Genomic DNA, 57,671 nt, shown 5'->3' with positions numbered 1-57,671 from the left:
AAAGGTAGCGGCCAGGTTCTTACAGACGGAGGTGCAGTAGTACTTTCCCGTGGACTGGTTTGGAGTACCGCAGAAAACCCTACACTAGGCAATGCTGCAAGTAGTAACAGCGGTAGTGGTTTAGGGGTGTTTACTAGTATGGTCAGCGGTTTGGAACCGAATACGGTGTATCATTTACGGGCATACGCGACTAACGTAGTTGGCACTGTTTATGGCGCCGATAAGACTTTCACGCTCCTTCCAGGAATCCCTGAATTGAGTACACAAGCAATTTCTGCAATCACCAACAGAACGGCAACAGGAGGTGGGATTATCACCAGCAATGGCGATGCCGACATCACCGCCAGAGGGGTATATTGGAGCCAAATAGGCGATCCAGGCGATCCACAAAATCAACAGACCAGCACAACTATCAAAGATGGGTTGGGCACAGGTACTTATCAAAGTTTCCTGAGCAACCTCATGGGAAATACCCTTTACTATGTGCGTGCTTACGCAGAAAATAGGTTTGGAAAGGCTTATGGCGATCTGCTTACTTTTATTTCAGGACCGGTACAACCTCCGGTTTTAACAAACAATACCATCGCAGTAAAGGACATTGCCGATACCAAAGCAATGGTTCAGGTTTGGATTCAGGACAATGGGGGTGCTCCAATCATCTCCAAAGGAATTGCCTTCAGTACAGATCGGCTGAATTATCAACACCAGGAATCGGCGATAACTAATCCCGACGATATTGGGGAGTTTAATGTGCAACTGGCAGGGTTATTACCAGGCACAGTTTACTATGTGAAAGGTTATGCAAGCAATAGCGCCGGGACTACTTATAGCAAAGAACTGAGTTTCACTACCCCACTTTACATCAGCTTAAACACTTCAGAAATTACGGAGCTGACTAGTGTTAGTGCCAGCACAGGAGGTAAAATTGTAAACCCTGGTAGTTCAGCAATCACCTTCAGAGGTGTTGCCTGGGGGACAGGACCAAACCCAACTATTGCAGATCAGGTGATCCCAAATGAAGGCAATGAACTAAGTTTTGTCAGTTACCTGAAGGGCTTAACCGGTAGTACCACTTATTATGTTCGTGCATATGCAGGAAATGCAGGAGCAATAGTTTACGGAAATCAAGAAATTTTTAGAACCGCTCCGGCAATATTACCGGAAATCAAGACGCTGAAAATAGAAAATATTGGCGGAGTAACCGCTACGAGCATTGCGGAAGTGATCAATGATGGTGGAAGCCCTGTCACTTCAAGAGGGATTTGCTGGAACACCACTGGTGATCCGGAAATCACAGATGAAGCCCAAGAAAGCGGTCAGGGGACAGGGGTTTTTTCTACGCAAATTAAAAACTTAAGTCCTTTAACAAAATACTATGTCCGTGCTTATGCCATCAATGATATCGGTGTGGTTTATGGAAATGAATTGAGCTTTACCACTGCTACTATCGCTACTTTAAGCACTTTGCCAGCCAGTTTAATTACCGCCAATACGGCAAGTAGTGGTGGTCATATCAGTGCCGATGGTGGAACACCAGTACTTCAAAGCGGTATTTGTTGGAGCACCACAGGGATGCCAACTACGGCAGATGCACATACGGATGGTGGTTTGGGAATCGGAAGCTTTGTTCATGGTTTAACCGATTTACTGGGAAATACAACTTATTATATCCGCGCATACGCGATGAATAGCGCGGGGATTGCCTATGGCGATGTGCAACAGTTTGTAACGTCACCGCCAGTATTGGCTACCCTGAGCACAACAATTGCAAGCAGCGGATCTAAAGGAATTACCGGAACCAGTGGTGGTAAGATCTCCAGCAATGGTGGCGCAGTGATTAGCGATCGTGGTTTGGTATGGAGCACCATTAAAGGTTTTGATCCGGAAGCTTCAACCACCAATAGAATAAATTCATCTGGAGCGGGTAATTTCTCAATGACCATGACTGCCTTATTGCCAGGTACGATATATTATGTGAGGGCATTTGCCTCCAATAGTGCCGGTACTGCTTATGCGGTAAATGAATTACAATTTACCACTTTCGATGTGCCTGAGTTGAGCACCAATGCCATCGCATTAAATAGCATTACCAGCATGATGGCTATCGGCGGCGGAACAATGATCAACAATGGAGGTACTGAGGTAACCAGCAGCGGAATTTGTTGGAGTACTTCGCCACAGCCAACCATTAATGAACAACATAGCAGTAACAACGCAGGAACCGGAGTTTTCAGCCTTGCGATCAATGGCCTTTTAGGCAATACCACTTATCAGGTAAGGGCGTATGCGATCAATAGTGTCGGTATTGCTTATGGTGCAGTGCAAACCTTTAAAACACAGCCCGCTATTTTGGCCACATTGAGTACCAATCCGGCGATTTTGACTTCGGCAAGTACCGCCACTGTTGGTGGTACGATTTTAAGCAATGGTGGAGCCTTAGTGACCACAAGAGGGTTTGTTTGGAGCACTGATGCGAACTTTAATCCCGATACCATCACCGAGAATAAAACCATTGAAACAGGTGATTTTACCGGCAGCTTTAGTACCAAATTAACCGGATTAGCAGAACATAGTGTCTATTATGTACGCGCTTATATAGTGAATAGTGCAGGTACTACCTATGGCAATATCGTTAGTTTTATTACCCCTCAGAAACCAGTACTGACCACCACTTATGCCATCGCTACCGGAAGTACAGTTGCAAAGGCTGGGGCAGAAATTAACAATGACGGAGGTTCAGCTATTGCTGCCCGGGGGATGGTCTGGAGTTTAAATCCAGTGTTCAATGCAGATACGATTACGGTTAATAAAACATATCATGGCGGCGGTAATGGTGCTTTTGAAAGTAACCTTAACCAGCTAAAAGCAAATACTACTTATTACGTTCAGGCTTACGCCACAAATGCTGCGGGCACCAGTTATGGTAACCTATTGAGCTTTAAAACTGACCCACCCGTATTGGCTACGCTAAGTACAAAAGCAACAACTGGAACTACCGGGTTTTCGACAATTACCGGAGGGAATATTTCAAATGATGGTGGTGCAGAAACCACTACCAGAGGTATGGTATGGAGTACCCAGGCTGGGTTCAGACCGGATACCATAAGTCAGCAAAAAACAGTTCAACCAGGTGTTGGCATAGGAGGTTTCTCTAGTGTCATTACCGGTTTGAAAGCAGGAACCACTTATTATATACGCGCTTATGTAAACAACAGTGTCGGTACCGCTTATGGAAATGAACTGAGCTTTATTACACCGATTCGCCCAACATTGACCACGATTCCTGTTGCAGTTTCTTCTGCCGGAATTACTGCTGTTGGTGGTGGTACCATAATTTCTGATGGGGCAGCAACGATCATCAACCAAGGAGTGGTATGGAGTACCCTGCCGAACCCGATGCTGGGCACAGCTAATGAAACCAGTTATGATATGGGTAATGGGAGTACGTTTAGAAGTACGCTGATTAAATTAGAACCGACTACCCTTTATTATGTACGTGCTTATGCGAGCAATAGTGAGGGTACAGCTTATGGAAATGAGTTGACCTTTACCACCCCGGCAGTTTTACCGACGATAACAACCAGTTACATTACGCCTTCTTCTAAAACCAGCGCAACTACAGGTGGCCAGATCACTAAGGATGGCGGGGCTGCAATCACTAACCGCGGAGTTGTATGGAGTACCGACAAGAACTTTAATCCAGATACGGAATTGTTAAACAGAACCAATGATGGCCAGGGAATAGGCAGTTTTAACAGTGAAGTTACCGGTTTAAAAATGAGTATCGCTTACTATGTTCGTGCCTATGCCCAGAATGCTGCGGGAACCGCTTATGGCAACCAGGTAAAGGTTACTTTATTCCCAACAGCACCAGTTTTAAATACCGAAGAAGTGACCTCATTGGGTGGTTTTTCTGCCACAAGTGGTGGAACAATTACCAGTGATGGCGGTGCCGATGTGATCCAGAAAGGATTGGTTTGGAGCATAAAAACAAACCCAACCATTTATGATAACATCTCTTACCATTGGTATGGTATGGATCCATTTATCTCCACCATGACTGGTTTAACGCCAAACATCTTGTACTATGTTCGTGCTTATGCACAGAACAATATCGGTGTTGCTTATGGCGTGGAACGCAGCTTCCTGACCAATGCTTTTCCTACTTTATCAGTGACCACAGCGGTTACCAATATCAATGCCACAACGGCGACTAGTGGTGGTGACATTACTGACGATGGTAGGACACCAATCCTGGCAAGAGGCTTAACCTGGAATACAACCGGTAATCCGACTTTGGAATCTAGTGCTAAAACTGTCGACAATACCACTGTCGGAATCGGGAAATTCACTTCACATATTAGCGGACTTATCGATAATACTACGTATTATATTCGTGCTTATGCGACCAATGCGGTAGGAACAACTTACGGTAGTCAGGTTTCCGCAACCACCTTACCGGTGACTTTACCAACCATCCAGACCAGCAGCGCTACAGAAATCAAGAGTAGCTCTGCAGTTTCCGGAGGTCACATTACAGACGATGGTGGCATGTCGGTTACGGAACGTGGAATTTGCTGGAGTACCAACCCTGATCCAACTACAGCCTTGATCACGAAATTGAAAGATACGAACGCTGGTACCGGTGGTTTTGCCATAAAATTTGACGGATTAACCAGCGGTACAACTTATTATGTACGTGCTTATGCCGTCAATATAAAGGGCACTGCTTACGGAGATCAGCAACAATTTACAACCGCCATGTTGCTTCCAGTGATCAGTAAAGTTCAAATTGATGAAATGACCAGCACTACGGCGAAGGTAAGTGCAGAAATTATTTCGGACGGTGGTGATGTCATTTCTGCAAGTGGATTGGTATGGAATACTACTGGCAATCCGGAGGTCGGAATCGATCAAATGATCCCTGGAGAGCTTAAAAAAGGAACTTTCAGCAGGGTAGTAGCAGGATTGGAAGAAGGTCCGGTTTATTATATCCGTGCATTTGCAATCAATAGTGTTGGGACCGTTTATAGCGATGAGGTCAATACTTTTAAGGTGTGTCCGCCTAGCTTTACCGTCATGCACGTTGCAGGGTTAAATGGAGCGCCAGTAACCAAAACGGTCACTTATAACGTGGTGAGCAGCAACCTTTCCGGCTCCGCAAAATGTTGGATTACTCAAAATCTAGGTGCCGATCAACCAGCCAATGCCGCTAATGATGGAAGAGAATCTTCTTCCGGTTGGTATTGGCAGTTCGATAATATGCAAGGCTATAAGAATAAGGCTGCAGTAAGAACACCTGCTACCGTATGGCAAATAGGAAAACGTGATGCCGCAGATTGGCAGGCAATTAATGACCCATGTCGACTGCTTTTAGGATCAGGTTGGCGTTTGCCTACCGGCACAGAATGGAGCAAAACGGGGGACGGTCCAAAAAAATGGATCGGTCTGAATGATGCTTACCAATCAGAATTGAAGCTTCATGGCGCAGGGGTAATTATGATAAATTCGGGAGGGATGGATCGCTTTGGAAGAGAACATTATTTCTGGAGTAGCAGTGCCGAAGGCGCAACTTATGGGAATAGCCGATATGCTACAGTAGGTATCTCAGGTATGCTTGCCATTGATAAAGGTTATGGTGCTTCGGTACGCTGTCTGCTGGAAACGCCAACGCAGCAAAGCCCTTCAGTAAGTAATGTAGTCATCTCTGCAATGACCAATAATCAAACGGACGCCACAGCAGGTGTAACCTTAGATGGTGGAAGTCCGGTAACAGACAGAGGTTTGGTTTGGAATACGACAGGTATGCCAACTTTCTCAGATCATGTGATCCCTTCTGGCCAGGGTGTTGGTTCTTTCAAAAGTACCTTATCCAGTTTGTCGGAAGGTGTCGATTACTTTGTTCGTGCTTATGCAACCAATAAAATAGGAACAACTTATAGCCTGGTGGAGACCAAGTTTAGGTTATGCCCACCTAGTTTTACAGTCGCGCATATTGCAGGTGTAAATGGTGCACCAGTATCAAAAACAGTCACTTATAACGTGGTGAGTAGCGACCTCTCTGGAGGGCCAAGATGTTGGATTACTCAAAATCTGGGTGCCGATCAGCCTGCAAATTCTGCAACGGATGCCAGAGAATCTTCTTCAGGCTGGTATTTCCAATTCGATAAAATTCAAGGTTATAAATCAGATGGTGCAGTAAGAACCCCTGCTACTTGGGAAATAGGGAAACGAGATGCGGCGGATTGGCAAGCAGTAAATGACCCTTGTCGACTACTATTAGGCTCAGGCTGGCGTTTGCCAACCGGTACAGAATGGTCTAATGTTGGGGAGGGTACGAAAAAATGGCTTGGCTTGAACGAAGCTTACCAATCAGAATTGAAGCTTCATGCCGCAGGTGCAATTCTAACGACCACACAAAGTTTAGATCGCTTTGGAAGAGAATACTATTTCTGGAGTAGCAGTGCAGCAGGTGCAACACTTGGTAATTCCCGCTATGCTACGGTAAACCTTTCGGGCATGATTGTCCTGGATAAAGGTTTTGGTTTCTCGGTACGCTGCCTAATGGAAGCGCCAATTTTGGAAGCCCCTTCAATAAGTAATGTAGTGATCTCTGCGATGACCACCAATCAAGCGGACGCCACATCAGTGATTACCTTAGATGGTGGTACCCCGGTAACGGCCAGAGGCTTGGTTTGGAATACGACAGGTATGCCAACATTCGCAGATCATGTGATTCCTTCTGGCCAAGGGGTTGGTTCTTTCAAGAATACCTTATCCGGTTTGTCTGAAGGTGTCGATTACTTTGTTCGTGCCTATGCAACCAATAAACTAGGGACAACTTATAGCCCGATGGAGACCAAATTTAGGTTATGCCCAGCTAGTTTTACAGTCGCGCATATTGCGGGTTTAAATGGTGCTCCAGTTACAAAAACAGTGACCTATAATGTGGTGAGCAGCGACCTCTCTGGAGCGTCAAGATGCTGGATTACTCAAAATCTGGGTGCAGATCAACCTGCAAGTTCTCCTACTGATGCCAGAGAATCATCTTCAGGCTGGTATTTTCAATTCGATAGAATTCAAGGATATAAATCAGATGGTCTGGTAAGAACACCTGCTACTACTTGGGAAACAGGGAAACGAGATGCTGCAGATTGGCAAGCCGTCAACGATCCATGTCGATTACTATTAGGCTCAGGCTGGCGTTTGCCAACCGGTACAGAATGGACTAATGCTGGAGATGTTATGGCAAAATGGCTTGGCTTTAAGGATGCCTACCAATCAGAATTAAAATTGCATGCCGCAGGTGTAATTATGATTACCACCCTTAGTTTAGATCGCTTTGGAAGCGAATACTATTTCTGGAGTAGCACTGCTGCAGGTGCAACACTTGGTAATGGCCGCTATGCTACGGTAAATCGTTCTGGCATGATTGCCTTGGATAAAGGTTATGGTAATTCGGTGCGTTGTATAATGGAAAACCCAATTATATCTAGCCCTACAATAAGTAATGCATTGGTTGTTTCCATGGCAACTAGCCAGGCAGAGGTAACTGCAGGAGTTGCATTAGATGGCGGAAGCCCGGTAACCGCCAGAGGTTTGGTTTGGAATACGACTGGAATGCCAACATTGGCAGATCAAGTGGTGGCTTCCGGAACGGGAGTAGGTGCTTTTAAGCAGACGCTAACCGGATTATCCGAAAACCTCACTTATTTTGTTCGTGCTTATGCAACCAATGAATTAGGTACAGTATACAGTGGCAGTCATACTGTTCTCAGGTTATGCCCTTCTTTTACCATTCAACATATTGCAGGAATCAATGGTGCTCCGGTCACTAAAACGGTTACTTATAATGCCTTAAGTACAGATTTGTCTGGCGAAAGAAAATGCTGGATTACACAAAATCTTGGAGCTGATAGAGCTGCTATAAGTGCAACAGACGATACCGAAAGTTCAGCAGGTTGGTATTGGCAGTTCAATAGACTTCAAGGGTATCAATCAGCGGCGAATGGAAGAACGCCAAACACGACATGGAATACGAGTATTACAGAGAATGCCGACTGGACTTCAGCCAATGACCCTTGTGTGCAGCAATTAGGTTCAGGATGGAGAATGCCAACCATGACTGAATGGACGAATGCCAAAATAAAAACCAATTGGAAAAACGTTTATGATGCTTATAATTCTGATTTGAAATTACACGCAGCGGGCTTCTTGCATTATCAGAACGGGGGAATTAATCGTCGTGGAACAGAGGGCTATTTCTGGGCCACTACACAAAGTACGCCTTCATTGGGAGGGAACATTTACTTTGCCGGCACTGTGAGTGATGTTGCCTATTTCGATAAAATTTATGCCTGGTCAGTAAGGTGCCTTAGAGGAGCAGTAGTAAACTCAGTGCCAACGGTAAGTAAGGTGGTGATTCCGGCAGCAATGGTACTTCAAGGTAATGCGCAGAGTAAAGGCGTGATCATGAATGATGGTGGGATGCCTTTAAAAGCAAAAGGTTTTGTTTGGAACAGTACAGGTAACCCGGATTTGAAAGATCAAGTGATTGCTGTAAATGATGCCAGCTATGATATGACGGCTAGTTTAACTGGATTGAAGGAAGGAACTACGTATTATGTACGCGCTTTTGCGACCAATGATTTAGGTACGGCTTATAGTCCGGAAGTGACCAGTTTTGAAATTTGTCCAACTACATTTACCGCATTTCATGAGGCAGGGATAAACGGTGCACCAACAAGTAAAACCATTATTTACCCAATTGTCAACAGCGACGCTTCGGGAACCGCAAAATGCTGGATCGGCCAGAATCTTGGCGCTACAAAACAGGCCACTGGCTTAACGGATGGAACAGAAGCCGCTTTTGGTTGGTACTGGCAGTTTAACCGATCACAGGGCTTTGAATATAATGGCGGACGAACGCCGGCGAGCACATGGAATGCTATAAATACAGAAAACAGCGACTGGACTGTAGGAAATGATCCTTGTAGCTTATTGCTTGGTGCCGGTTGGCGGATGCCTACCCAAACGGAATGGGCAAATACGACTTCTGGAACTCAGAACTGGAAGACCGATGCAGATGCTTATAATTCTAGTTTAAAATTACATAAGACCGGGTTTTTGGCAGACTTAAACGGAACATCTGGCGGACGTGGGGTTTCCGGTTTTTACTGGAGTAGTACCCAAAATAAAACTGCGAATAGTACCGCTTGGTATCTGGCCCTGGAAAATAATAAAACAGAAACTATAGGTAGTGGAACTAAGCCTTCGGCACTGCCAGTTCGGTGCTTGAGAGATCAAATTATAGAATCCATACCCAGCGTTAATAAGGTGTCTTTTTCTAGTCTGAGCACAAGTTCTGTGGAGGTAAAAGCAATTGCATTATCGGATGGAACGCTCCAAATTACAGACCGTGGTTTTGTTTGGAATACAACTGGAAAACCAACGATGAACGACCATCTAGTTAGCAATGGAAATGGCATCGGCCCATTCAATAACACGATTTCCGGATGGCTAAAAGACCAGGATTATTACTTACGTGCATATGCCACTAATGCTAAAGGAACAGCCTATAGTGAGGTAGATACTAAAATTAACCTGGGCTGTGTTCCAATCACCATTAGCCATCAGGCAGGGGTAAATGGAGCCCCGGTTAGTAAAACGGTGACTTATAAAACCTGGGAAGACCTTGACGGATCTGCTAAATGTTGGTTAAGTCAAAATCTGGGTGCGGATCAGCAAGCAACCGGATTAACAGATGTAACAGAAACGAATGTTGGTTGGTATTGGGCATTTAACCGGTCCCAGGCTTTTCAGCATACTGCCGGTCTGAGAACACCCGCAAGCCAATGGGTATCTGTAAATGCTGAAAACAGCGATTGGTTGCCAGCCAATGATCCTTGCACCATGATGCTTGGCGTAGTATGGCGTATGCCCACCGCAACGGAGTGGAGCATAGTAGCTCCTAGGTTCTTACAATTGAAATTAAATCAAGCCGGCTTTTTAGCCGATGCAAATGGTAACTCTGGTGGACGCGGCGTTTCGGCCTTTTACTGGAGTAGTACACAAAATACTGCAAATACAGCAATAGGGCTTTATATGTCGGCTGCCGCTGGTTCGGCGCAAGTCTTATCCGCTGGTACTAAACCTTCAGGTTTGCCAATCCGCTGTTTAAAAAATTAGATTAAAATGAAGAAAGATAATTAGAAGTAATACTACTTTAAGCGCATGATATTCTATGGAGTCATTTATGAAGCCCTTGCGTGATTTACCTTTTTTTGTTGCGGTTAATACTTTATTTAATAAGAAAATTACGTGTTTTTAGGGTTATTGTCTGTTATAGTGATTTTGGAAGATGGACTTTACTAATTCCTTATTAAATTTAGTAAAGATCAAAAAATATGAAACTCGGAAACGCCCTAAGAATTCAAAGAGTTATGAAAGGCTATACGCAGGAGTACATGGCAGAAATGCTTAATATTTCTCAAAATTCTTACTCTAAGTTAGAAAGAGGGCATACCATGCTGACCGTAAAGCGACTTTATGAAGTGGCTGAAATTTTGGGGATTTCTATTCAGGACATCCTGCCGGAGGAAAAATCTGATCGTTCAGAAAAGATTTAGTTCAGTTCATTTTAGCAAATGATAAAATTGATCTGCTAAAATGAACTTGGCTATTTTATAAGGTCATTTGCCAATAGCTGACATCTATCCATTTATTGAATTTGTAGCCAATTTGGCTTAAGTGTGCCACCTTACTGAAGCCAAGGCGTTCATGCATTCTCGTGCTTTTTTCATTGGGCATCAGGATACCGGCTACAATAGAATGAATTTTTAACTCGCGCAGTTCCTCAATCAATTTCTTGTAGAGAGCGGTACCTGTTCCTTTATCAATGGCTTCCGGATCTAAGTAAATCGCACTACTCACAGTAAAGCGATAAGCAGGGTTTTCTTTCCATGCCGTAGCGTAAGTGAAGCCCAGGACTTTTCCTTCTTTCTCATACACAAGGCATGGGAATTTGGAAAGAACAGGCGCTAATTTATCCGCAAATTCTTGCGCAGTCAAGGCTACTTCGTCAAAAGTAAGTAGCGTATTTTCCACATAGTGATTGTAGATCTCCCTCATCGGGTTAAGATCTGATGGTTTAAACTGCCGGATCATTTTAAGGAAATTGTTGGTTTGATGCTGGGATCAAAGGTACATAATTTATTTTACTGCGGCCGCCTCATTGATCTGATGAATGATAAGGTCCAGGTTGATAGCGCTTTGTCTAAGGTATTTTATCAATTCCTGTTGTTCCATTGCATTCTTTTCTTCCATTAGCAATTCAGATAAGGCGAGAATAGAGGCCACTGGCTTTCGTATTTCATGGGAATTAAACCAGGAAACAGCCTTCAATTTCCGATGCTGCTGAACAATCAGGTCTTCCCGATGCTTACTGTCGTCGATGTTATTCTCTACGGAAAGGAAGCCTTCCAGTCCGCCCTCAACATTGAACATCGGGGAAATATTAAATTGCGACCAATACGCTTTTCCTCCTTTCGCATAATTGATCAGCTGTCCACTAAAGAACTCTTTATTTTCAAGGGCTGTTGTCAATTTATTTACGATTTCCAGGTCAGTTTTTGGACCATACAAAAGGTCAGCATGAGTTTTTCCCAAAGCTTCCTGCATGGTATATCCGGTAATGTTCACAAAGGCACGGTTTACCCAGGTAATATTTCCGGAAGGGTCAGACATGATGATCAGATTATTCATCTTATCGACGATCTCCGCCATCCTTTTTTTATCCGCTTCCGCAATTCTGACTCTTTCCTTCTTGATCAGGTAATGTAACAGAAATCCGGTGGCCATAATGTAAACGATTCCCTTTAGGGAAGCTGTAAAGTTGCTTACCCGCGGGCTAAAATTTGAAGTCAAGGAAGCCAGGAGGTAGTCGCTAGACGTGATCCATAAAACACCAACTACGATATAAATGATAGGAATTCTATAGTTTCTTGTCTTCAAACTGCTGATGTTGCTTTAGAATAAATTAGGATAACCCACTCAGCTGCAAATGTATTAAAAAAATGAAACTCGAGTTAAAATTATGATAATCTTATTTAATAATAGAAAGTAAAACCGCTCGTCAACATGGAATAGCCACTGGTCAATAATATTTCTGCATCGCTGGAATCCTGACGTTCTTCGCCGAATAATATTATTAATCATTGATACAGAAAAACATGATGAGATTTTTTAATTACGGACTTTTACTATTTATGCTATTGATCAGTATGGAAAGCCAAGCCCAGGAAATGTCAGGACTAAGGTTGAAAGCAGAATACATTCCTATGTCCAGGTATATACCTAAAGATGGTGCAGAGAAAACGGAGCAGAAAAGCGACATGAGGAGATTGGAAGGAGCTATTGGCATTCCTTTATCGGTAAAAGTAGATTCCCTGGGAAGACCCAAAGTTTGGGCAGTCACGCTTGGAGGCTCCTATGCGAAGATTAAAAACCAGAATTATGAAGTGCAGTTGTTTCCGGATGAGTTGCTGAATGCAAGTGTTGGCCTGATGCACCTTCGTCCATTGAGCAAAAGCTGGAACATGTTGTTTATGGCATCGGCCGGCGTTTATACGGATACGAAAGGGATCTCTTCCCAGGATATTCTGATCATGGGTGGCGTGATTTTTATCAAGCAGTTTAATCCCAATCTGGCATTGGGTGTAGGGCCGGTAGTATCCAATACTTTTGGAGTGCCCATGGTGCTTCCTGCCATCTTCCTAAACTGGAAAACCAATGGTAAATTCCAGGTGATGATCAACTTCCCGGAGAAGGTAGAGCTGGCCTTTAAAGCCAATGAAGGGATTAAACTGAAAGCGGTGGCAGAAGTGAGTTCTATGACTGCAGATGTAGGTCGAAAAGACAAAGCATTTTTATCTTACCTGCAAGTGATTTCCGGATTCCAACCAGAATTCAAATTAAACAAATCATTGAGTTTACAACTTACGGCAGGGGCCTCCTTGTACCGTTCTATGGACTTTACCAGTAGGAAATTAAAAGATTTTTTCAAGGAGAAGCAGGACGAAAATCCACCACATTTTGAGACCACAGCTTATGGAGCTATTGGCCTCAAATGGAATTTTGGAAAACGTTAACGGCTGATGAGTTTATTGTAAACGACCTCTTTTAATAAATCCTCCCTCCGGTGTCGGGAAATTGGTAGCTCATGGTCGCCAATGAAAATTCTTCCTCCCGACACTACATCAATTTTAGAGATATTGACCAGATAAGATTTATGGATCCTGAAAAAATGATCACTGGGCAATATCTCTTCTAAAGAGACTAAAGTTTGATGAATGATCAGCTCCTGATCTTTAAATTTTAGTCTTGCATAATTCTGCATTCCCTCCACATACAAAATATCCGCCCATTGGATCTTTTTGAAACTATCTTTCTGACGTACAAATAAATATGGATCCATGGCTTGTGGCTGCTTTTGTTGGTGCTGGAATTGATGCATTTGCCTGGCTTTAGTAGCGGCCTGATGGAATCGCTGAAAGGTGATGGGCTTGAGTAGGTAATCTACAATTTGTAAGCGATACCCTTCCAGGGCATGCTCGGAATAGGCTGTTGTAAATATGGTTAGAGGTGGATTTTCCATGGATTCTAACAACTCTAAGCCTGATAAATAAGGCATATTGATATCCAGAAATAACAGGTCTACCTGGTTTTTATGAATGAAATCAGAAGCTTCCATGGCCGTTCCGCAAGAACCTGCAAGTTGCAGGAAATCTACCTGATCTATAAAATCTATGATTCCCGTGCGGGCAATGGGCTCGTCGTCCACGACCAAGCATTGCAATGGCAATTCCGTGATGTGCTTAGTAACCGACATAATTTACTTTTTGGTCTAAATGAATAACTAAAACAACTTTAAAATGGGTATCGCTTCGCGTGACCTGTAGGTCATGCTGACCCGGATAAAGAATCTGTAAACGTTGTTTAACATTTTCCAGGCCAAGACCACTACTTTCGTTTTTTCTTGCAGGTTTTGGAGAGTTTGAATTCTCAATACTAAAAGTTAACAACTCATTTTCCTGGTTTAAAGACAAGCGGACGAATCCTTTTTCCGAAGGTAAACGGGAAACGTGTTTAAAGGCGTTCTCTACAAACGGAACGAGCAAAAGCGGGACAATGTCCCGCTTTCCATTCGTAATACTCCATATACAATCTACCTGCAGTTCATCTCCCCATCGGATTTTCTCTACAGCAACCAGGTTCTTTAAATAGGTAACTTCTTTTTCCAGTGTGATGGTTTCCCGGTTACACTCGTACAACTGATAGCGGAGGATTTCTGAGAATTTAACCAGTAAGGTTGAGGCCAGATCCACATCTTTTTTCATAAGTATATGTAGGTGATTCAGCACATTAAACATCAAATGCGGATTAATCTGATCCTGTAAAATTCTCAGCTGTGCTTCCAGGTGCGCCTGCTGTAACAAAGTATGCTTTTGTGCCATTTTATAGTGCTCCTGGTAAAATTGAAAACCACAGGTGGAGCCAATAATGAGTAAAGCAGAAGGTATGGTCCTTAAAAATACAACCAGGAAATCTTTGTTCTGCTCTAGCTGCGTTTCATTATCATATGGGGTTCCATGGATGGTAAGCCAATAAGTACCATAGAATACTGCAGCAATTGCTGCAGTTAAAACCGTGGTTGCCGCAAAACTTTGCAGTACAAAAACCTGCATAGTCCCTTTCTTCAAAGCAATAGGCAAAAGCACATTACTTAAGGTATGCGCAATGATTGCAGCGCATAAAACGATCAGTGCAGGTGGGCCAATAACATTGAGGGACGGGTAATCCGTTCTCAATTGAGACCATAAGGTGACGCCCAACATGATCCAAAAGGCAGAGATGAAAACAAGTGGTTTATTTAAATGGAATTTTTTCATTACGAGGAGGATATAAAAAGGGGAGGATTAAAAAATCAGAAATCCTACGCTCGCCTGAAAGGACTGAGGACGGGATTTAAAGGTTTTGTCAATATCCGTTAAAGCCCCTTCATAACGCAGGTCAAAAGTAAGCTTTCCTAAATCAATTCCTGCACCAGCCTGATAACCTACGTTCGATTTGTTAAATTGTTTGAATGCCGGATTGATTTGCTTGAAGATAGACGTTTTATCATTTAGCGTATAGCTGTAAACCGCACCACCAAATAACCTTAAGTTCATTTGATCGGTATTTAGAATTTTGTAACCGACTACTAATGGAACGTCAATACTTGACCATTTTGCTTTTTGATCGTTTACCGCATTCCCTTCCAGTTTCCCAGATTTCTTGCTGTATAGTAATTCTCCCTGTACATAAGCACGGCCAAGGTCTACCCTGGTTAAGGCACCAGCAGAAAAGCCTGTTGCATATTTACCCGAAATTCCCGGAGCGGAAAGAGAAAGCTTGCTGTAATTGGCACCGGCTTTTAAACCCACATGAATTGGACTGTTGTCTTGAGATTTTGCAGTGTTCGCTAGTAATAGGATCGCAATAGCTGGCAATAAAAAGTGTTTTTTCATTTTTGATTGATAAAAAGTTTTTAAGGATTGAACTTTCCTGAATGGTAGCCTTCCTTTGGTACAAAAAGGGGGATAAATAAAAAGAGAAAGAAAACAATTTGATGAAGGGTAAAGGAGCGTTGACGAGCGGTACGAATTGTCTGTTCTAAATTTATTTTAGGGTAAAGAATTAGAATAGTAGATTGCAGTCTCAATTTTAAGAAGCGCTGAACCATGGCTGTGATCAATGAAAATCAAATGCTGAAAAGTCGCGAGGAAAAAATGGCCCTTTCACAGGATGGACAAGAACTGCAAAATCCAGTCTTATTGCCTAAAATACGTTTTTTTGCCCGCGTAGGGTATGCAGCAGCAGCGGCCGTATTGTTGGTGATGGGGGGCGCTTTATTCCAATATTACCAGAAAGTAGCGCAAGTGGATTTGGCTTTTAAGCAAGAACAAGCACAATATCAGGTTTATAAATCTCCATTCGGACAAAGGATGACCATCACGTTGGCGGATCATTCTAAAGTGATCCTTAATGCCAACAGTACACTTAAAGTACCACATGGTTACAATAAGGACAGCAGAAAGGTAGTTTTATTGGGTGCAGCTTATTTTGATATCAGCCCAAATGCAGAACTTCCATTTATGTTGGAATCTTCAGATATGGAGGTCACGGTATTGGGAACAAGTTTTTATATGCGTGCTTATCCGCATGAATCCGGACAGCAGCTGGAACTCCTTAGCGGAAAATTAAAGGTTCAGAAAGCCTATATCTCTGAACTTGACAATAAACCAGAAATTCTCCTTCCCGGAGACATGGTGATGTTGAATAGGACCGTAGACCTAATGGAGAAGGAAACTTTCGATGTTCAGGAACGCGAATCCTGGATTAAAGCTGAACTTAAATTTAAGAATAACAGTTTTAGAGCGGTAGTTGCCGCTTTAGAAGATTGGTATGGTGTACCAATTGAAATCCGGGGTCAGCAGAAGTCATCAGGCAAATTTTCCGGAACCTACGAAAATGAATCTTTAGAACGGATCCTCAACATGTTCTGTTTTGCGACCGATTGCAATTTCAAAATAGAGAAAGAGAAGGTTATTCTTCGCTTCAACTAAATCAAAATACGATGAAATTCTATGGTATGGCTGTGGCCTTGCTATTACCTACATCGTCGCAGCTTCAATGTCGGGTATTTCAACCTCCTTAACCAGGGAGTACTCTTTGTCTTCATAATTCCATTCCAAAGTAACTTTCCATTTCCCTTTTGTCATTCCATCCAGGGAAATTTCCAGAATTCCGTCTACATCACTTCTCAGGTATCTGATGATGGGGTCCTTAGTGATCTGGTCTTTGTTCAAAAAGAAGACCTTTACTGCTACCTGATGCTCAAAACACATGTTAATCTTTGCCATGGTATCCGCCTTTGTACTTAAATATTTATTCTATTAAAGCTTCATTAAGAACGTTTTACATCAGGAAATGTTTTGTGAGTAGTCTCATAGGAGTGTAATGATCGGATTCCCTGGGTAAATCTGTAAACAGAGCAGCTATGGATATTATATAAATCTTTCCCGAAATCTTATAAAACTCTTCCTGTCTGATTGAGGTACCTTTGTATTAGAAATAAAGAAGATCCCTCATGAAAGAAAATATAGAAACTCTTACCCTTCCTGTTCTAGGAATGACTTGTGCTTCCTGTGCGAGCAGTGTCGAATCAATGGTTGGCGCACAGGAAGGAGTAGATCATGCAGAGGTGAACTATGCCACTCAATCGGTAAAAGTGACCTTTGATAAAGATAAAATCCAGGTTTTGGATATGCAAAAAGCACTACAATCTGTTGGTTATGACTTGATTTTGGAGCAAGAAGGTGCTAAAGAAAAGCAAGAAGCGGTACAACAAAATAATTACCAGCAATTAAAGAAGCGGATGATTGCTTCTTCAATTCTAGCCTTGCCAGTAGTGATTATTGGCATGTTTTTCATGCATATGCCCAATGGCAACTATTACATGATGGCCTTAACGGCACCAATTCTTTTCATCTTCGGAAAAAGCTTTTTTGTCAATGCTTGGAAGCAAGCCCAACATGGTCGCGCCAATATGGATACCCTGGTGGCCTTAAGTACTGGTATTGCGTTTCTTTTTAGTGTTTTTAATACATTTTACCCGGAATTTTGGTACTCAAGAGGCTTAGAACCGCATGTTTATTTTGAAGCAGCAGCGGTAGTTATTGTTTTCATTATGTTGGGGAAATTATTGGAAGAAAAAGCGAAATCAAATACTTCTTCAGCCATTAAAAAATTAATGGGATTGCAGCCGAAAACGGTTTTACTGGTTACCGAGCAAGGAGAAAAGGAAATTCCAATTGCAGAGGTCAGTATTGGCGACCAGCTGATGGTACGTTCAGGAGAGAAAATTCCTGTAGATGGTGTGGTGTATCAAGGCAATTCTTATGTAGATGAAAGTATGATTACCGGGGAGCCGGTAGCTGTAGCCAAAGCAGAAGGAGATCAGGTGTTTGCAGGAACCATCAACCAAAAAGGAACATTCCGTTTTAAAGCGGAAAAAGTTGGGGGAGCAACGATGCTTGCCCAGATCATTAAATTGGTGCAGGATGCACAAGGATCAAAAGCACCAGTACAAAAATTGGTGGATAAGATTGCCGGTATTTTTGTGCCCTTGGTGATGTTGATCGCAGTCCTGACTTTGGGCGCCTGGCTGCTACTTGGTGGGGAGCATGCTTTTACACATGGGCTTTTGGCAATGGTTACCGTATTGGTAATTGCTTGTCCATGTGCTTTGGGTTTGGCTACGCCAACAGCAATTATGGTTGGTATTGGTAAAGGTGCTGAAACTGGTGTTTTAATTAAAAACGCAGAAGCACTGGAACTGGGTTACAAAGTAAATGCGGTGATCCTGGATAAAACAGGAACAATTACGGAAGGGAAACCTGCAGTGACTACATTGGAATGGGCCACAGATCTTCCTAAATCAAAAGAAGCGCTCGCAAAAGTATTGATGGCATTGGAATATGCCTCAGAGCATCCATTGGCAGAAGCGATTGTCCGCCATTTAAAAGAAGAAGGTGCTGGCACGGTAGCACTGAGCCAATTTGAAAGTCTGACTGGAAAAGGCGTGGAAGGTGTCGTTGATGGGGTTAAATACTGGGCAGGAAGTCATAAGGTCTTAAAAGATCAAAATATCCCGGTGTCCGCTTCGCTGGCAAGTAAAGTGTTGAGCTTACAAGAAAAAGCGCAAACGGTGATTTATCTGGCGGATGCCACACAGGTACTGGCAATAGTAGCGATTGCGGATCAGGTGAAATCAGGCTCTGCAAAAGCAGTTGCCGCCTTAAAAGCACAGGGAATAGCGGTTTATATGCTTACGGGTGATAACCAACATACTGCAGCTTCGGTAGCGTTACAGGCAGGTATCGACCATTATAAAGCGGATGTTTTACCTTCCGATAAAGCGGATTTCGTCAAAGAATTACAAAAGCAGGGAAAAGTAGTGGCCATGGTTGGTGACGGCATCAACGATAGCCAGGCCTTGGCCCAGGCAGATGTGTCTATTGCGATGGGTAAAGGTTCTGATATTGCCATCGATGTGGCCAGTATCACGCTCGTTTCTTCCGATTTGCAACAAGTGCCGAGAGCTTTGAAACTTTCTAAACAGACGGTGCGTACCATTCGTCAGAATTTGTTCTGGGCATTTATTTACAACCTGATTGGAATTCCAATTGCCGCCGGACTGTTATACCCTTTCAATGGTTTCTTATTGAATCCGATGATCGCCGGAGCAGCAATGGCCTTGAGTTCGGTATCTGTTGTGGGAAATAGTTTAAGGTTAAAACTCTCCAATTTAAGCTAATAAATAGTATATCATTCAATTTTTATATCAATCATTTTTAATTATAACATCAAATGGAAACTTTAAAATTCAAAACGAATATCAAATGTGGCGGTTGTATTGCAACAGTTACTCCACACCTGGACGGTCTTGCAGAAGTATTTAAATGGGAAGTAAATACGGATACTCCGGATAAAATTCTAACCGTTGAAACGGCTTCTGCAGCTGATGCTGAATTGATTCAAGAGACCGTAAAAAAGGCGGGATTTCAGGTGGAAAAAGTTTAGGTTCTTTACTTTCAGGCCTTAAATCGTATATTTGCAGGCGGAAACCAATGAAAAAGGTTTCCGCCTTTATTGATACTATGAAAAAAATCGGAGCTTTAAGTTTTGCTACATTCTACCTGATGATCACCACAGGGATGTTTGTGTGCTTGCTTCATTGTTCCATGGGATCTATGTTAACACTGGGCTCTCAAGAGGTTCATGTCGAAGCAAAATCGGCTCCTATGCAGGCTGCGGTGGTTTCTGAGGCAGACTGTGCCTGCTGTGAACACCATGGCGAATATGCCGTAAAGGAGAATGTGAAAACGGCTGCTACTACTGGATTAAAGGCCAGATATGTATTGTCGGCTGCCAGTCAAAACGCATTTTCTTACCTCATTAGATCTTTAAGTGTTGAAAGTACTGGGGATTGGACCGATCATAACAGTGCTCCTGCCTTTAAAAAAACACCCATTTACCTTTCCAACAGGGTACTCATCATTTGATCAAGCGGAGGATGTTCTATCCTCAATTGTCTTTTATTTATCGCCCAGCTGAAATCCGCTTGGGTTTTACTAGTCATTTAGCTTGAATACACATGTTGTTACACATAAAAAATATGGTTTGTGAACGTTGCATTACCGCCGTTCGCCATCAAATGGAAAATATGAATTTCCTGGTTGTTGATATTACTTTAGGAACAGTACAAATCCAGCCTGAACCAGAAGACCGTCAGTTGCAAAATATTGCCTCATCCCTTAGAATCCTTGGTTTTGAACTGATGGATAAGGAGAAGGACCAGTTGGTAGAGCGCATAAAAACAGTGATCATTGAAATTGTTCATTATTCAGACCTGGCAAATTTAAACCAGAGCCTGATCAGTACAATCGCCATGCGCGTAAACCGTGATTATACTTTTTTAAGTCGCCTGTTCTCGGATTCTGAAGGCTTAACCATTGAAAAGTTTATCATCCATCAGAAAATTGAAAAGGTGAAAGAGCTGATTGAATATGGAGAGCTTAACTTGAATGAGATATCCATGAAAATGGGTTATAGCAGCAATGCACATCTTTCTGCTCAGTTTAAAGCAATCACTGGTCTGGCACCGAGCAAATATAAAGCAGAAGGGAAATCTTTAAGAACCCCTATTGATAAGATTAAAAATTAAGTATCTTTAACATAACCAGAAGTATTTCCGGGAATAGCCGTTTAATTTTATAAAAGAATCTCAGAATTATATAAAATTAAACCGGCTAAAATTGGCAACTTTGAACCTGATGAAGAGAATACTCCTGACCATAATTGCAATGTTCTACCTGGGAATTTCCAGTGGATCAACGCTGCACTTCCATTATTGTATGGGAGAGCTGGTGAGCTGGGGTATGGAAAAGCAAAGTACTGAACTTTGTGAGCTTTGTGGGATGCCGAAAGGTAGTTCGAAAGATAAATCATGCTGCAAGGATGAAAAACAGGATACCAAAGTAGACCAAAGCCAAACGGCCAGTCAGACGGTATATCAGTTTAATCCTCCCTTCCAGGCCATCCTTCCTGTGGCATTATTTCTGGATTATGCGGTAGAAATCCCCGTTAGAATTACCAGAGAGGCATGGAGTAATGCACCTCCTGACGGACAGAAAGTGCCCGTCTTCCTGAAAAACTGTACCTACAGAATTTAATACCCTTCTTTTTATTTTCCGACACATTCGTGTCCTGGATATGGCTTTGCCGTAGCCCACTCTTATTAAACCATTTTTTTACAATTATATAATTACTATGAAATCATTGAGATTTGCTATGGTGGTCGGTTTGACCTTCCTTGGTGGTGCAGTATTCGCACAATCAAAAACTGAAAGTATCAAAGTATTGGGCAACTGTTCTATGTGCAAGAAAACGATTGAAACCTCTTTAAAGGTTCCTGGCGTGACTGCTGCAAGCTGGAATACAGAAACGAAAATGCTTAAAGTAAGCTACGACAGTACTAAAATCACCAACGATGAAGTACAGAAAAAAGTAGCGGCTGTGGGTTATGATACTCCGAAATACAAAGCCAAAGATGAGGTTTACGAGGCATTACATGGCTGTTGCCAGTATGACCGTGAAGCCGGCGATAAATTGCCAAAAGCACCTAAGAAACACTAATTATTAACCAGGAAAATCTGTAAAGGCAAAGTCTGAGGGGGCGAATGCTTTTACAGGTATCCTTCCTGGCTGATGTAATTTTTCATTGGTTCAACATCATTATAATTTATAACAAAAAATGGTACATAAAATTATAGAATGGTCCATGCACAACCGGTTTATTGTGCTGGTATTGTCTTTGGGCTTATTCGTTTGGGGCATTTATGCCGTCAAGAAAAACCCGATAGATGCGATACCGGACCTGTCCGAAAACCAGGTGATCGTCTTTACAGAATGGATGGGCCGCTCACCGCAACTGATCGAAGATCAGGTAACCTATCCGCTGGTCACCAATTTGCAGGGAATCCCTAAGATTAAATACGTTCGTGGATCGTCCATGTTCGGAATGAGCTTTATCTATGTCATCTTTGAGGATGATGTGGATGTATACTGGGCGAGAGAGCGTGTACTGGAACGCATCAGTACCATTTCAAAAACGCTGCCGGAAGGAGTGGCGCCACAGCTAGGCCCTGATGGAACAGGAGTAGGCCATGTTTTATGGTATACACTGGATGCGCCTGACATGGATTTAGGAGAGCAGCGTGCGATCCAGGATTGGTATGTGAAGTTTGCCCTGCAAACCGTACCTGGCGTAAGTGAGATTGCCTCTTTTGGAGGTTTTCAGAAACAATATCAGATTTCTATAGACCCCAATAAATTACTTTATTATAAACTAACTGCCCCGGAGGTGATTGCGGCGGTGCGTGCCAACAATAATGAATCCGGAGGCAGAAAGTTTGAAATGAGTGATATGGGGTACATCATAAAGACCTCAGGATACCTGAAGTCCATCAAAGAGATTGCGGACATCCCGGTGAAAAACCAAAACGGTACGCCAATTCGGGTGTCGGATCTGGCCACAGTACAGATGACTGGGGAAACGCGATTGGGCATATTTGATCAAGATGGTGAAGGGGAGCGTGCAGGAGGAATTGTGGTGATGCGCTACGGCGAGAATGCTGCTGAGGTGATTGATAACGTAAAAGCCAAAATGAAAGAAGTTTCAAAAGGTCTGCCTAAGGGTGTCAAATTCGACATTGTGTATGACCGTGGCGAGTTGATCAAAGAGTCTGTAGATTCAATCACCCATACGCTGATTGAAGAGATGATTGTGGTTTCGATTATCGTCATCATTTTCCTTTTTCACTGGCGTAGTGCAGTGAGTATCATTATTCAGATTCCCATCACCATTGCCGCCAGTTTTATTCTACTGAATGCTTTTGATATCTCCTCCAACATCATGTCGCTCACCGGGATTGCCCTGGCCATCGGTGTGATTGTCGACAATGGAATTATCATGAGTGAAAATGCTTACAAACACCTTTCAGAGCGCTATCTGATCTGGGAGAAAGAACAACAAAAAACAACTGAATCATGATCAAGTGGTTAAAAAATAGATTCCGTAAATCCCCGGATTGGATTACGGAAGAGGAGCGCCTGGCGATCATCACTAAATCCAGTAAACAGGTTTCAAGAGGTGTTTTCTTTGCAACCATCATCATTATCACTTCCTTCCTGCCAGTATTTATGTTGACAGGTCAGGAAGGGAAATTGTTCCATCCACTAGCCTTCACAAAGACTTTCATTATGATCGTTGATGCTTTGCTCGTGATTACTTTAGCACCGGTATTGATCTCTTTCTTTATGAAAGGGAAATTCAGACCCGATAGCGCCAATCCGGTAAACCGGGTGTTGGAGAAGGTATATGAACCCGTGATCAGAACGGTGTTGAACTGGAGGAAAACGACATTAGCGATTAACATCATTGCCTTGCTGATTACGATTCCTTTATTGAAAAACCTCGGGACGGAATTTATTCCGCCATTGGATGAGCAGAGTATTCTGTTTATGCCGGTTACCTTACCGGACGTGTCCAATGCCGAAGCAAAAAGAATTTTACAGGTGCAGGACAAGATTATTAAGTCGGTGCCAGAGGTAGACAAGGTATTGGGAAAAGCAGGTAGGGCCAACACGGCAACCGATAATTCTCCAATTAGCATGATCGAAACGATCATTACGCTGAAACCGAAAAGCCAATGGAGGGAAGGCGTAACGAAGAAAGACATCATCACCGAACTGGATGCAAAACTGCAGATTCCAGGTGTGGTGAATGGCTGGACTCAACCCATCATCAACAGGATCAATATGTTGGCAACGGGAATTCGTACCGATGTAGGGATCAAGGTTTTCGGACAAAATCTGGATACGATTGCCTCCGTTTCCGAGCGTGTAAAAGCGGCATTGGAAGGTACAGATGGTGTCAGTGATCTTTTTGTAGAGCCGATCACAGGGGGTAAATACCTTTCTATCGATGTGAAACGTGAAGAAATGGCCCGTTATGGCTTAAATGTAGATGATGTAAACCAGATTGTAGAAACAGCATTGGGTGGGGCAACCATCGGGAATACCATTGAAGGGCGTCAGCGCTTTTCCATCAGTGTGCGTCTGGCACAGGAATATAGAAATAGTGTAGAACAGATCAAACGGATCCCAATTCAATCCAAAGGATTTGGCGAAGTGCCTTTGTCGGCCGTTGCAGATATTAAGTTTGAAGATGGTCCGCCAATGATTAGTTCTGACAATGCAATCCTTCGTGGCGCAGTCATGTTTAACGTAAGAGACCGGGATTTAGGAAGTACTGTTCAGGAAGCGATGGAGAAATTGAATAAAGAGAAAGGGATGCTTCCTGAAGGATATTTCCTGGAATGGAGTGGTCAATATGAAAACCTGATCCGTGGTAAACAAACCCTGATGTGGATTGCACCAGTGGTACTGTTGATCATTTTCTTCTCTTTATACTTCGCGTTTAAATCGATCAGAGAAGCTTTCCTGAGTTTGATTACGGTGCCTTTCGCATTAATTGGGGGTGCTTATATGATCTATTTCTGGGGCGTAAATCTTTCAGTCGGTGTTGCCGTTGGTTTTATCGCTTTGTTTGGAATTGCCGTGGAAACAGGAATTGTGATGGTGATTTACCTGAATGATGCAATGGCACAGCTGATCAAATTGAAAGGAAATTCCAGTGAAACGATCACTAAAGAAGATTTAAGAGCGTACGTGATTTTTGGTGCCGCCAGAAGGCTAAGACCAAAACTGATGACCGTTAGTGTATCGCTGTTTGGTCTGGTACCGGTACTATGGGCTACAGGAGTTGGAGTGGACGTGATGCAGCCGATTGTCTTGCCGATGATCGGTGGTGTGTTGACTTCTTCTACGCACATTTTACTGGTGACACCACTGATCTTTTTGATGTCAAAAGAATACGAATTGAGAAAATATGGAAAACTGGAGGTTCACGATGTACAACATTAAAAGAATAGCAGCATTGGTATGCATGTTACCTTTTGCTGCGGTCGCATTTGCGCAGGAGAAACCAGTGCTTTCACTGGATACCATTCTGCAAAAAATTGATAAGAATAACTTACTGCTACAGTCTTACGGACTGAGAGCGGAAAGCTTTAAACATACAGCCAACGCGGCTACGGCCTGGATGGCGCCTATGATTGGGGTCGGAACATTTATGACGCCATACCCTGGTCAGATGATCATGGATGAGGGTGATAAAGGATCGATCATGGTACAGCTGGAGCAGGATATTCCCAACCCTGCAAAGATAAAAGCCAACAAAAAGTTCATTGAATCGAAAGCAAAGGTCGAAAATGCGACCAGAGGGGTGACACTCAATGAATATAAAGCACAGGCCAAGCGATTGTATTTTGGCTGGTTGGTTTCGATGCAAAGAATCGCGGTATTGAAAGAGAATGAAAAGATCATGCAAACCATGAAAAAGGTGGAAGAGATCAGGTACCCTTTTAACCAATCAAAGCTCAGCAGTGTTTATCGGGCTACGGCAAAAATCGAGGAGAATAGAAATATGATCCGCATGATGGAAGGGGATATGGCCAAATCTAAAGCTTGGTTAAACAGCTTAATGAACAATCCCGGCAATATGGATTTTGCAATAGATTCGACCTACCAGCCTACTTATGTGCCTGCTTCGGCAATTGACACCGGGAGTTTGGCAATGGTAAGAAAGGATATTGAGAAAATGGATTTCAGCATTCAATCGATGAAATTGAACATTGAAGCCATGCAGAAACAAGCTAAGCCAGATTTCAAACTGCGTTTCGACCACATGTCGCCATTAACGAAAATGATGCCCAAAGCCTTTAGTGTGATGGGAATGGTCAGTATCCCAATTGCACCATGGTCTTCGAAAATGTATAAATCTGAAGCCAAAGGAATGGGCTATGAAGTGTTGGCGATGGAAAAAGAAAAGGCAGCCATGCTTCAGGAAACACAAGGGATGTTGTATGGGATGCAATTTGAAATTCAATCGATGCAGAAACGTATTGATGCGATGGAAAAGACCATCATTCCAACTTTGAAAAAGACGATGGATGTGAGTATGCTCAACTACCGTGAAAATAAAATGGAATTGCCGGAAGTGATTGGTACCTGGGAAGCCTTGACCATGATGCAAGCCAATGTATTGGATGAGAAACTGAAACTTTATTTAATGATCGTAGATTATGAGAAAGAATTATATCGTTAAGCCCGGCACAAATAAGCGTGTTTTCCTGGGACTGGCGGCGATCAGTATACTTTGGTTGAGCGCTTGTAAAGAGAAAAAGAAATTTGATGCCCACCATGATCCGGCAACGGTAAATGTAGACAGCAACCTTTCCCATTTGTTGAAACCTTCAAATGAGCAGGTCGTGTCTTCGCTACCAGTGATAAAAGCGGAATATGGGTCGAAGATATTTACGGAAGAAGTGCAGGGGATCATTAACTATGATACCAGAAATCAACACAATATTTCGAGTAAAATCGGCGGAAGAATTGAGCGGTTGTGGATTAAATACAATTACCAACCGGTAAAAAAAGGGCAGCTGATTATGGAGATTTATTCACCTGATCTGGCAGCAGCTCAACAGGAATTATTGTTCATTTACCGTTCTGGTCATGATCCGGTGATGTTAGAAAAAGGAAAGCAACGTTTGCTGTTACTGGGAATGACATCGGATGGTATTCGTACTTTGTTGAAGCGTGGAACACCGAGTTACCGCATTCCAGTGTACAGTAATGTTTCTGGATTTATTCTGGAAAAATCTGTAGCAGCTGCTGTAGCAAGTCCATCAGGTTCTTCGACTGCCGCCCCGGCAGGTGGCGATGGCATGGGCAGTATGAGTGGTGATGCGGCAACTGCGGCAACGCCAACCAGTCCGGCAGCACCGGTAAATTCTCCGGTTTTATTAAGAGAAGGACAATATGTAGGCGCGGGTTCTTCGCTGTTTACCGTATATAGCTCGGATCAACTCGTAGCTGAGTTTTCTTTAAAATCGGCATTGGCTGCCCATTTAAAGGTTGGCAGCAAGTTCGTTTTTTATAAGACTTCAGATAAAACAGGAAGTCAGACCGCAAGAATTGGATTGATTCAGCCAACTTTTAAAAATGGAGAGAATTTTACAATCGCCAGAGCTTACCTGAACAACCCAAAGATTAAAGTCGGACAATTGGTAACGGCAAGAATTCCGGTGCAATTGTCGGCATCCTGGTGGTTGCCCGAAGAAGCAGTGGTATCGGTTGGAAATAAACGGATCGTCTTTAAAAAAGAAGGAAATGTATTTGTCCCGAAAGGGGTAGATGCAGGAATCAGTATCGCTGGAAAAGTACAGATTAAGGAGGACATCAGCAGCTGGGATGTCAGTAAAAATGCAGCTTATCTGGTAGACAGTGAGAGTTTTATTAAAATGACAGCAAACAAGGAGCTTTAAAATATGGAACGGAAATTATTTATAAAACAGATGGCTATGATTGCACTGGTTCCATCAGTATTTGTAGCTGCTTGTACCAGTGATGTGAAAGAGAAAAAAGATGGGGTGGTGGCAAAAACACAAACTTATACTTGTCCGATGCACCCTCAGGTGATCAAGGAAGAGATGGGAACTTGTCCGATTTGCGGTATGGATCTGGTGCCTTTTGAAAAGAATAGCAATGAAAAGGCTTTGAAAGTGGATGAGAAAAGGCAGATTTTGGCCAACATTACCACCGTCATGATTGGTTCAAACCACATTTCAGGAAGCAAACAGTTGAATGGCAGGTTAACAGTTGACCCGCAACAAAGTAGTTATATCTCTAGTCGAATTGCAGGTAGAATTGAGCAATTGTATGTAAGAGAAACCGGTGTTCGTGTGAAAAAAGGACAACCTTTATACCAGCTGTATTCGGAGCAGCTTGCTGCCCTGCAACAGGAGTACCTGATGGCAGTGGCGCAACAAAAGCAATTCCCCGGGGATAAGATTGAACAGCAGTTGGTGGAATCTGCCAAGCAGAAACTATTGCTTTATGGCCAGTCTGCCGCACAAATAAAAGCTTTGCTGGCTACTCAGAAGAAGAATCCATATGTGACTTTCTTTGCACCTGAGGGTGGGGTGGTTGCAGAAATTTCAGTTACTCCTGGTCAGTATGTGGCTGAGGGTGGATCTATTATGAGGCTGGAAGGTTATGGAGAATTATGGGTAGAAGCTGATGTTTATCCGAATGAAGTTGGTGGTATCAAAGAAGGTCAAAAAGTGAAAGTAGTGATCCCCGGCTGGGAAGATCAGCCGCAGGAAATGACCATTAGTTTTATCACACCTTCTTTACTTGCCGGTACACAGCTCACGCAAATCAGGGGTAGTATTCCTAACCCGAATCAGCAATGGCAACCTGGTGCACAAGCCAATGTGTTTGTTCCCACAGGAAATCAAAAAAGTGCGGCGCTGACTTTGCCTGTGGATGCCGTGATCAGAGATGGTAAAGGGATGCACGTTTGGGTAAAAAAAGGAAAGGACAGTTTTGAGCCCAAACGCGTGACCACAGGTCAGGAGAACGATAACCAAGTGGAAATTACCGCAGGTTTAGTAGCCGGGGAGCAGGTGGTGGTGACTGGCGCTTACCTGTTATACAGTGAATATATTTTGAAAAAAGGAAAGAACCCTATAGACGGTTTAAAATTAAAATAAGAACAATTAAATAAAAATAACATGAAAACAATCACAAGTTTAGCCATTACATTCGCTACAGTCACTTTATTAGCGGCCTGTGGAAATACGCAGAAACCTGCAGAAGAATCTCATGAGGGTCATAACCACGCTGCAGAAACAAAACCAGCAGTAGCTGCGGAAACGAGTCATGTGAGTTTAAAAGACGATAAACTGAATGCGGTTTATCCTCATTATATTCATTTGACAACCGCATTAACCAATGGTGATGTTGCAGAAGCAAAGGTTGCAGCTCAGGCGATTGAACTTGGTGCAAAAGACTTAACAAACCCTGCGGCAATATTGGCATTGACAGCAAAAATTGGCGATGCCACAGATATTGAAGTACAAAGAGTTGCTTACGCAGCATTGAGTGATGATTTCATTCAACGTGCAAAAGCATCAGGTGTTACCGGTGGTGAGCTCTATGTAGAATATTGCCCAATGGCAATGAATGATAAAGGCGCTTCTTGGTTGAGCAATCAAAAAGACATTAAAAACCCGTACTACGGAGAATCCATGTTGACTTGCGGAGAAGTTAAGGAAACAATCAAATAAGTATCTGGCATAAGAGCTGAGCCCTTTATGTGGGTCAGCTCTTATACTTTTCTCCCCATTTTTCCAGACTGCGAATCACTGGCTCCAGGCTATTTCCTTTTGCCGATAAGTGATAAACAGGCAGGTTGTTTTTCTCCCTTGTCTGAATTTTTTCAATTAATCCATCCAGTTCCAGCTTTTTCAATTGTAAAGCTAATATCCGCTCTGTGATTTCTGGAAGCATGAGCTTTAATGCACTAAATCTTAAATCCTGCGCCATCAACTGGACGAGTATGCTGAGTTTCCACCTGCCACTCAGTACAGATAGTGTAAATGCAGCATCGCAAAATTCATGTAATACTTGCTCGTTCTCGTAATTTGTGGAAGTCGTTTTTCTCATGGGCTTACAACTTTGTAAGTGTCGTCTTTTCTGATTTATCCGCTGTAAATTTGGATAAAATATTTTTCCATCAGCCATACCTGGACACTCCCAGAATTTAACATCAGGCAGGCGGCCATGTTGAAATCATGGGATGGACAGACTTTTATTGAAGTTTTTGATGCAGAAGCTGCCGTACCCATGCAGGGAGAAGCCGCAAAGCTTACTGAACAGGTGAAAACAGGCGCGCTATTACACCTGGCGATGCGCGTTGAAAATGCCGAAGCCGCATATACCCGTTGTCTGCTTGCAGGAGCAAGTCCATGTATTGAACCCATGAGCCTTTTATTAGGGAATCCTGCCTTGCCTGTACGCAATGCTTTAGTTTATAGCCCGAATGGAGAGGTGATTGAGTTCTTGGAAGGGCAGCCATTCTAATTCTTTCCATGAAGATTTCTTCATGTTATTTTTCTGGATAAGCCGTATCTTTAGATAAGACCGATACGGATTATCCAAATAAAATAATGAAGCGACTCAAATTCTTTGTGCCCTTTTTACGGGAGAATGGTAAAATTATATCCAGTTATATGTTTAGCCTTTTTTTTATCGGCTTGGCTATCTGGTTTATAAAGCAGCAACGAGGGGAAATTCGACAAGTAGAACATTTGCTAACCACTGCCAAATGGGTGTGGGTTGCTATCGGAATCGCCTTGAGTGTTGCCTATGTTTTTGTTCATGGGATGATGTATCGATCCTCCTTTGCCGCAGTTTCCAGTAAGATTTCCATCGCAGATGGTACTTTACTTTTTCTAAAACGTAACTTTATTAGTGTTTTTTTACCTGCTGGAGGAGTTTCTTCTCTTGCTTTTTTTAGCAGCCAGATTGAGCAAAAGGGGGTCAGTAAATCGCAGATTAATTTCGCCTCTTCTATCTATGGTTTTGTAGGGATTTTATCTGTTCTGGTAATTGCCATCCCAGTATTTATTTATGCCATAATCGAAGGAAGCATCGGCTCCGGTGAGTGGTTTGGATTAATTGCCGCCATCTTGTTAATGGTCGGTATTTACTATTTATACCGTTCGGTCATCAAGAAAGGAAGTATCTATCGGTTTATAGTGAAGTATATTCCCGTGATCGAAGTTTATGCTGCTGAATTTCGGAACAACCAAATAGAACGCAAACATTTCATCGCTACTTTTTTATACAGCAGTCTGATTGAAATTGTCGGGATTGTCCACATTTATATCGCTATGTTGGCATTGGACCTTCCGGCATCCTGGACGATTTCGGTAATTAGTTATATTGTTGCAGTGGTTTTCCTGATCATTTCTCCGTTTTTAAGAGGCTTGGGTGCAGTAGAAGCTTCCATGACTTTTATCCTGATTCGCTTAGGTTACACTGCGCCACAAGCAGTATCAATTACTTTTCTATACCGCTTCATGGAATTCTGGATTCCAATGTTGATTGGAGCCATGAGTTTCCTTTTTAAGATCAATAAACTCCTGATGCGGGTCGTTCCAGCGCTGTTTTTACTCCTTCTCGGCGTCATCAATATTATATCAGTACTAACTCCAGCCATTCATTCCAGGTTGAAGTTTGTAAAAGATTTCATCCCTATGGAAGCGATCACTGCTTCCAACTATTTTGTGCTTGTTGCCGGCTTGTTTTTATTGGTCACCGCGGCATTCATGCTGAAAGGCTTGAGGATGGCTTGGTATTTTGCGATGGCCTTATGTTTACTTTCCCTCGTCGGAAACTTAACCAAGGCAGTGGATTATGAGGAAGCTGGTTTTTCGGTATTGGTTATGGTTATTTTGATGGCTTCCAGAAAGGAATACTATGTTAAAAATAATGCAAAGCTCAGGTCTTTCGGGATTCAAACCACCTTGCTTACCATTTTAGGCATCATGATTTATGGAAGTATTGGTTTTTATTTCCTCGATAAAAAACACTTTAATATTGATTTTGGTTGGTGGCAATCGATCCGTTATACCTTAGAGAATTTCATTCTGATTGGCAATGATGATCTGCAACCGATGGATCACTTTGCCCGTGGATTTTTATACTCGATCAATATCAGTGGCTTTTTATCTATCGGCTTTTTGATCTATACCCTCATCAGGCCTTACATTTCCAGTGATGAAACGGATGATGCAGAATTTGAAAGAGCCAATCAACTCCTCGAAAAATATGGCAATTCCGGAATCGACTATTTTAAAACCTATAAAGACAAGCTGATCTATTTCTCTACATCGCTGGAAGGATTTGTGGCCTACCGTATCTCTGGGAATTTTGCCGTGGTACTGGAATGTCCGGTTACCGCAGTAGAAAACAGGAAGGCTTTCATCAAGGATTTCGATAAGTATTGTTTTGAAAATGGAATGAAAAGTCTGTATTATCGGGTTCCGGAAGAAAGCCTGGAAGATTTCTTGTCGCTGGGCAAAAAACGCCTGTTTTTAGGGCAGGAGGGGATTGTGGATTTGACGAACTTCTCTTTAGAAGGTGGCCATAAAAAATCCATTCGTAACGCCTTGAAAAAAGTGTCCGATCAGGGCTACCATACAAAGATTTACCTGCCTCCAATAAAAGATGGCCTGTTACAAAAGATACAGTCGGTTTCTGACAGCTGGTTGGAAGATATGGACCGGGAGGAGCTGGTCTTTTCTCAAGGGATGTTCAACTGGGAGGAATTAAAAGGCCATACGATCATTACGGTAGAAAATGCAGAGGAGAAGATTGTTGCTTTTATCAATATTATCCCTGATTATGCACCTGGAGAAGGGACCTATGACCTGATCCGAAAAACCGCAGATGCGCCCAATGGGATTATTGACTTCATCATGGTGGCCCTGTTTAACCATTTGAAAGCGGAAGGCTATACGAAAGTAAATCTCGGTTTTGCACCAATGTCAGGATTAGTTGACCCGCATAATTTTCCCGAGCGATCTATGAAGTTTGCCTATGAAAAGATTCGTTCATTTTCTCATTATAAAGGCCTCCGTGCAGCAAAAGAGAAGTTTGCACCGGAATGGCAAAACAGATACCTGATCTATGATCATGATTACGATTTATTGCAAGTGCCTACAGTATTAGCCAAAGTGATTAAACCCTAAGCTTATGAAACCGGTATTGGTCTTGATGTTTTTATTTTTGCTTTTTAACAAAAATTCCGCAGAATTGATGGACGTACAGCCGCCGATGGCGCTGATAGTAGAAAGGGGGCAGCCTTATACCGGAGACCTGCCCTTAAAGTTAATACCTGCTAACCAGAAAAATAAATTGCCGCTGGTCTTTATGATATCTGGCGATGGGGGCTGGAGCCGTTTTGACCAGGCACTGGCAGAAGAGCTGGCCTCCAAAGGGCTTTCTGTTCTTGGATTAGATGCACAGAAATATTTTTGGAAAGCAAAAACGCCTGATCAGGCCAGCAAAGACATCAATTTGGCATTAAGCCATTATCTTGGCAGTTTAGGGAAAGAAAGTCTGGTCTTGGGAGGCTATTCTTTTGGCGCTTCTATTGTCCCTTTCATCGCCAATAGGTTGCCCGCTAATTTGAGAGCTCAACTTAAAGCAGTCATTTCACTTTCTCCGGATGTTAGCACAGATTTTGAAATCCATTTGATAGATCTGCTAAATTTTAACAGTACCAAGAATAAATACAATGTCGTTGCAGAAATGAAAAAGTTGATGCCGCTAGTTCCGGTCTCTATTTTTGGCTCCGATGAAGGGGATAAGATCAAAAGTACTTTCCTCAAAGAAGGATTGAAAGTCATCACTATGGAAGGGGACCATCATTTTGATAAAGACTATGGTAAGATTGCTGCAGTATTTGTAAAGCAAATCCCGTTGTAAATATTTTTTAATTGCTAAAATGATTGAATAGCTAGCTAATAATAATATCCGTTAAAAGCTGGGAAATGTTCAACTTGCCTCAATAATCTGTAGGTCAATGAACATCAATTTAATAAAAATTAGTACTGTTTTGCTGATTTGGGGAACTGCCTTCTCTTTCAGTGTTGCGCAAACAGCTACTCAAACTACTCTTCCAACCGCTTCCCAAGCCGGGCAGCAGTTCAAGTTGGAAACCAAAAACTCCTTATTGGTTTTTACGATTGGCAATAACGGAAAGCTTTATCAAAGTTACCTTGGACAACCAATGAATCACCCGGAAGATCAGGCTTTATTGCAAGCGGTTAAACATGAGGCTTATATTGGAGCAGGGATGGGCGACCTTTTTGAACCGGCCATCAGGATCCTGCATGCGGATGGTAATCCTTCTTTAGACCTGGTTTATGCAGGCGCTAAAACAGATAAAGCTAATGAATCAGTTACCCATACCGCCATTACCCTTAAAGACCCGAAGTATCCGGTAACCGTAATTTTGCATTTTGAAGCTTATTATAACGAGGATGTACTCAAAACCTGGACAGAGATTAGACATCAGGAAAAGAAACCGGTATTACTCAGTAATTATGCCTCATCAATGCTTCATTTTGATGCGTCAAAATATTGGTTGAGTCAGTTTGACGGCGATTATATGACGGAAATGAGGATGAAAGAAACACAGCTGACTTCCGGGATTAAAATTCTGGATAGTAAACTGGGAACCCGTGCGCATATGTACCGTGCCCCCGCATTCTTTTTATCCTTAAACAAAATAGCAGAAGAAAATACCGGTGAACTGATTGCCGGTACCTTGGCCTGGTCTGGGAATTTTCAATGTTCCTTCGAAATCGATCAGCAAAATTCATTAAGAATGATCAATGGGATGAATCCTTATGCCTCAGCGTATAAGCTGATGCCAAATAAAACCTTTGAAACCCCAGCATTTATATTTACCTATACAAATAAAGGGAAAGGACAAGCCAGCAGAAATCTGCACCGATGGGCGAGGAAATATAACATACCCGATGGAGATCAGCCTCGCTTAACGTTATTGAACAATTGGGAAGCTACCCATATGGATTTCAATCAGGAGGTGCTGGTGGATTTATTCGATGGTGCAAAGAAGTTGGGCGTAGATTTATTCCTGTTAGATGATGGCTGGTTTGGCAATAAATACCCTCGTGATGCGGATAAAACGGCATTGGGCGATTGGCAAGTAGATAAAAAGAAACTGCCTGGAGGTATTGGTCACCTGGTAAAAGAGGCGGGTAGCCGCGGCCTGAAATTTGGCATCTGGCTGGAACCGGAAATGGTGAGTCCAAAGAGTGAGTTGTATGAACAACATCCGGATTGGATTCTGAAACTGCCAAATCGGGAAGAAGCACTTTCCAGAAATCAATTGGTATTGGACCTGGTTAATCCGAAAGTGCAGGATTTTGTATTCCATACCGTAGATGACCTCATTAGTCAAAATCCAGGGATTGCCTTTGTGAAATGGGACTGCAATAGAATGTTGACCAATACTTTTTCTCCGTTCTTAAAGGAAAATCAAGGGAATCTGTTTATTGATTATACCAAAAGCCTGTATGAGGTGATGGAACGGTTAAGGAAAAAGCACCCCCATTTGCCCATCATGCTTTGTGCAGGTGGTGGCGGCCGTGTCGATTATGGCGGATTAAAGTACTTTACAGAGTTCTGGCCTAGCGACAATACCGATGGTTTAGAACGCGTATTTATCCAATGGGGATACCTTAATTTCTTTCCATCTCTTACCGTTTCCAGTCACGTGACCTCTATGGGTAAACAGTCTTTAAAATTCCGTACAGATGTGGCCATGATGGGGAAAATGGGCTATGATATTCGGGTGAATGCTTTGACACCGGCTGAAATTCAATTCAGTAAGGCAGCTGTAGAAAATTACAACCGCATCAGCAAGGTGATTTGGTTTGGTGATTTATACAGATTGGTTTCTCCTTATGAAGAAAACAGGGCAGTGTTGATGTATGTAGACGAGGCAAAAAATAAAGCCGTTTTGTTCAATTACCTGCTGAACTTTAGAAGAAAGGAATTTATGGGTAGGGTCTTATTGTCTGGCCTGGATCCTGAAAAAAGATACCAACTGAAAGAAATTAACCGCTTAGCAGATACTCCTGCCGGACATCCAGACGATGGAAAGGTTTACACTGGGGATTACCTGATGAAAGTAGGTTTGAATCTTTCTCCAGGAAAAATTACGCCCCTAAGTAGCTCAGTTTTTGAGCTTAACGCTCAGTAGTTTAATGATAATTAGAATGATAATCTGGCCAAATTGAGATATAAAAATTTGAGTATTTCTTTATCAATTAGAGGTAATCAAATATAAACCAGACAAATATCTTTTAATTATGATGAATCGAACAATAGCACTTCATGGCTGCCTGATGGCATTCCTGTGGTGTAGTAGTAGCCTGGGGGTGCTGGCTTTGCCGAATGCTGCCGATCCCCTCAGCCGCTCGCTAAATCAAGCCAATTTTATAGTAAAAGGAAAGGTTCGTGATGCGGTTGGCAAGTTGCCAGGAATCATGGTAAAGCTCAAAGGGACAAATACGGCCTCCATTACCGATGACAATGGGAATTATGCAATCACCATCCCCGATGGCAGCGGGACATTGGTATTTAGCTCCATCGGCTACACCACTCAGGAGGTCCCGGTAAATCAACGAAACCTAATCAACGTGACCTTGATCGCGGAAGATAAAACCTTAACTGAGGTGGTTGTGGTAGGCTATGGCAAGCAAAGGAAATCAGACATCACTGGCTCTATTGTATCAATCAATGAAAAAGCGTTAAAAGATGTGCCAGTAGCCAACCTTTCCCAGGCCTTACAGGGAAAAGGTGCAGGTATCGACGTTCAAAAAGCTGGCGGAAATAGTAAGCCAGGAAGCGCTCCAGTCATTAGAATCAGGGGCGTAAGGTCTATCAGTGCCGATAACGGGCCTTTGTTCGTTGTCGATGGGATTCCCTATAATGGCAATATTAACGATTTGAATCCTGATGATGTAATTTCTGTAGAGGTGCTTAAAGATGCGTCTTCTACCGCGATTTATGGCTCCAGAGGTGCCAATGGTGTGATTCTGGTCAGTACCAAAAGAGGGAAGTCTGGCGAGCCAGTGGTTACCTATAGTGGTTATGCTGGCTTTACGAAACCTCTGGGACAGATCAATGTGATGGATGGGCCACAGTTTGCAGCATTGAAAAAATGGGCGGTAGTGAATGGGAACTTTGTTGGCGGTAAACCCAAATATTCAGGAATTAATGACCCTACTTTATTAACGGATGGGATTTTCTCTGCGGAAGAGCTCGAAGGGATAAAGATTGGGAGGAGCACCAACTGGCAGGATCTAATCTATAGAACCGGGCTCAATACCGATCACTAGGTTGGTGTTTCCGGAGGTTCGGAGAAAACACAGTATGCCATATCCACAGGATATCACAATGAAAGCGGTATTTATCCCGGACAGTCTTTCGAACGTTTTACCATGAAAGCCAGTTTTGATCAGCAACTTGGAAAGGCAGTAAAAGTAGGCTTAAGCACATTAAACAACTATTCCAATACACAAGGTGAGGGAGCAAATCCAATGGGACAAGTGTTAAGAGCCAGTCCTTTATCCAGTCCTTATACTGCCGATGGTGAGCTGGTTGGTTTCGTTCCCGGAAGTGCAAACCAGGTTTGGAATCCTTTGGGTGATTTTGTGGAAGGTGCGAAAGTTGAAGACAGGAAGCGATTTGGAACCTTTACAACCTTATATACGGAACTGAAAATTTCTGAAGCCTTGAAATATAAATTCAATGCAGGTGCCGAGATCAAGTCGGACAATTATGGGAATTTTTACGCCAGCAGAACTTCGAATAACCTGGGTGGACTTTCTACTTCCAGCAATAGAAGTAGCTTTAGGAGCAATTATACCTTGGAAAACATCCTGACTTATGATAAAGTAATTGCGGAAAAACATCGGATTAATTTTACTGGATTATTTAGTTTTCAGGAGTCCTATGCACAGTCAAACCGATTCAATAACAATGATATCGCCGCTGAGTTACAATATTTCAACCCTGCTTTTGGATCCAATTTAACGGGTTCCGGGGAATATGAGAAATGGGCCATCGTATCTTATATGGGCCGTCTAAACTATGCCTTTAAGAACAAATACCTGATGACGTTAACGATGCGTTCTGATGGATCCTCACGTCTGGCACCAGGGAGTAAATACCAGGTTTTCCCTTCAGCAGCACTGGCCTGGAATGTGATGGAAGAATCTTTCATGCAAAATCTGAAAGCCATTAACAATTTGAAATTGCGGGGAAGTTATGGGCTGGTCGGAAACACCTCAATTGATGCATACCAGACTTTAGGGAGTTTAGGTGCTTCCGTGTATAATTACGGAGATCAAACTACCACAGGTGTGTTCCTGGCAAATGTGGTCAATAAGAAGCTTAAATGGGAATCTACCACCACCGCAAATATAGGATTAGACTTTGCCTTATTTGACAACAGGTTATCTGGAACAATTGAAGCTTATAAATCCTGGACCAAAGACTTGTTGCTGCCTCAAAATTTACCAGCGACTTCGGGAATCCCAAATTCCATTCTTCGAAATGTTGGAAAAACAGAGAATAAAGGCTTGGAATTTCAAATCAGCACCGTTAATTTTAAGGGTGATGGCAAAAAGGAGTTTTCCTGGAGTACCGATTTAAACGTTTTCCTCAATAGAGGAAAGATCACGGCACTACAGGATGGGGTCATCAATGACATTACGAACAGTAGATTTGTAGGCCAGCCAATCGGGACCATTTATGATTACCGCAGGTTGGGAATCTGGCAGAATACGCCAGCAGATTCTGCACTTGCCAAAAGCCTGGGTTTATCCTTGTCTGGAACAGGTTCAGTTATTGGAAATATCAAAGTAGACAATGCGAATCAAACACCAACCGCTGCGGGTGATCAAAGGATCAATGCAGACGACCGTGTGTTTATCGGTTCTAGCCAGCCGAAATGGTCTGGTGGGATCACCAATCGCTTTGCCTATAAAAATCTGGACTTTACCGTAGTCGCTTTTGGTCGCTTTGGAAGCACGATTATAAGTAGGGTGCACAATAGTGGTTTTGCTAATACTTTTCAGGGGAATTACAACAACCTGAATGTGCATTACTGGACGCCAGAAAATGGAGAAAACTATTGGCCTAAACCGAATGCTGCTGCCGGAAATACCCCAAACAATTCTACTTTGGGCTACTTTGACGGAACCTTTGTGAAGATCCGAAGCTTATCGCTAGGCTACCTATTGCCTGCGCCGATACTAAGTAAGATCGGTGTAAAATCACTACGCGTATTTGCCACAGCCAATGATGCCTTTATCCTGTTCTCCAAATACAGAAATAAATACAGTGGGATAGATCCGGAAGCAATTGGCGGCGACAATAATCGTGGGGAGGTAAATGTAGATACCCCGGCCACTTACTCGATCATTTTTGGACTAAATCTGACCCTTTAAAATTAAAGACCATGAAAAAGATTTCTATATTCCTCCTGGCATGCCTGTTGGTTGCAGTCGTTCCAGGATGTAAAAAAGCCCTGACTGAAGAACCTCATTCTATTCTGACTCCCGATTTTTTTAGAACCACTCAAGGATTTAAAAAAGGATTGGATGCCGCTTATGCGGGTACAAGGATGTTGTGGGGTACACAAAACCTGTTTACCATGACCGTTGTTGGTACCGATGAGTTCTTTACCGGGAAAGACGGAAACAATGACATCAATAAATACAATAGCAATTACATCACCTCCAATGGGACGGTAGCCGCGATATGGAAAGAATGCTATACCAATATCAATACCTGTAATGGCATCATTGAAAATGCACCTGTGGTGACTGGCATTGATGAGCAGACCAAAAGCAGGATGGTCGCAGAGGCAAAATTCCTTCGCGCTAATTTATATTTTCTGCTGGTACAATTCTGGGGAGATGTGACCTTAAATAAGGGATTTCAGACCGAAGCCATCACCTCAGCAACGAGAACGCCATTGGCCGAAGTGTACGATTTTATCATCGCAGACCTGAAGGACGCCATTGCCACAACAAGTTTTTATGCCAGCCCTAAAACCGCTGGTGTACGTCCAGGGCAAGCCAACAAAGCAGCTTCTCAGCATGTATTGGCCAAAGTGTATCTGGCAAGGGCAGGTTCTGCTGCTAAAAAATCAACGGATTATACCGATGCTTATACCAGCGCAATGGAGGTCATTAATAACAGCGGACTTTCTTTATTGCCTGATTTTGCTCAGGTCTATGCCGAAGGTAATGAAGGTAGTAATGAGGTGTTGTGGACGGTTCAGCATACGCCAAATATTGCCTACAATGGTCCAAATAACAGTGGTGGGGCAGATAATGTGTTGAACCACATGTGGGTTCCTCAGTATGAGTTGCAACCAGGAATGCAAAGGGATGTGTTTTATGGCAGACCCTATATCCGCTGTGTACCCACGCCTTGGTTAACCGGAACTGCTTTTGCAGAAAGGGTAAATGATACCCGTTACCAGAAGACATTCCAAACCGTTTGGTATTGTAACAATGCAGCCTCTATTCCAGTTTGGCCAGCTCCGCTTCCTCCGGGAGCTCCGGCAAATGCAGTTTCCGGTCAACCTAAATATAAGTTAGGGGATACGGCGATTTATATGCCAGGTGTGGATGTGAGCAATGCCAAAATTGCGGCTTCCAGATACCTGCTGATACCACCCCGTAACTATACAATCAGTTTATCCCCATATATGCAGAAATACAATGATTCCAAACGTGCAGATTTGAATTACCCTTCTATTCGTCCGGTGATCGTCTACCGTTTGGCTGAAACCTATCTGATTGCAGCGGAAGCTGCCTTTATGGGCGGAGCAAGTATAACTGAAGCCTTGAATAATCTAAATATGGTTCGTAGAAGAGCCGCTTCTCCAAAGGTAAACCCACAGGTGATGGAAGTAAGCAACATTCCTTCGCTAGATTTCATTCTGGATGAACGTTCCAGGGAACTGTGTGGGGAACTGACGCGTTGGTTGGATTTAGTGAGAACCAATAAACTGGAGTCGAGGTTGAAATTGTACAATGATGAGGCTAAAGGAAATATTAAACCTTTCCATACTTTACGTCCAATCCCTCAATCGCAAATAGATGCGACAACCACTGGTCCGGCTTATCCTCAAAATCCAGGCTGGTTTTAACTCAGAAAGGATTGGTTCATTTTGCAGCTTTTACCGTTTGGGATAAAAGCTGCAAAATTTGAAGCACATAGGTCTTCTTTTATTTTTGATGATATAGGATTAATCTAAAGCTGGCATTCCCATGCTTTCCCATTCTTCTTTCGAAGGGCCATATATGCCGGGTACTGTCAAGCCAAGCATTCTCATGATCACAGTCATCTGACTTCTATGATGGCTTTCATGCGCGATTAAAATAGAAAGGACTTTGCCCTTTTTCCATTGTTCACCGTACATATTTACCTGGTCATCCAGGTTGGAATCTGTCCATTTTAACCGCACCGTACGCATCAATAAGGTGTTGTAATTAAGGTACGTTTCAATCAATTCTGGAAGTGTAGCAGGGATTGGAAGCTCATGTAAAAGATCAGTTTCAAACAAGCCGGCATTTTTACCCATCTCTGTGAGGGTCTGGGTGATGTGCCATGCCAGGCGCTCCAGGGAACGTACGTTTTCATGAATTTTCACCGATTTAGTTTCCTCGGTGAGGTTGGAAAATAGTTTGACGGTATTTGACTCTTCTTCTTTGCGCTCAGTCAGGAAATCTTCAATACTACGGTACATAATTCTCAGGTTTTTGTGTCCACGAAGGTGCAAAGATTTCCTCAATTGCTCAAATAAGAATTCAATTCTTCTCCTGATTTTGAAAATCAGTTGAAGAAATTGTAATAGATGAGAATGGCCAGGACTGGCGTTTCGGGATGGGCCTTCCGCTATTTGTTTAAGAGTAAGCTTTCTACAAGATCTAACTGCGGCTGCAGTTCTGCAAGTGGAAAATCTCCTCTATTGCCATAGGTGAGAAGTCTGAGGTACTCTCCAAGGATCAGGCTTTGCCCGTATTTGGTTTTAAACCAATGTTCCCGGTTTATCGGATATTCTACGCGATCGGATGGCAGTGAAAAAGGAAGACAATAGATTTTCTTATCTGGGAAGAAACCGGCTAAGGACAAGGCCGCTCTTTTACTGGCATAGGCATGGGAAATGAAGATAATGGTTTTTACATGGCTGAAGTTATGAAGTTTTTGCGCTTCTATAATGTTCTCGACCATATTCCTGGAACAGGTCTCTAATAAGATACTTCGATGGTTTCTATACTTTTCTGGAAGGTAAGCATGGATGGCCTCGGATTCCGGTATGTTCTGATGAAAGGAGTTTCCGAAATTTGCAATCCCACCAGTAATGATGACCTGATCCACCATTTTTTTGTCGATCATCTGAGTAATCAACCCCGCAATTTCAGCGTGTTTCACATTGGATCCAAAAATAAATAATAAATCTGATGCGGTCATTTCTTCCTGCTTAAAACATAAATCAGTTAAAACATTAACCAGCTTCTCGTCCATAACCGGACAGGGAGGATAAAGCATAATGTCTGTTTGTGATTGTCGTTGTTCCATGTCCAAATACTTAAGGTGTAGCGCAAAACAATTTGTACAAATTGTGGTTTTCTATTATATTAAATATCGGTAGATTCAATGAACGCCGCTTTATTTTTTTTGTTCATTATTGTTTTATTTCTTAACACAGATCAAGAGTCGGTAGGTATTTTAAAGGATACCTTTATTTATCGTTAATAACGATTATAAAAAGGGAGGAAATATAGATGATGAAATGGATGATTGCAATTTGGATTTCAAGACATTTTAAAAAAATGTAGTATTATTTAAAGGGGAAATGGGGAAACGTTTACTTTTTTCTATGTTGCTATTTACGGGGTTTTGTAGCCATGCTCAGGATTCCATAAAAGTGAGCATTTATCCGAAATATGATCAGGTAGGGAAATTTCACCGCTTTCTGTTTGGAGAGAATTACCGGAAAGAATATGCCGATTCAACCAGGGTACCCCTGATTCGCTTATCACAGATTAAAGGTGGACTGACGCCAATTAAAAGAGGCGGAGGCAATCAAACCCATTCCTTACGCATGGTAGATAAACAAGGAAAAGAATGGGTGTTGCGATCTGTAGAAAAATACCCCGAAGTCCTATTGCCCCTGGAGTTACAAGCAACATTTGCTAAAGATATCGTAAAAGATAATATGTCTGCTCAACACCCTTTTTCTGCCTTGGTGGTTCCTGTCTTTGCCTATGCCGCAGGAATTCCACACAGCAATCCGATGATTGGTTGGGTGGTTCCAGACACTGCACTTGGGGAGTTTGCCCCGGTTTTCGAAAATAGTCTTTGTTTACTGGAAGAAAGAGAGCCTGAAGGAGACACAGACAACACGGAAAAAATGTTGAGAAAGCTAAATGACAACAATGAAAATTCCGTGGATGCGCCACTGTTGCTAAAAGCTAAAGCCTTAGATTATCTGTTGGGAGATTGGGATCGACATGAGGATCAATGGCGCTGGATTCCTGAAAAAACGGCTCTTGGCATTCGTTATGTTGTGGTTCCCCGAGATCGTGACATGGTGTATTATCTTTCTGAAGGTTTGATCCCCCGCTTTGCCCAGGTTTCCTGGTTGCTGCCCATGATCCAAGGTTATGAGCGTAACGTGAAAAATATCAATTGGTTTTTTTGGGAAGGTAGGAGTCTATATGGCCGGATCCTTGGTACGATAGGGGAAGAAGAATGGGATCGTATTGTTCAGGAATTTTCTGACGCCATGACGGATGAGGTTTTTGAACATGCCTTAAAGCGTTTGCCAGAACCAAGCTATTCCCTTCGTCATGATCAATTGCTGGCACAACTGAAAGAACGAAGGAAAGCCCTGCCGGAAACGATGAAAACCTATTATCGGTTTATGAATCGGATTGTTGACGTCCAGGGAAGTAATAAGAATGAATTGCTTGAGATCAGGGATCATGGCAATTCCGGTTTAAACGTCAGTCTAAAAAAACTAGATAAGTATGGTCAGGTAGGGGAGCAGATTTTTAACCGCAATTACGATCCTTCAGTAACCAAAGAGATTCGCTTGTATGTGAGAGATGGGAATGACCGGGTGATACTCCAAAATAAAAACTCCAATATACGCCTGCGCATGGTCAATGGGGAAGGGGATAAACATTATGAGGTGTTGGAGGCAAAACGTAAGGTGCCGTTTTATGGAATGGAAAAAGACATTACTTATTCTGGAGCAGCTTCCCGCTTGATTAAACACCTGGATAATGACACCAGTAATACGCATTACGTGCCTACAGATTTATATTCGAGGAATATGACCTTGCTCAATGCAGGTTTTAATGCCGATGATGGCCTTTCTATGGGTTTATCCTACAAAATAATGAGCCCAGGCTTCCGGAAACTGCCATTCGGAAACATTCATTCTTTTTCTTTTCTACATTCTTTTAAAACCAATGCTTTTAGCTTCAACTATTCCAGCGAATGGTTTCAGGCCTTGGGAAAGGCAGATATCGTTTTGCAGGCAAGTGCATTTGCACCAGAGAATTCACAGAATTTCTTTGGTCTAGGTAATGAAACACCTTATGCTAAGGTTGGCGACTATATACTATACTATAGGGCCAGGTTTGGTTTGTATGATTTTGACCCTGCGCTAAGGTGGCGTAGTCATCAAAATACCTGGACTGTTGGACCAACCTTTCAATACTATCATTTTAGTAAGGATGATAATAACGATCGGTTCATCAGCCAGACATCAATGTTGCATTCTCCAGATAGTGCTACGATTGATCAGGATAAATGGTATACCGGATTGAAGGTTGGTTTTAATCGAAATACCAGAAACAATGAAGTGTTGCCTTCTTCTGGAAGTTACTTAGACGCCAAGCTGCGGTTTTATGCGGGGCTAAATCGGGCTGCGGAATCGTCGGTACAGGTGCTGGCCAGCTATACTTTTTACCAAAGGATAGGGAATTCTAAGCGATTTGTGCTGGCGAATCGGACCGGCGGAGGGCTTACTTTTGGAAATCAGGCATTTTATCAGTCAAATTATATCGGCGGACAAGGAAATTTATTGGGCTTCCGCTCTTTCCGCTTTGGCGGGCAACATAGTTTGTATAATAACCTGGAACTTCGCACAAAACTAGCCAATGTTGGCGGATACATTTTACCCGGACAATTTGGAATAACGGCCTTCTTTGATACTGGGAGGGTGTGGACCAAGGATGATCAGTCAGAAACATGGCATTATAGCTATGGAGGGGGACTATATTATGCTCCGGCAGTTTTAACCGTGATCCAGGCACAATTGGCACATTCCAAAGAGGGTTATTACCCCTATATCACGATGAAATTCAGGTATTAATAAAATTATATTCCATGAAATAACTGAATTGCAATTATTTATACCTACATTTGTCCTATTAATTATAATAAAAAATACAATGCAAGAAGGAGTAGTAAAATTTTTTAATGAAACTAAAGGTTTCGGATTCATCGTTCCAAACTCGGGCGAAAGTGAAATCTTTGTTCATTCAACTGGCTTATTAGCCGACATCCGTGAGAACGATAAAGTTTCTTATGATGTTGAAGAAGGTCGTAAAGGTCTTAATGCAGTAAATGTTAAGGTGATTTAAATTTCCTCAATATAAATTGTGAAAACTGCCCCTCAAGGGCAGTTTTTTTTTTGCCCCTGTTTTTTTGATTCATAAGGTTGTAAAAAACAATAGTGTTAACCTAAGGAATTATTTGGCAGCGAGGAATAACTGTTCCGCCATGGTCTGATCATGACCATAGATGTCATCTCTAAAGTTCAATCGGCCATCTTGATCTACCCAGGCAGTGAAATAAGTAATGAACACAGGAACCGGAGTTTTTAAAGTCACCCAAATTTCCTTGTTGCTTTTCATGGCTTTCGCAATCCTTTCAGGCGTCCAGCTTGGTTGATCAGCCAATAAATAATCTGCTAATTTAACGGGCTGTTCCAACCGGATGCAACCATGACTAAAAGCTCTTTTCTCCTCTGAAAACAGTGATTTTGCAGGAGTGTCATGGAAATAGATGTCGTAACTATTAGGGAAAAGGAACTTCACCCGACCCAATGAATTGTTGTCGCCAGGCTTTTGACGGATCACCGGAAGGCCATTACTGGTTCCGATTTGCTCCATATTCGTACTCGCCAGATAATTGCGGTTTCGACTCATCGCGGGCAGGATTTCTTTGCGCACGATACTTGCCGGGACGTTCCAATAAGGACTAAAGACAATATTTCTAAGCTTATTACTGAAGATTACGGTTTTGTTGGCTGCTTTACCGACCACAATACCCATGCTGAATACCTGCTTATGGTCTTCAAAGACGTGAAGTTGGTATTCTGGAATATTGGCTAGAATGGATTTAACAGGCATGATCGGCATCCAGCGCATCCGCTCCAGATTAATCAGTAACTGCTCAATGCGTTTTTGGATCGGAACGTTTAAGGCCTTCAGCAAGGAAGCATCAATTGTTCCGGTAGGATTAAAGCCATATTGCTGTTGTGTACTCTTGACTGCCGTTTTCAAGGCTTGGTCAAATTCAGGTAGGGTGTCAAGGATCAGACTGTCTCCCAATGCCTGTAAACGTTTTTTCACAAGGCTCACCGTGACTCCGGTATCACCCAATTGGTGTTTTTTCTTCGCAGTAATTGGAATAGGAGCCCATTTTCCCGATTTCTGTAAGCTATAATAGCGTTCAAGTTCTTTTTTTAACAGCCGGTATTGCTGATTTACAGGCTCCCAATTCTCTGGATTTGGGTTCTTATGGGCCATTAATGAGTCCAATAAGACCACCGCGCTGATTTTTTTCCTAGGAATATGCCATTGAATCACCTCAGGGTTAACTTTCCCCTCATAAGCAGTGCTCACATAGTTGAAGAAATGACTTGTTAACTTCAGTTCCAGATTACTGAGCGTGCTATCTGATTTTTTGAAAGTCGTATCTTCTTTCATCAGAAGCTCCATTTTCTTGTCCAGCGCAACATCTAACAAGGAGCTATCACGGAAATTATCTACATAATCTTTATTCAACTGATAAAATACACGCGCCTGCTCCGTTAAGCCTTTTTCACCAACCCAGGCATACTGAAAGTTCCTGCTGTTGTAAAAGTTTCTTAAATATTGCGCAGCACTATCTGTCAGTTTTTGCGTTTGAATATACTGCTCCATTTGCAGGCTGTCTACAGCCAACCTGGTGACAGAGTTAACAGGTGTAATACTAATGTCTCTCTCTATTTTAACTATTTTATTCCGGTTACAAGCTATAAATACAACAGGAAGAAGGAAGCATATCAAGAGCCATTTTCTCATACTACAGTAGTTTTTCTAATTGTTTTTCTGTTTGTTTATCGAGTGTCAGCAAAAACTCTTCTATCCTGATCTTCAACAATCGGGTCATCGTCGTATTTGGCATCCTCGTCAGGACCATTTTTGCTTTATCACTGCTGTTTAGTAAAGTCCCTTCTACTTCATTAAAAGAAAAAGTTCCTTGTTTAAAAACACGTTCTTGACCTAAAGGTTCATCCTTCATGGAAATAAATTGCAATGGGTAGATTCTATGGGTCTTTTTTTCGTAGAGAATCCAGAAAAACACTTTGGAAGGATCACTTTCTGAATCAAAATTGCGTCGTTTAATCTCGACCAGAGAATTGAAAGGGGTATTGAAGAAATATAAAATTTCAAATGCTTCGGACATATTTCAGGGAAATAGCTTTAATGTAAATAGTTTGTACGCGAATATAGCTTTAAATATTGTTAACCCTAAAGTCATAAGGACAGGTTATGGCTTAAAATCAGTTATCTCCTCTTTTTATTTGTAATAATTTTCATTCCTTTACAATTTCAAACAAAACAGTAATAAAATCTAAGATGAGCGAAGAATTTTATCTTCATATTTTTAATAAACAAAACCATGTAGAAGCAGTGCCTTCAAATGAAGTTATTGCCTCCTGGGCCACCAACCTGATGAATATGGTGTATCCGGAGCGCTCTACATTTCCGAAATATACACTGCAAGAAATTCAGCATCAGTTTGCTTCCTTAGAATTAGAACTGACTGCATTATTAAATGCAACCAAAGCCTGTAAAAACTGTAATAATGAACTGATCTCTAAAAGCTTTTTTAAAGAATTGCCGGAGTTGTATCGCAAGATGAATACCGATATTTCGGCTATTTTAACAGGCGACCCGGCAGCAAAAAGCGAGTTTGAGATCATTCGGAGTTACCCAGGATTTATGGCGATTTCGATGTATCGCATTGCACATGCTTTATTGATGGCAGATGTACCATTGATCCCAAGAATCCTGACCGAATTCGCACATTCTCAAACAGGTATTGACATTCACCCTGGTGCTAAAATCGGAGAATACTTATATATTGACCACGGAACAGGTATTGTAATCGGAGAAACCACCGTGATTGGTAACCATGTGAAATTATACCAAGGGGTAACTTTGGGTGCATTGAGTGTAGAGAAGTACATGGCGAACATTAAACGTCACCCAACAATTGAAGATCATGTGATCATTTATTCTGGCGCAACGATCTTAGGTGGAGAAACCCTTATCGGTGAATATTCAATCATCGGTGGTAATGTTTGGTTAACCAAAACGGTGCCTTCACATTCCACAGTTTACCACCAATCGTCCATTAAAGTTATTGATACCAAACAAAAAGACTAAACATCATGGGAAACATCATAGAATTTGTAGGAAATACGCCTTTAGTTGAAATCCAGAAATTGCACAACAATCCAAATGTGAAGATTTTCGCGAAACTAGAGGGAAATAACCCTGGTGGAAGTGTAAAAGACAGGGCTGCTTTGAACATGATTCGCTCAGCTATAGAACGCGGAGACATCAAGAAAGGAACAAAACTGATTGAAGCAACGAGTGGCAATACCGGAATCGCTTTGGCCATGATTGCGAGCATTTATGAGATCGAAATTGAATTGGTGATGCCCTTGAATTCTACCAGAGAGCGCACCTTGACCATGGAAGCTTATGGTGCAAAGGTGACCTTGTTGGAATCGATCGAAATTTGCCGGGATTATGCAGAAGAAAAAGGTGCTCAGGATGGTTATTACCTATTGAATCAGTTTGCAAACCCAGACAATTATTTGGCACATTATAAAACAACGGGCCCGGAAATCTGGAGAGATACCAAGCAACAGATCACGCATTTTGTGAGTTCTATGGGAACTACAGGCAGTATTATGGGGAATTCTATGTTCTTAAAAGAACAAAATCCAGCGATACAAATTGTGGGTTGTCAGCCAACAGAAGAATCTTCTATTCCAGGGATTCGCAGGTGGCCGGCAGCGTATTTACCAGCGATATTTGACGCTTCCAGAGTAGACAGAGTGATGGACGTTTCCCAGGTAGAAGCCACAGAAATGACCAGAAAACTGGCTAAAGTAGAAGGGATTTTTGCAGGTATGAGTAGTGGTGGTGCTTTGGCTTGCGCATTGAGACTGGCAGAAGAACTGGAATCAGGTGTGATCGTGTTTATTGCCTGCGATCGTGGTGACCGCTATTTAAGTTCTGAGCTTTTTGGCTAATCAACGAAATGCTGAAAAACCATTAAACGCAACACATGAGCCCTGATTTATTGAATACACTAAAGCCTATAGTACACTATAGCTTGCATTTTCTAATGCCAGGGTTAATTGCGTATACGTTTTTTAGAAAGGAATGGCAGAAAGCATGGTTGATCATGATCGCCACCATGCTGGTTGATGCAGATCATTTGCTGGCCACACCAATTTTTGACCCTTCAAGGTGTAGTGTGGGTTATCATCCTTTACATTCTTACTATGCCATTGCTGTTTATTTCATACTGCTGTTCTTTCCCAAAACCAGAATCATTGGCGTGGGACTGATCTTCCATATGTTCACCGATTGGCAGGATTGCCAGTGGTTGTTAATGTTTGGTTCCTAAGTTATTTATATACATTGAGTTGTGAATAATTCAGCAGATTCTATAATTATTCTTCTATTTTAGGCGGTATGAAGCGTATCATCCTTTTTCTTTTCTTACTGTTGACAACAACTCAGCTCTTAAAAGCACAAACTGCACTCAAAATCATTTCTTATAACGTATACAATTACTTTGAAGCTGAGGCAGACCGTAAAGCACGTTTTGTGACCTGGGCAAAAAGCCAGGAGGCTGATGTGATCGCTTATCAAGAGCTAGTCAATATTACTGCATCTGAACTGAAATCTTTAGGAGAAGCGATTGGCCACCCTTATACTGCATTGGCTAAAGAAACGGGATATTCCGTGGGAATTTCTTCTAAGCATCCGATTACAGAGGTGAAAAAAGTAATCGCAGGGATGCACCATGGTTTTATGACTGCGAAAATTGAAGGTTTGAACTTCGTGGTGGTACATTTATCGCCTTTTTCTCATGAGAAAAGGAGGGAAGAAGTGACTACAATTACCGATAGCCTGGAACGTTGGTCTATTTCCAAAAAAATCCTGATTATGGGAGATCTAAATAGCCTTGCGGCAACGGATAGCATGGCCTATAACCGTCATGACCGATTAACGCCGATGTTGCGCAGCGATAGCAGCAGCAAGATCAGCAATGCAAATCATGGATTACTGGATTACGGAATTCCTGCTTATTTTATCCAGAAGGGCTTTTTAGACACCTGGACAATGAAAGTAAAAGGTTTCAATTTTAGTTACCCGACCATGGTTTTTGGCCCGGTTCCTGATTCCGCTAAAGAAAGAATCGATTATATTTTTGTATCCCCTGATTTACTGAAAAATGCAACGAAACCCATTATCGTAAAAGATGCCATGACCGACCAGCTCTCGGATCATTATCCGATCAGTATTTTACTGGTCCCACCACACTCTTGAGCTGAGCACATCACCTCCAGGTAGGCGGGCAACGGCCGCCTTATAGTTTTCTGTGTTGTTCAATATTTCCGTAGATAGGTAAATCATTCTTCTCGGGATGCTGCCATTGGTTACATTTCCAGGGTAATTGATCGGTTTAAGAACCGGGTAACCAGATCTTTTCCAATTGAACCAGGCCTCAATAAAGTTAAACATCGTGCCTGTACTGATCCAATATTGGGTATTGATCATTTCTAATGCTTTCTCCTTGGTGCTTTCATCTAATGGTTGGGCCTTTAAGTAGCTATCTATATCAACGGTAGGTATGTTTGCCAGAGGATCAAGCTGTGCAGTGGCTTGTAAAGCGCCTTTTAAACCATTCTGATAATGAGTAGCGGCAGTTCCATTGACCGCCCAACCCCTCAAAGCAGCCTCCGAAAGTAGCAATTCGGTTTCTGCATAAGTCAGGATAAAAATGGGACCGCCAAGCTTCAGGTAAACAGCGGTTCTTGGCCTGGAATACTTCCCTAAAGGCGCAAAATCATTTTCATTTCCAGTGCCCCCCGGATATTCCGGAGCAAACTGAATATCTGTTTTTCCACCGCTGAGGTCATATCCGTTTGGCAATCCACGCTGTAGCTCAGGATTGCTGTTTCCAGCAAGATTCTGATTGTTGTTATTGGCAAAGCCAGCAGCAGGAATCTCCGCTATCACACTTAAACGCGGGTCATTTGTTCTTTTAAGCTGGTCAATCAGGGTTTTGCTCCAACGAACCTCCCGGTAATCGGAGAGGGTACGCAGGGCGAGGGAGATCCCATTCTGACTGCTGTAATTGGAAGCATCCATGCTGATGAAGGCATTGTCGGAAATATCTGCAAAGGTGCCTCCAGCAGCTGCTTTTTCCGTCCATAATCTGGCTTTCTCCGGATCCACTTTACTAAGCCTCATCGCTACACGAAGCATCAGGCTATAGCCAAATTTGCGCCATTTCTTTAAGTCGCCTTTGTAAAAAAGATCGGCAGTAGGGCTGGGAAGTTCGGGGTTGAGTTGTTTAATGGCGAGCTCAATGTCGCTTAACATGGCACTGTAAATCTCTTCCTGGCGGTCATAAACCGGATATTTGATCCCCAAGCGTCCCTTCCCGGCGTCCTGATAAGGGACATCACCATACATATCTGTAATTCTTTGTAAGAAGAGGACAAACATAAGGTCGCCGATGGCCACCAGATTAGTGTATTGAACGGGATCCTTGTCTTTAGCGAGTCTTTGCATTTCACGAATGCCGGAAGCTTCCGCATAGCCTTCATCAAATACCCTTCCCTGGTAATCGGTGAAATTGGCCACATTGATGTATTTATCGCCGTTATTGTAGTAATAGTAAGTCGAAGCCAAGAGCTGCATCATGGTGCTGGGATAGAGCAACTGATAATAACCTTTATTTGCAAACCTGAGCTGGGCAGCAGAAAGCAGGTAATTGGGGTCAAAATTCTCCTCCGTAGATTTGGTAGGATCGGTATCGATTTTATCTAATTCTGCCTTGCTACAGCTAAAATGAATGCTGAGTAAAAAAGCGAGGGAAAGGAGTAGCTGCTTTTTCATATCTTATTTCAGTTTAAAGTTCAGGTTGATGCCAAAAGTTCTGGTTGCCGGTAAGGAAGCACCTTCAATTCCGGCATAGTTAAGGCTGGAGGAGAATTCCGATTCCGGATCTATGTTTTTCGTGTATTTGAGTAAAGTCCACAAGTTTCTGCCCACAAAGTCGATGCTAATGTTGCGGAAAGGGGTGTTTCTGATGCTCCGCTGAGGGATGGTATACCCAAAGATCAGCTGCCTGAACTTGATGAAACTTCCGTTTAACACGGAAAGCGCAGAGATATTGGTGGCAAGTTGAGGATAGTAATTGTACGCTGGAACGTTAATCGTGTTGGTGCTGCCATCCGCCTGAACGCCATCGGCAATGACACCGTTTGCTCTTCCAATCAGCGTAGCTTGATTAAAGCCATTCACATAGGAATAGTTCTCCGTAGCAGATAAGATCTTTTGCCCAAACTTAAAATCTATCAGGAAAGAAAGACTGAAGTTTTTATAGGAAAAGCTATTGATAAATCCACCGTAAAAGTTAGGTAGGGTGCTGCCCATTGGCTTTAATTCGCCACGTTTGGGAACGCCATCCGTACCAATAATCACTTTTCCATCGGCTGTTCTTTGATAGTCGTAAGCCATAATCTGCGTAATCGATTTTCCCACTACCATTGCCGTATTCGCATTGAGTGGGCGGTAAGTGCCAGTTAAGGAATACTGACTGCTGCCATCTATGGAGCGCAATATGTTGTAAATATGGCTAAAATTGAATCCGGTTTTCCAGCTGAACCGCTCAGATTGAATAGGGATACCCTGGATATTGATCTCCGTGCCTATATTTTGTGTTTTTCCCAGGTTCACATAAGCAGAAGTGAAGCCGGTGGTGACCGATTGTGCAGCGCTGACAATCTCATTGTGGGTGGTCCGATGAAACCAGGTCAGGTCTAAATCCAGTCTGCTATTGAAGAACCTCAGGTTTATTCCAGTTTCAAATTCATCTAAAGTAAAAGGCTTTAAGCTATAATTTGGTAAGGCCCTTAAATAATTACCTACAGGTATTCCATTGATCAGGTTGTCCGTATTGTAATAGGTTTGGGTAATATAGGGTTGCGCAGGCTCCCCACTTGTTTTGGCAAAGCTGGCCCTGATCTTTCCGTAGTTCAAGGATTTGGAATGCAGGAGGTCGGAGAAGATGAAACTCCCCGAGATGCCAGGTACAAAAATCCCTCTGTTGTTACTGGGAAGGGTAGAATAGACATCATACCTGCCGGTAGCCGAGAAGTTCAGTAGTTTCTTGTAGTTTAAGTCGAGGGTATAATAAGCAGATTGCGTCACTATTTTTGCCTGCGAATGGATGTCTTCCTTGGTCACCAGATTGCCGGGCGTATAGAGATAGGGGATGATAAATTGGTTTCCCCGGGCATCAGAAAGTTCTCCTTGTCTGTTGCGGTAATTGGCGCCTATGGAAACATCCAGATTGAGGTCTTTTAATATATTTTTGTTAGCAGCCAGCAAAAGGTCACTGTTCAGCTCTGAAATCTGCGTTCGTTTATAGGAGTTCAGTCCACCTTCTCCGTTGATGGAAAAGCCGGCGCCATAAGGGATGATGCTGATGATTTTGTCGGTGCTGATATCGTAACCAAATCTCCCCTGAAGATACAGCCAATCCGTAAATTTATATTTGATCGCACTGGAACTGATGAAGCGGTGACGGGTGCTGAGGTCTGCCTGTTTGTTGAGCATAAAATAAGGATTCGTTTTGTACTCATCATTATTCCAGCTGCTTTCCCTTCCGGTTATCGGGTCAAAACCCGGAGAAAGTGCGATTTGGTTGACCGAGCTGGCGAGACTCGCAATTCCATAGTTCGGGTTTAAGGTACCATCACTCAGGTAAGACCTGTTTTTATTTTGCTCATAAATATAGTTTCCATTAAAAGTAATGCTGAGCTGCTTGTTGAGCTCGTAAGCCGTATACAAGTTGATGGTTTTTCTATTGAGTTTCCCATTTTTCAGGAGCGACTGATGGTCCAGATTGGCTGCAGAGAGTCTAAACATGCGCTTTTCATCTCCTCCACTGAAAGAAATGGTATTGGTAAAGGCAGTGGCTTTTCTGTAAAAGGCCTGGATATTATCTTTTACCGGACTGTAAGGATAAATTTTTCCATCAAACTGCAGGAATGGGAGGCCATCCATGGGGTCTCCCCAACTGGAAGCACCAGAGGCAATAGCAGCGGAGAGGTTTGTTGGCCGACGGTTTTGCGTGCCTTGTCCGTAGACATATTGAAAATCTGTATTGTTGATGGGGCTATCAAAAGAAAGGTTGGTATTGTATTCAATAGCAGTATCATTTTTTGTACCTCTTTTGATGGTAATGATGATGACACCATTGGCTGCCCGGGCTCCATACAATGCGGATGCAGCAGAACCTTTCAATACGGTAATACTTTCTATATCATCCGGGTTGATGTTGCTGATGCCGTCACCATAATCTGCACCTCCATATTCGGTGGCACTGCCTCGCTGGGTATTGTCTATCGGAACTCCGTTAACCACAAATAATGGGCTTCCGGCATTCATACTGGCTGCGCCCCGAAGCAGGATTTTGGCAGAAGAGGAGGCGCCCCCAAATACACCATTGATATTGAGTCCTGATACCTGACCTTCTAAAGCGAGGATAACGTTAGAGGTTCTGGCTTTACTGATGGATTCACCGGAAATAGTAGATATAGAATAACCGATCTTCCTTTCTTCTTTTTTAATGTCTAAGGCCGTAACCACCACTTCCTCCAACTCATTGGTTTTCGGAACCATATTAAGGAGGACTTGATCGCTTTCTTTTACCGGAAGCTCTGCTTTTTGATAGCCGACCTGAGTGGCCTGTAGGATAGATTTCCTAAATACTGGAATCGAGAATTCTCCTTTACCATCAGTCATGGTTGCATAGTTGGTTCCTTTTACCTTCACTGCAGCGCCAGCCAAAGGCTGTCCGGCTTCATTGCGCACTTTCCCAGTAATCATCCGGAGCTGGTTTTCTTCCTCGTTTCTACGGATAACGATCAGTTGATTTGGCAGCAATTGATAGGTATAGTCGGATTCCGCAAAAATCTGATCCAATACCTTTAACACCGGTGTATCCCGGACGTTAATGCTGATCTTTTTAACTGGGATTTTGCGCTCGCTAAACACAAAATGATATTTAGTTTGCTGCTCAATGGCAGTGATCACTTTCTTGAAACTTACTGATTTTAGCGCTAAGCTGACGTTGCCTGGGGCGTCTTGCGCATAGCTGTCCATAACAACAACTATGGTCAAAAAAAAGACAAACCACCCTGGTAATTTCATGCGCTATTTATATTTGGTATTTCTGATTTCGCCCCTATTCGTAAATCAGTAGGAAAATTAACCTGACGGATTGCCAGATGATACTCCGGCGGCCAAATTAATAAATATAAACAGTTTTGTTTGCTATTTTATATTGAAAGGATTCAATCAATTGCAATACTTTTAAGGCCTCATTCAAATTCTCTTTTTCGAAAAGCCCGGTAAATTTGACATCTTTTAACTTCTCGTTTTTAAAGATAATCTGAACACCATACCACCTGGATAGGTTATTGGCCAGCACTTCGAAGGGTTCTTCCTTAAATCTCAACTGATGATTCAACCAGGAGGTTTCCATAAAGGCAGTAGCGGGATTTTCCCCAGCTTCCAGCAAACTTAAAGTACTGATGGAATAAGCCAGTGTATCTGCCCCTGGATTAGCCTTGTTTTGAAGACTGAACTTTTCAGAAGGCTTCAAGAGGATTTGCTTTTTAGTAGCTTTCAGTTGGATCTGAATGGCACCGCTGAGCAAGCTGGTGCTGTAATCACGGTCGTTTTTATACGCTTTAACATCAAAAGAAGTACCCAATACTTTGATGCTCATTTTATCGGTATGAATCACAAATGGATGTTCTGCATCTTTCTTCACGTCAAAAAAAGCTTCCCCAGTCAGGTATACTTCCCGACTAGCTCCGCTAAATTCAGCAGGGTACTTAAGTTGGGTTTCGGAGTTTAAAGTGACCGTGGTCCCATCTGCCAGGACCAATTTTTCTGTAAGGCGGCTCGGGGTGTTTAGCGTTTTCCAATTCAAGGCCAATAGCGAAGCATCGGATTTGCTTTTGATCAAGAATTGGTAAGCGGCAAAGGAACAAATTCCCAGGGCTAAAATCCCAGCAATGCGATACCAGGTTCCAAAACTAGATTTTTTAAGTAAAACAGCCTCCTGATGGTCTTCTGGTTTTTCCCTTGGATTGGACTCCGGTATTTCAATTTTTCCTTTGATCTTTTCAAAAAGAAGCGCCATATCCGGTTTTACAGCTGCAACCTCCTCTTCTGGTTCAAAATAATGGGTTAAAGATCTATATTCTTGCTGATAAGCGGCATTACCCTCCAGCATGGACATAAATTCTTTATGTTCATCGAGGGAAATTTCATCCGCGAGCATTTTACTCAGCAATGTTGTAAATCTTTGATCGTTCATTTTCTTTTACCGTGTTATTAATAAGGTTCCCATATTTTCTAAAATTGCCTACAAAAGATGAAAATATAGTTCATTAGTGCTAAAATTAAGATTAAACCGATCGCATGGTCAGGAAGATTACTTTTCTGATCTATCTCGCGATAAGCACTAAGCACAACTCTAAGCTTGGCAATGGCCCTAAAAAGTTGTGTTTGTACTGTTCTTGGAGATATTTCCAGGATTTCGGCCACTTCTTTATATTTCATCCCATTCTCCTTAATCAGTTTAAAAACCAATCTGGCCTGAGGAGGTAGTGTATCAATGGCCTCATCGAGTTTGCGTTGTAATTCTTTCCGCTCCAGTTCTTTTTGAGGGTTGCTCTCTGCTACAAATAATTGTTCATGTTGATCGTCTATCTCTACCAAATGAATTTGCTGATGCTTCCTCAGGTATTTTAAAGACTGATTTCTGATGGCGGCAAATAAATAGGTTTCCGGATTGAGCACATGCATGCTTGCTTTCCGGTTTTCCCAACATTTCACAAATACCTCAGAAACAATTTCTTCAGCAACCTCTTTGCTGGAAACATAATAGATGGAGAAGCGAAGTAATCTGCTGCCAAGTAAATGGTATAAAGCCTCGAAAGATGAGATGTCATCTTCGGTACAAATCTTTGTCCACAGACTGGATAAGTCAGGCTTAACGATTTTCAAGGGCTTGTGGTTAGCAGTATTTAGAGGCGCAAGATAGGGATTAAAAATAATCTTCAAAATAAATGAATTCCTTGTAGGCAATTTCTAAGGGGAATGGGTCTTTACAGATATCGCCTTTATCATGCTAATGGTAAAACGGTATAGCTAACCAAATAAAAAACTTAACCGTATCAATGGAAATGAGAAAACCATTACAACTGACGTGTTTATTGC

The 57,671-nt window shown here is 42.5% G+C and carries 44 protein-coding genes and 1 pseudogene (2 of these 45 only partly in view); 30 read left to right on the top strand and 15 right to left on the bottom strand.

Annotation, left to right across the window (positions count from 1 at the left end; all coding sequences use genetic code 11):
- Positions 1-10,188, top strand: partial view of a fibrobacter succinogenes major paralogous domain-containing protein gene (locus tag GM920_RS17220; protein ID WP_182959762.1) — the 3' portion only. Its footprint begins 1,842 nt before the window's first position; only the last 10,188 of its 12,030 coding nucleotides appear in the window; its start codon lies beyond the left edge, outside the window; the stop codon is at positions 10,186-10,188.
- Positions 10,189-10,406: 218 nt separating this feature from the next.
- On the top strand, positions 10,407-10,628 hold the full coding sequence (locus GM920_RS17215) for a helix-turn-helix domain-containing protein (RefSeq protein ID WP_182959760.1): 222 nt from the start codon (positions 10,407-10,409) through the stop codon (positions 10,626-10,628).
- Between the two features lie 55 nt (positions 10,629-10,683).
- Here the strand turns inward: GM920_RS17215 and GM920_RS17210 are convergent, their stop codons facing one another.
- Positions 10,684-11,166 (bottom strand): GNAT family N-acetyltransferase, encoded by a 483-nt coding sequence (locus GM920_RS17210; protein ID WP_262891082.1) that lies wholly within the window; start codon positions 11,164-11,166, stop codon positions 10,684-10,686.
- A gap of 45 nt (positions 11,167-11,211) precedes the next feature.
- The gene (locus GM920_RS17205) at positions 11,212-12,012 is read right to left on the bottom strand and encodes a PAS domain S-box protein (RefSeq protein ID WP_182959757.1); all 801 of its coding nucleotides are present in this window, start codon (positions 12,010-12,012) and stop codon (positions 11,212-11,214) included.
- A 218-nt stretch (positions 12,013-12,230) separates the two neighbouring features.
- On the opposite strand from GM920_RS17205, the gene GM920_RS17200 reads away from it, so the two are divergent.
- Positions 12,231-13,148, top strand: coding sequence for a DUF6268 family outer membrane beta-barrel protein (locus tag GM920_RS17200; protein ID WP_182959755.1), 918 nt, complete (start codon positions 12,231-12,233; stop codon positions 13,146-13,148).
- Here the strand turns inward: GM920_RS17200 and GM920_RS17195 are convergent.
- Genes GM920_RS17195 through GM920_RS17185 form a run of 3 tightly spaced genes read right to left on the bottom strand, consistent with a single transcriptional unit; the run spans position 13,145 to position 15,566 of the window.
- On the bottom strand, positions 13,145-13,888 hold the full coding sequence (locus GM920_RS17195) for a LytR/AlgR family response regulator transcription factor (RefSeq protein WP_182959753.1): 744 nt from the start codon (positions 13,886-13,888) through the stop codon (positions 13,145-13,147). The genes GM920_RS17200 and GM920_RS17195 overlap by 4 nt on opposite strands.
- Entirely contained in the window at positions 13,875-14,948 is a 1,074-nt protein-coding gene (locus GM920_RS17190; RefSeq protein WP_182959751.1) for a sensor histidine kinase, read from the bottom strand. Before GM920_RS17190 ends, GM920_RS17195 begins: the two co-directional genes overlap by 14 nt.
- A 27-nt stretch (positions 14,949-14,975) precedes the next feature.
- Positions 14,976-15,566: a porin family protein gene (locus tag GM920_RS17185; protein WP_182959749.1), complete on the bottom strand. Its 591-nt coding sequence runs from the start codon at positions 15,564-15,566 to the stop codon at positions 14,976-14,978.
- A 213-nt stretch (positions 15,567-15,779) separates the two neighbouring features.
- Here GM920_RS17185 and GM920_RS17180 point away from each other — a divergent pair, with 213 nt between their 5' ends.
- Positions 15,780-16,664 (top strand): FecR family protein, encoded by an 885-nt coding sequence (locus GM920_RS17180; RefSeq protein ID WP_182959747.1) that lies wholly within the window; start codon positions 15,780-15,782, stop codon positions 16,662-16,664.
- Positions 16,665-16,712: 48 nt separating this feature from the next.
- Here GM920_RS17180 and GM920_RS17175 read toward each other — a convergent pair whose 3' ends face one another.
- Positions 16,713-16,961, bottom strand: a complete 249-nt coding sequence (locus tag GM920_RS17175) for a hypothetical protein (protein WP_182959745.1) — start codon at positions 16,959-16,961, stop codon at positions 16,713-16,715.
- A 227-nt stretch (positions 16,962-17,188) separates the two neighbouring features.
- Between GM920_RS17175 and GM920_RS17170 the strand changes: the two genes are divergently transcribed.
- The 12 genes from GM920_RS17170 (at position 17,189) to GM920_RS17115 (ending at position 29,420) form a co-directional block, all read left to right on the top strand.
- A complete protein-coding gene (locus tag GM920_RS17170) occupies positions 17,189-19,417 on the top strand; it encodes a heavy metal translocating P-type ATPase (protein ID WP_182959743.1) in 2,229 nt (742 codons plus the stop codon).
- A 53-nt stretch (positions 19,418-19,470) separates the two neighbouring features.
- Complete coding sequence (locus tag GM920_RS17165; protein ID WP_182959741.1) at positions 19,471-19,683, top strand: heavy-metal-associated domain-containing protein; 213 nt, start codon at positions 19,471-19,473, stop codon at positions 19,681-19,683.
- A 77-nt stretch (positions 19,684-19,760) separates the two neighbouring features.
- Positions 19,761-20,165 (top strand): hypothetical protein, encoded by a 405-nt coding sequence (locus GM920_RS17160; RefSeq protein WP_182959739.1) that lies wholly within the window; start codon positions 19,761-19,763, stop codon positions 20,163-20,165.
- Between the two features lie 92 nt (positions 20,166-20,257).
- Positions 20,258-20,827 carry a helix-turn-helix domain-containing protein gene (locus GM920_RS17155; protein ID WP_182959737.1) on the top strand — a complete coding sequence of 190 codons (570 nt, stop codon included), beginning with the start codon at positions 20,258-20,260 and terminating at the stop codon, positions 20,825-20,827.
- Between the two features lie 109 nt (positions 20,828-20,936).
- Positions 20,937-21,335, top strand: coding sequence for an HYC_CC_PP family protein (locus GM920_RS17150; RefSeq protein WP_182959735.1), 399 nt, complete (start codon positions 20,937-20,939; stop codon positions 21,333-21,335).
- A 97-nt stretch (positions 21,336-21,432) separates the two neighbouring features.
- Positions 21,433-21,798, top strand: a complete 366-nt coding sequence (locus GM920_RS17145) for a heavy-metal-associated domain-containing protein (protein WP_182959733.1) — start codon at positions 21,433-21,435, stop codon at positions 21,796-21,798.
- Positions 21,799-21,916: 118 nt separating this feature from the next.
- A complete protein-coding gene (locus GM920_RS23860; protein WP_182959731.1) occupies positions 21,917-23,215 on the top strand; it encodes an efflux RND transporter permease subunit in 1,299 nt (432 codons plus the stop codon).
- Positions 23,212-25,149, top strand: a complete 1,938-nt coding sequence (locus GM920_RS23855) for an efflux RND transporter permease subunit (RefSeq protein ID WP_182959729.1) — start codon at positions 23,212-23,214, stop codon at positions 25,147-25,149. The genes GM920_RS23860 and GM920_RS23855 overlap by 4 nt, the downstream gene beginning before the upstream one ends.
- Positions 25,115-26,392, top strand: coding sequence for a TolC family protein (locus GM920_RS17130; RefSeq protein ID WP_235964565.1), 1,278 nt, complete (start codon positions 25,115-25,117; stop codon positions 26,390-26,392). Before GM920_RS23855 ends, GM920_RS17130 begins: the two co-directional genes overlap by 35 nt.
- Entirely contained in the window at positions 26,370-27,614 is a 1,245-nt protein-coding gene (locus GM920_RS17125; protein ID WP_182959727.1) for an efflux RND transporter periplasmic adaptor subunit, read from the top strand. The genes GM920_RS17130 and GM920_RS17125 overlap by 23 nt, the downstream gene beginning before the upstream one ends.
- Before the next feature lie 36 nt (positions 27,615-27,650).
- Positions 27,651-28,844, top strand: coding sequence for an efflux RND transporter periplasmic adaptor subunit (locus GM920_RS17120; RefSeq protein WP_235964564.1), 1,194 nt, complete (start codon positions 27,651-27,653; stop codon positions 28,842-28,844).
- Positions 28,845-28,865: 21 nt separating this feature from the next.
- Positions 28,866-29,420: a DUF3347 domain-containing protein gene (locus tag GM920_RS17115; protein ID WP_182959723.1), complete on the top strand. Its 555-nt coding sequence runs from the start codon at positions 28,866-28,868 to the stop codon at positions 29,418-29,420.
- Positions 29,421-29,454: 34 nt separating this feature from the next.
- Here the strand turns inward: GM920_RS17115 and GM920_RS17110 are convergent, their stop codons facing one another.
- Positions 29,455-29,799, bottom strand: coding sequence for a winged helix-turn-helix transcriptional regulator (locus tag GM920_RS17110; RefSeq protein ID WP_182959721.1), 345 nt, complete (start codon positions 29,797-29,799; stop codon positions 29,455-29,457).
- Between the two features lie 117 nt (positions 29,800-29,916).
- Between GM920_RS17110 and GM920_RS17105 the strand changes: the two genes are divergently transcribed.
- From GM920_RS17105 to GM920_RS17075, 7 genes and pseudogenes are all read left to right on the top strand, one after another.
- On the top strand, positions 29,917-30,216 hold the full coding sequence (locus tag GM920_RS17105; RefSeq protein ID WP_182959719.1) for a VOC family protein: 300 nt from the start codon (positions 29,917-29,919) through the stop codon (positions 30,214-30,216).
- Between the two features lie 86 nt (positions 30,217-30,302).
- Entirely contained in the window at positions 30,303-32,891 is a 2,589-nt protein-coding gene (mprF, locus tag GM920_RS17100) for a bifunctional lysylphosphatidylglycerol flippase/synthetase MprF (protein ID WP_182959717.1), read from the top strand.
- 4 nt (positions 32,892-32,895) lie between these two features.
- Entirely contained in the window at positions 32,896-33,630 is a 735-nt protein-coding gene (locus GM920_RS17095; protein ID WP_182959715.1) for an AcvB/VirJ family lysyl-phosphatidylglycerol hydrolase, read from the top strand.
- A 97-nt stretch (positions 33,631-33,727) separates the two neighbouring features.
- A complete protein-coding gene (locus GM920_RS17090) occupies positions 33,728-35,938 on the top strand; it encodes an alpha-galactosidase (protein ID WP_182959713.1) in 2,211 nt (736 codons plus the stop codon).
- 109 nt (positions 35,939-36,047) lie between these two features.
- Positions 36,048-37,079 (top strand): TonB-dependent receptor plug domain-containing protein, encoded by a 1,032-nt coding sequence (locus GM920_RS17085; RefSeq protein ID WP_182959711.1) that lies wholly within the window; start codon positions 36,048-36,050, stop codon positions 37,077-37,079.
- Between the two features lie 15 nt (positions 37,080-37,094).
- A pseudogene (locus GM920_RS17080) lies at positions 37,095-39,194 on the top strand (SusC/RagA family TonB-linked outer membrane protein); the annotation flags it as partial.
- An 11-nt stretch (positions 39,195-39,205) separates the two neighbouring features.
- On the top strand, positions 39,206-40,909 hold the full coding sequence (locus GM920_RS17075; RefSeq protein ID WP_182959709.1) for a RagB/SusD family nutrient uptake outer membrane protein: 1,704 nt from the start codon (positions 39,206-39,208) through the stop codon (positions 40,907-40,909).
- A gap of 99 nt (positions 40,910-41,008) precedes the next feature.
- On the opposite strand, the gene GM920_RS17070 is transcribed toward GM920_RS17075, so the two are convergent.
- On the bottom strand, positions 41,009-41,509 hold the full coding sequence (locus GM920_RS17070; RefSeq protein ID WP_182959707.1) for a DinB family protein: 501 nt from the start codon (positions 41,507-41,509) through the stop codon (positions 41,009-41,011).
- A gap of 149 nt (positions 41,510-41,658) precedes the next feature.
- A complete protein-coding gene (locus GM920_RS17065) occupies positions 41,659-42,342 on the bottom strand; it encodes a YdcF family protein (protein ID WP_182959705.1) in 684 nt (227 codons plus the stop codon).
- A gap of 277 nt (positions 42,343-42,619) precedes the next feature.
- Here GM920_RS17065 and GM920_RS17060 point away from each other — a divergent pair, with 277 nt between their 5' ends.
- Both GM920_RS17060 and GM920_RS17055 read left to right on the top strand, forming a co-directional pair.
- Positions 42,620-45,151 (top strand): BamA/TamA family outer membrane protein, encoded by a 2,532-nt coding sequence (locus GM920_RS17060; protein WP_182959703.1) that lies wholly within the window; start codon positions 42,620-42,622, stop codon positions 45,149-45,151.
- Positions 45,152-45,230: 79 nt separating this feature from the next.
- Positions 45,231-45,422: a cold-shock protein gene (locus GM920_RS17055; RefSeq protein ID WP_062549601.1), complete on the top strand. Its 192-nt coding sequence runs from the start codon at positions 45,231-45,233 to the stop codon at positions 45,420-45,422.
- Between the two features lie 108 nt (positions 45,423-45,530).
- On the opposite strand, the gene GM920_RS17050 is transcribed toward GM920_RS17055, so the two are convergent.
- Both GM920_RS17050 and GM920_RS17045 read right to left on the bottom strand, forming a co-directional pair.
- Positions 45,531-47,129 (bottom strand): L,D-transpeptidase family protein, encoded by a 1,599-nt coding sequence (locus tag GM920_RS17050; RefSeq protein ID WP_182959701.1) that lies wholly within the window; start codon positions 47,127-47,129, stop codon positions 45,531-45,533.
- A gap of 1 nt (position 47,130) precedes the next feature.
- Entirely contained in the window at positions 47,131-47,514 is a 384-nt protein-coding gene (locus GM920_RS17045; protein ID WP_182959699.1) for a hypothetical protein, read from the bottom strand.
- Positions 47,515-47,687: 173 nt separating this feature from the next.
- Here GM920_RS17045 and epsC point away from each other — a divergent pair, with 173 nt between their 5' ends.
- From epsC to GM920_RS17025, 4 genes are all read left to right on the top strand, one after another.
- Positions 47,688-48,500, top strand: a complete 813-nt coding sequence (gene epsC / locus GM920_RS17040) for a serine O-acetyltransferase EpsC (protein WP_182959697.1) — start codon at positions 47,688-47,690, stop codon at positions 48,498-48,500.
- Between the two features lie 5 nt (positions 48,501-48,505).
- The gene (cysM, locus tag GM920_RS17035; RefSeq protein WP_182959695.1) at positions 48,506-49,378 is read left to right on the top strand and encodes a cysteine synthase CysM; all 873 of its coding nucleotides are present in this window, start codon (positions 48,506-48,508) and stop codon (positions 49,376-49,378) included.
- Between the two features lie 35 nt (positions 49,379-49,413).
- Entirely contained in the window at positions 49,414-49,758 is a 345-nt protein-coding gene (locus GM920_RS17030) for a DUF6122 family protein (protein ID WP_182959693.1), read from the top strand.
- Between the two features lie 68 nt (positions 49,759-49,826).
- Entirely contained in the window at positions 49,827-50,687 is an 861-nt protein-coding gene (locus tag GM920_RS17025) for an endonuclease/exonuclease/phosphatase family protein (protein WP_182959692.1), read from the top strand.
- Here the strand turns inward: GM920_RS17025 and GM920_RS17020 are convergent.
- The 4 genes from GM920_RS17020 to GM920_RS17005 all read right to left on the bottom strand — a co-directional run bounded on the left by GM920_RS17020 (position 50,664) and on the right by GM920_RS17005 (position 57,458).
- A complete protein-coding gene (locus GM920_RS17020; RefSeq protein WP_182959690.1) occupies positions 50,664-52,265 on the bottom strand; it encodes a SusD/RagB family nutrient-binding outer membrane lipoprotein in 1,602 nt (533 codons plus the stop codon). The two genes, GM920_RS17025 and GM920_RS17020, sit on opposite strands and share 24 nt — an antisense overlap.
- A gap of 3 nt (positions 52,266-52,268) precedes the next feature.
- Positions 52,269-55,589, bottom strand: a complete 3,321-nt coding sequence (locus GM920_RS17015; RefSeq protein WP_182959689.1) for a SusC/RagA family TonB-linked outer membrane protein — start codon at positions 55,587-55,589, stop codon at positions 52,269-52,271.
- A gap of 97 nt (positions 55,590-55,686) precedes the next feature.
- Positions 55,687-56,766 carry a FecR family protein gene (locus GM920_RS17010; protein WP_182959687.1) on the bottom strand — a complete coding sequence of 360 codons (1,080 nt, stop codon included), beginning with the start codon at positions 56,764-56,766 and terminating at the stop codon, positions 55,687-55,689.
- Positions 56,767-56,804: 38 nt separating this feature from the next.
- Positions 56,805-57,458 carry an RNA polymerase sigma-70 factor gene (locus tag GM920_RS17005; protein WP_182959685.1) on the bottom strand — a complete coding sequence of 218 codons (654 nt, stop codon included), beginning with the start codon at positions 57,456-57,458 and terminating at the stop codon, positions 56,805-56,807.
- Between the two features lie 173 nt (positions 57,459-57,631).
- Between GM920_RS17005 and GM920_RS17000 the strand changes: the two genes are divergently transcribed.
- A protein-coding gene (locus GM920_RS17000) for a SusC/RagA family TonB-linked outer membrane protein (RefSeq protein ID WP_235964563.1) crosses the window boundary here: on the top strand, positions 57,632-57,671 show its beginning. It continues 3,041 nt past the right edge of the window; only the first 40 of its 3,081 coding nucleotides appear in the window; the start codon lies at positions 57,632-57,634; the stop codon falls past the right edge of the window.

The sequence above is a fragment of the Pedobacter gandavensis genome, from assembly GCF_014172405.1.
Lineage (GTDB): Bacteria > Bacteroidota > Bacteroidia > Sphingobacteriales > Sphingobacteriaceae > Pedobacter > Pedobacter gandavensis.
The sequence above is the reverse complement of the archived record's forward strand: the minus strand, read 5'-3'. Positions and strand labels throughout refer to the sequence as shown.

Excerpts from the sequence above, each read along its gene's own strand:
- GM920_RS17215 (WP_182959760.1), top strand. The coding sequence starts at position 10,407 with ATGAAACTCGGAAACGCCCTAAGAATTCAAAGAGTTATGAAAGGCTAT.
- GM920_RS17210 (WP_262891082.1), bottom strand. The coding sequence starts at position 11,166 with ATGATCCGGCAGTTTAAACCATCAGATCTTAACCCGATGAGGGAGATC.
- GM920_RS17200 (WP_182959755.1), top strand. The coding sequence starts at position 12,231 with ATGATGAGATTTTTTAATTACGGACTTTTACTATTTATGCTATTGATC.
- GM920_RS17195 (WP_182959753.1), bottom strand. The coding sequence starts at position 13,888 with ATGTCGGTTACTAAGCACATCACGGAATTGCCATTGCAATGCTTGGTC.
- GM920_RS17190 (WP_182959751.1), bottom strand. The coding sequence starts at position 14,948 with ATGAAAAAATTCCATTTAAATAAACCACTTGTTTTCATCTCTGCCTTT.
- GM920_RS17185 (WP_182959749.1), bottom strand. The coding sequence starts at position 15,566 with ATGAAAAAACACTTTTTATTGCCAGCTATTGCGATCCTATTACTAGCG.
- GM920_RS17180 (WP_182959747.1), top strand. The coding sequence starts at position 15,780 with ATGGCTGTGATCAATGAAAATCAAATGCTGAAAAGTCGCGAGGAAAAA.
- GM920_RS17175 (WP_182959745.1), bottom strand. The coding sequence starts at position 16,961 with ATGGCAAAGATTAACATGTGTTTTGAGCATCAGGTAGCAGTAAAGGTC.
- GM920_RS17170 (WP_182959743.1), top strand. The coding sequence starts at position 17,189 with ATGAAAGAAAATATAGAAACTCTTACCCTTCCTGTTCTAGGAATGACT.
- GM920_RS17165 (WP_182959741.1), top strand. The coding sequence starts at position 19,471 with ATGGAAACTTTAAAATTCAAAACGAATATCAAATGTGGCGGTTGTATT.
- GM920_RS17160 (WP_182959739.1), top strand. The coding sequence starts at position 19,761 with ATGAAAAAAATCGGAGCTTTAAGTTTTGCTACATTCTACCTGATGATC.
- GM920_RS17155 (WP_182959737.1), top strand. The coding sequence starts at position 20,258 with ATGTTGTTACACATAAAAAATATGGTTTGTGAACGTTGCATTACCGCC.
- GM920_RS17150 (WP_182959735.1), top strand. The coding sequence starts at position 20,937 with ATGAAGAGAATACTCCTGACCATAATTGCAATGTTCTACCTGGGAATT.
- GM920_RS17145 (WP_182959733.1), top strand. The coding sequence starts at position 21,433 with ATGAAATCATTGAGATTTGCTATGGTGGTCGGTTTGACCTTCCTTGGT.
- GM920_RS23860 (WP_182959731.1), top strand. The coding sequence starts at position 21,917 with ATGGTACATAAAATTATAGAATGGTCCATGCACAACCGGTTTATTGTG.
- GM920_RS23855 (WP_182959729.1), top strand. The coding sequence starts at position 23,212 with ATGATCAAGTGGTTAAAAAATAGATTCCGTAAATCCCCGGATTGGATT.
- GM920_RS17130 (WP_235964565.1), top strand. The coding sequence starts at position 25,115 with ATGGAAAACTGGAGGTTCACGATGTACAACATTAAAAGAATAGCAGCA.
- GM920_RS17125 (WP_182959727.1), top strand. The coding sequence starts at position 26,370 with ATGAGAAAGAATTATATCGTTAAGCCCGGCACAAATAAGCGTGTTTTC.
- GM920_RS17120 (WP_235964564.1), top strand. The coding sequence starts at position 27,651 with ATGATTGCACTGGTTCCATCAGTATTTGTAGCTGCTTGTACCAGTGAT.
- GM920_RS17115 (WP_182959723.1), top strand. The coding sequence starts at position 28,866 with ATGAAAACAATCACAAGTTTAGCCATTACATTCGCTACAGTCACTTTA.
- GM920_RS17110 (WP_182959721.1), bottom strand. The coding sequence starts at position 29,799 with ATGAGAAAAACGACTTCCACAAATTACGAGAACGAGCAAGTATTACAT.
- GM920_RS17105 (WP_182959719.1), top strand. The coding sequence starts at position 29,917 with ATGTTGAAATCATGGGATGGACAGACTTTTATTGAAGTTTTTGATGCA.
- mprF (WP_182959717.1), top strand. The coding sequence starts at position 30,303 with ATGAAGCGACTCAAATTCTTTGTGCCCTTTTTACGGGAGAATGGTAAA.
- GM920_RS17095 (WP_182959715.1), top strand. The coding sequence starts at position 32,896 with ATGAAACCGGTATTGGTCTTGATGTTTTTATTTTTGCTTTTTAACAAA.
- GM920_RS17090 (WP_182959713.1), top strand. The coding sequence starts at position 33,728 with ATGAACATCAATTTAATAAAAATTAGTACTGTTTTGCTGATTTGGGGA.
- GM920_RS17085 (WP_182959711.1), top strand. The coding sequence starts at position 36,048 with ATGATGAATCGAACAATAGCACTTCATGGCTGCCTGATGGCATTCCTG.
- GM920_RS17075 (WP_182959709.1), top strand. The coding sequence starts at position 39,206 with ATGAAAAAGATTTCTATATTCCTCCTGGCATGCCTGTTGGTTGCAGTC.
- GM920_RS17070 (WP_182959707.1), bottom strand. The coding sequence starts at position 41,509 with ATGTACCGTAGTATTGAAGATTTCCTGACTGAGCGCAAAGAAGAAGAG.
- GM920_RS17065 (WP_182959705.1), bottom strand. The coding sequence starts at position 42,342 with ATGGAACAACGACAATCACAAACAGACATTATGCTTTATCCTCCCTGT.
- GM920_RS17060 (WP_182959703.1), top strand. The coding sequence starts at position 42,620 with ATGGGGAAACGTTTACTTTTTTCTATGTTGCTATTTACGGGGTTTTGT.
- GM920_RS17055 (WP_062549601.1), top strand. The coding sequence starts at position 45,231 with ATGCAAGAAGGAGTAGTAAAATTTTTTAATGAAACTAAAGGTTTCGGA.
- GM920_RS17050 (WP_182959701.1), bottom strand. The coding sequence starts at position 47,129 with ATGAGAAAATGGCTCTTGATATGCTTCCTTCTTCCTGTTGTATTTATA.
- GM920_RS17045 (WP_182959699.1), bottom strand. The coding sequence starts at position 47,514 with ATGTCCGAAGCATTTGAAATTTTATATTTCTTCAATACCCCTTTCAAT.
- epsC (WP_182959697.1), top strand. The coding sequence starts at position 47,688 with ATGAGCGAAGAATTTTATCTTCATATTTTTAATAAACAAAACCATGTA.
- cysM (WP_182959695.1), top strand. The coding sequence starts at position 48,506 with ATGGGAAACATCATAGAATTTGTAGGAAATACGCCTTTAGTTGAAATC.
- GM920_RS17030 (WP_182959693.1), top strand. The coding sequence starts at position 49,414 with ATGAGCCCTGATTTATTGAATACACTAAAGCCTATAGTACACTATAGC.
- GM920_RS17025 (WP_182959692.1), top strand. The coding sequence starts at position 49,827 with ATGAAGCGTATCATCCTTTTTCTTTTCTTACTGTTGACAACAACTCAG.
- GM920_RS17020 (WP_182959690.1), bottom strand. The coding sequence starts at position 52,265 with ATGAAAAAGCAGCTACTCCTTTCCCTCGCTTTTTTACTCAGCATTCAT.
- GM920_RS17015 (WP_182959689.1), bottom strand. The coding sequence starts at position 55,589 with ATGAAATTACCAGGGTGGTTTGTCTTTTTTTTGACCATAGTTGTTGTT.
- GM920_RS17010 (WP_182959687.1), bottom strand. The coding sequence starts at position 56,766 with ATGAACGATCAAAGATTTACAACATTGCTGAGTAAAATGCTCGCGGAT.